Source organism: Metabacillus sp. 22489 (assembly GCF_052044855.1).
In the GTDB taxonomy this organism is placed as follows: Bacteria; Bacillota; Bacilli; order Bacillales; family Bacillaceae; genus Metabacillus; species Metabacillus niabensis.
In genome coordinates, this window is the sequence record NZ_JBQENT010000033.1 from 1 (window position 1) to 57,273 (window position 57,273).

Here is a 57,273-nt window from a genome sequence, read left to right on the forward strand (position 1 = left end):
TTCAATTTCCCCACTGAAACCACTCCTTTAGCTTTATACTTATTATTCTATCAAATAAAAAACTGTGTGAGTAAGGAACCGTACGCATTCCTTACTTACACAGTTAATATTACACTCCCCAATAGGTCAAGTGTTCCACCCGACTTTTATTTATTCTTTTCCTTTAAAATCACTTTCAACTTTCCGTTTCCGATTTTTTCACCATGTTTAATGCTCTGTGATGTAACAAATCCAGATCCCTCATAATCTACCTCTACTCCAGTTAGAGTACTTAGTTCCATGACTTCTCGATGACTCCAATTAAGTATATTGGGCATGATCAAATCGCCATTTGTTTTTATTAAAACTTTCGAGCCATTAATTAGTTCTGTCCCTTTTTGTGGAGAGGTTGCAACTACTCTATCACCTTTTCCAACAATAATTGGGTTCAATCTTAGCTCTTTCAGTTCATCAACAGATTCTTTCATGGATTTATTCTCATAGTCTTTTAGTATCTTTGTCGTTTTTTCAGGTTTAGTCTCTTTTCCTTTGTCTGATGTGGCATCTAATTTTTTTAGTCCATAATCCATTACAGGATTAAATACTTCTGATACAGGGTTAGACCCAACTTGATTTGCGGCTAATTGTGGCTTTTCTACTGCAACATAAACGATTAGTTTTGGATTTTGAACTGGTGCTATTCCTAAAAAGGAAAAGATATAATTATTTCTTCCAGTTTGATAACCACCATTGCCATCAGGGATTTGAGCAGTTCCGGTTTTACCAGCAACTTGATAATCCTCTAACGAAAAGTTTTTTCCTGTCCCATCATTTACAACTGATGCAAGAAGAGATCGAGTTTTAGTAGCTGTATCTTTTGTTATGGGAGTGTCTATTACCTCAGGAGCTTTCTCTTTTATCGCTTTCCCCTTTTCATTCGTCACCTTTTTAATTACATATGGTTTCATCATTTTCCCATCATTCGCAATAGCTGAAGCAGCAGTAACCAATTGGATTGGGGATACTGTTGAGCCTTGTCCAAATGATGTTGTCGCTTTTTGAATCGGAATAGAATTTAAAATTTTACCTTTCTTTTCATTATTTAGGTCAATACCTGTAGTGTTGTTGAAGCCAAATTTTTGAAGGTAGCTATAAAATTTCTCAAATCCTAGCTTATCTTTTGCAAGGATTGTAAATGCTACATTCGAAGATAGCTGTAAACCTTTGTCAAATGAAATCGTACCCCAGCCATAATCATTATGGTCAGAGATGGTCTCGCCAGAAATGGTGATAGACCCAGATTTATACGTTTCGCTCCCATGATAAACACCTTCATTTATCGCAGCTGCTAAAGTGAAAATCTTCATTGTTGAGCCTGGTTCAAATGGGTAAGAAATAGCATAATTAATGTAATTCACTTCATCGTCTTTATTTGGATAGATTGAAGGGCGATTACTTAAAGCTAACACCTCACCAGTTCGTGGATCCATCACGATTCCTATCATTTTTGAGGGATGAAATTTTTCATTTACTTGATTCATAGAATCCTCTAAAACAGTCTGAATACTCATATCCAAAGTTGTTACGATATTATTTCCATTTGTAGGTGGTTTAGAAGCTGTAGAATCAGATGGTAATCTTAGTCCCGAATTTAGGAAGCCATCGACTTTTTCCTCGATATAGCCATCTTTGCCACTTAATAGTTTTGAATATTCCTTTTCAATTCCTGCTATTCCGTCACCTTCAAAATTCGTGATGCCTACGACATGAGAGGCGAAATCTCCAAAAGGATACAATCTTTTCATTTCTGGAACGAGTACGATACCTGGGAGCTTTAATTTGTTTATCTCTTGCATTTGAGTATATGTAATGTTTTTTCCTAAGCTTCCTAGCTCGACCTGATAGGCAGTCTTATTATGTGTTAATAATTCCTTGATTTTCTTTGAATCTGCCTTTAATACGTTTGATAGTTTTTCAGCAGTAAGAGAGAAGTCCTTTACATGATTTGGATTTTCCTTGCTAAGGATAGCTACGATTGTATAGACTTGTGATTCAACCGCTAGTTTTTGTCCTTCTCTAGTTAGGATTTCTCCTCTTGTACTTTTGAGCGTTTCTTTATTGGTAATCAACTTTTCTTTACTATCAATTAAATTTACACTGTGTATATGCCCAGTAGTCATTATGAAAATAAATCTGGCCAAAACAATGATGAATAATCCAAGAAATAATAAAGATAAAATTAAAGAACCTCTATTCATATCTGAAGATTTAATAGGTTTCATTTGTCCTCCTTTGACAATTAATCATTATAAATTTTAACATGAAATACTAATGATTACATTTTCTTACATAATGATAGTTAGTATAATTTTCATTTATATAAAGAAGAATAAGGTTTCGATAAGTTCTTGTATTAACAAACTGTGCTACTTACGACATGTAAATAACTAGTTAAAAATAAATTGTTATAAACTGTTGACAATCAATATGAATCTATGATAAATTTATCTCGAGTTAAAGATAACTCAATTCGAAATAATCAATTTCGAGGTAAATGGTTTAGAAATAGTGAACATTTTTTTTGGTGGTATATCTCGAATTCGAGATTAAATTATAAAAAACAAATTGGAGGAATTTAAAATGGCAAAATGGACAGTAGATCAATCACATTCAGCGGTAGGATTTGAAGTAAAGCATATGATGGTATCAAAAGTAAAAGGTCAATTTGATTCTTATACAGCAGAAGTTGAAGCAGCGGATTTAACAGATTTAACAACTGCATCAATTGCATTTAAGTTTGATGTTTCAAGCATTAATACACGTAGTGAGGATCGTGATAATCACTTAAAATCAGCGGACTTCTTTGATGTAGAAAACTATCCAGCAATTGATTTTAAATCAACAAGCATTACTAAGGATGGAGATGACTTTAAAGTAACTGGAGATTTAACAATTAAAGGTGTAACAAAATCAGTTACGTTTGACGTTGAATTTGGTGGAAAAGGAAAAAATCCATGGGGAGTAGAGGTTTACGGATTTGAGGCAGAGGCAAAAATTAACCGTGAAGAATTCGGTCTTACATGGAACGCAGCTCTTGAAACTGGTGGCGTACTAGTTGGGAAGGATATCAAAATTAAGGTTGAATTAGAAGTAAATCCAGCAGCATAATGTAGCTTCAAACGCTTTAGGACCTATGTTGAATTTTATTTAAAAGGGTACTATTCAGCATAGGTTTTTAAGGAGTGATACAAATGGAACTAGCAAATGAAGCTTTAAAGGCAGTGACCGTCATCCTTCGTGCCTCCCAGGTCATTGAGGATGCTATCCGAAAGGACGTAGCAAATTATGGATTGAATCCGACAGAATTCTCTGTTTTAGAATTGTTGTACCATAAAGGTGATCAGCCGATTCAAATGATTGGGAAGAAGGTTCTGATTTCAAGCAGCAGTATCACCTATGTAGTAGATAAGCTTGAGCAGAAAAAATACGTAAGACGCAAAGGTTGTCCAGAGGATCGCCGTGTCACATATGCAGTGTTAACGAATGAGGGGAAAGCTTTAATGAAGAGGATTTTCCCACAGCATGAATTGAAGATTCGTGAAATTTTTCAAGATTTGCATACAGATGAAATTAAGGATACAATCTCCTTAATAAAACGAATTGGACTAAGAGCAAAAAGATTATAATTCTTTTTACTTATATGTCTCGAAATCGAGATATTGGGAATTGGGGGTATAAAAAATGAACCAATTAAAAGGACTACATCACGTAACAGCGATAACAAGCAGTGCAGAAAAGATTTATGAATTTTTCACATATGTATTAGGTTTACGACTTGTTAAAAAAACAGTAAACCAGGATGATATTCAAACATACCACTTATTCTTTACTGATGATGTTGGAAGCCCAGGTACAGATATGACATTTTTTGATTTTCCAGGAATTCCAAAGGGGGTCCACGGAACAAATGAAATTTCAAAAACATCTTTCCGAGTGCCGGATGATCGTGCATTAGAGTATTGGGTGAAACGGTTTGATAAATATGATGTAAAACATACGGGAATAAAGGAGCAATTTGGTAAAAAGACTTTATCCTTCGTGGATTTTGATGAACAGCAATATCAGCTAATTTCAGATGAAAATAATAAAGGTGTTGCAGCAGGTACACCTTGGCAAAAAGGACCGGTTCCTTTAGAATTTGCGATTACAGGATTAGGGCCAATATTTGTTCGCACTTCATATTTTGATTATTTTAAAGAGTTACTTGTGAAGGTTTTCAATATGACTGAGGTTGCTAAGGAAGGTTCATTCTCTCTCTTTGAGATGGGAGAAGGTGGAAATGGGGCTCAAGTTATCGTTGAATATAACACTGTGCTTCCGCAGGCTCGACAAGGGTACGGGACAGTCCATCATACAGCATTCCGCGTCGATGAACGAGCAGACTTGGATGCTTGGCAACAGCATTTACAGAGCTTTCAATTGCCTAACTCTGGGTTTGTAGATCGTTACTTTTTCGGTTCTCTATATACAAATGTTGCCCCATCGATTCTTTTTGAACTAGCAACAGACGGCCCTGGATTTACGGGTGATGAACCATATGAAACACTGGGGGAAAAACTATCTCTCCCACCATTCTTTGAAGCAAAACGTGAACAAATTGAAAAGCTAGTTCGCCCAATTGATACAGTACGAAGCACATTGAAGATTGAGAAGGAGTATTTGTAAGAAAGAAAGCCTGTTCTTTAATAGCAGAAAAAGCTATGTTTCCCGAGCCCCACAAAGATGATGAGTTTTATCTCTCATTTACTTTGTGGGGCTTTTATGTTCTTTTTTAATTGGAAATGATGATATAAGGTGCAAACGTAATGATATAAGCTAAAAATAAAATGCCTGAAGCCTTTGCGTATTTCGTTTTAGTAAGATTATTTATTCCGTTATTGAGGACTCCTAAAAGAAAAATACAGAAGCTTAAACCTAGTGCTGCCATTGACACGATAAATAGAATTTGTTCCATCCATAATTTCCTTTCTGATAATTGTTGTCTTTAGTTTAGCAAGACACATTATTTTGCAACATCGAATCAGCGAACAAATAGCCTTTTTGCGTGACATTATTGTCACTTTGCGAAATTGGGACTGAGAAACGATCAAATTTTTGGACGTAAAATGACGACAAATTTGGTAAAAAAGGGTTAAAATAGTTCTTTAGTATTGATTTTTTATATTTTTTTCATGAAATGTGAATCTATCATGCTATTAATCTTTATAAGCTTTATGTAAGTAAGGGGTTTTTGTTATGGAACGAATCGAGAAGCGATCAATCGCCGTTTGGAGTATTAGTTCGATCCAAACTTCAATTATTCAGCTATTCATTGTAGGTGTGATTTATTACTTTTTTAACAGTTACTCATTTGTTAAAACATCAGGACATATACTTTTTGTCTTTATTTTTATGAAATTACTATATGAATTAGCAATGGATCCAATTATATATAGAAATACGAAATATCAACTTAATGAAGATACTCTAATCATTAGGATCGGTGGATTAACGGTCGAGGAAACGACGATACCACTGATTAGAATTCAACACGTTGATATAGAACAATCGTTTCATTCTCGCCTATTCGGCCTTTATAGTCTAAACATTTATACGGCAGGTGATACTCACAGCATTTCGTATATAAAAAAAGAGGTTGCTGATATGTTAAAGGATAAATTAATCTCTGTCATTGCCGATAAAGGAATGAAACTAGATGAATAAACAGAGAGATCATATAATAGAAATCCTCTATTATAACTACAGAATAATTAAAGACCAAATAATAGCATTGCTTACCTTTATCATTGCGATAGTTGGCACTTCAGATCAATACGATGACTGGATTAAAATTGGCTTTATTATCGCATGCTGCATCGCTGTACTTTACTCATTTCTCCTTTGGTATTACAAAGTATATGAATTTAAAGATGGAGTGATTGAATATTCACACGGTGTCATAAACAGAACAAGGAATGATATCCCGATCCAGCGAATTAAATCCATTAATACGTCAGATACCGTTATTAAAAGGTTGCTAAAGATATCAAATTTACATATAGAGCTTATTGGAGGGGGAGAGGTCTCCTTTGTATTAAGTAATAAGCAGATAAAGCGGTTAAGAGAGACGATATTTTCACAAATTCGTGCGGAGGAGGGAATGGCGAAACAGCAGGTATTTAAACCTCTAGAGTATTTGTTAATTGGAACGACGAATGTTTCATTCATAATAGCTTCAGCCTCTATTACCTTCTCATTAGCTTCGTACATATTCCATCATTATCCTTGGATTTTTGGCTTTGAAGCGACTATAGAGGAGGATAATGGAATTATCGGGATAGTTACAGATGTGAAAAGCTTTTTTGAGCTACCATTAGAGTCTATTTTTCAGACGCTAGTTTACGCATTGATAGCTTTCTTCATCTTTTTAGTAATTGCCATCATTCTCTCAAGTATTATTGCATATTTAACGTATTCAAGCTTCCACATTGATACAAATCGTAAGGAGATAGAGATCAGTTACGGTAAATTCACGAAAAAGCATTTTATTATCCCGCTTAAACAAATAAGATCTGTCCAAATAGTAGAACCATCTGTGTTGAAAATATTTGGTTACGCTCAGATTAAAATTGACAATGTCGGTTTAAATCATACTTCAAGCAAGTCACTGTTTATCACACCGATAATCAAAAGGAATAAAGTAAATCGTGCTTTAAGCCATTATTTAAAGATGTTTGAAAATAGAGATATTGAAATGAGGCCAAGTGGATCAGCCTTGCCAATCTATTTATTTTTATTCTCGTACAAGTTTGTTTTAGGTGTGATTATTCTTTCCGTCATTGTCCCTATTACAATATATGGACTAGCTTTATTACCAATCCCGTTGTTTATCGGATATCGCAAATGGAAATACACAGGTTTAAGCTTTGACAATCATTTTCTAACCTATTCTAGAGCAACTATGCTCAAAAAGTATAAAATCATCATACGTAAAAAATTCGTTGAGACGACAGGTGTCGGTCATAATATTGTTACAGCAAAAAATAAAAAAGCAAACTATTATTTTGCATTGTTTTCCGAGGATATAAATGAAATCTATGAATGTATGTTATTGGAGGATAACAGAAAAAAAGATTTTCTTAATTATCTTTGTTAATTATACTTTGTAGGTTGTTTTAACATGTTTATCATAGAATTATTTGTTTCAATATGTGCGATACTTCTATAGCGAAGTATCGCTTTTACTACTACAACTAAAGAGGGAGTTAGATATAAGGGGAGATTTTTGCTTCCTGAAGATAAATTTTGATAATCCTTAAAGTAAAAAAATCTAAAAGTCAGATTCTTCAATTGGTTTACTTAAGATTCTTTTCAAAGATTTTATTACCCACCAAACAATTACTGTTATTAAAGAACTTTCACATAAACTTATACAAAGTACAAATAAAAGCCTACCTAAATCTTCAAGTTCATTGAATCCGTAAAGCTGTAGTTCCCAATTATTAAAGATATTATGATATCCGATAATGATAAAGATTATTGTAAAAGGACACCAATAGAAATTGTTTATAAATCTAGGTAAATGTAATTCCAAATCATTTCCTCCTTTTATGTATATTTTACCATATAAATCCAGTGATTTTATCGTTACAAAAATGAAGATAAAGACTGAAATGATACATATGCCCCTTTTAATAAAAATAGTGAAAATGGAATTTATTTGAAATGTTAACTCCAAATTTGCAGTTGATATGTTACACTTTTCTTGTATTGCTATATGGATTGTAGGAAAGGGGAATAAAGGATGAACAAAAAAGTTTATATTGATCTAAGTCATACAATTGAAGATGGTTTGATTACGTATAAAGGACTTCCTGCTCCTATTATTTGCGATTATCTTAGCCGAGAGGAATCAAGGAAACTTTACGAGCCTGGTACAGAATTTCAAATTGGTAAAATTGAAATGGTTTCAAATACAGGAACATATGTAGATGTTCCATTCCACAGATATGCAGATGGCAAAGATTTATCGGAAATAGCTATTCAGAAAATGGCTGGACTAGAAGGAGTGCTCGTCTCTGTTGATCAGCATATAGAGGAAATAGATGAAGAACTATTTTATGGGCTTAATCTGGAAGGAAAAGCTGTGTTAATACATACTGGCTGGGACCGCCACTGGAATACGGATCAATATTTTGAACATCACCCGTATTTAACTGAAAGGGCAGCGAAATATTTATCAAGCCAAAAAGCAGCACTAGTAGGAATTGACTCTCATAATATAGACGATACTTCTGGTAAAGCTCGTCCTGTCCACACTACATTATTAGGAGAAGAAATCCTTATCGTTGAGCACCTATGCAATTTACAAGAGCTTGTCAATAAGCAATTCCTTTTCTACGCTGTTTCTCCAAAATTTAAAGGTGTTGGAACTTTTCCTGTACGTGCTTTTGCTGAAATTGTATAAGGGGATATCAAAGGGGAAACTAATTGGTTTCGTTGATTAGGTACAGGTTAATAGAATTAGACAACGATAAAATTTTAAATAAGTATAAAAAGTCCTTTTATTGATAGAAGGACTTTTTATATTAATCCATTTTTCCGTTAATTGTATTAGTTTCACCTACTTCATAACCAGAATCCCCTCACGCCCAACGAGAATTAGGGTAATTCCTGTAATGCTAACTAGATTAATTTTCTCTAATGAAATTTAAAACAGAAATAATTGTAGGAGCAACAATCCCAACTCCTGACTATATTTTACATGAATAAAGTATAGTTCTTTAACTAAAGGTGCAGGAAAACTCAAGAGTATTTGGAATATATTATAGAGAAGTTAGAGTACTAGACTAATACTTGATAAGGGGGGAACAATGTGGAGGTTACATTAAGTAATGGCGAGACGATTTATTATCAGAAAAGGGATGGTGGAAAAGATACTCTTTTACTGCTTCATGGTAATTTAGCATCCTCAGAGCAATGGGATTTGTTAATTGAACAATTACCATTAAATTATACAATTTATGCACCTGATTTGCGTGGTTACGGGAAATCCACCTACAACAATCCCATAAAAACATTTAATGATTTTGCAACAGATATCAAGTTGTTTTGTGATGAATTAAAACTTTATACTATCCATTTGATGGGGTGGTCAAATGGTGGAGGAGTGGCAATGCAATTTGCAGCAAATTATCCTACTCGAGTAGATAAATTAATACTACTTGCTTCTCTTTCAACTCGTGGGTATCCAGCCCTTAGTCCGGATGGAGTAAGACTTCACACCAGAGAGGAAATTGCTTCTGATCCTATGATTAATAGAATGTTAGATGCGCAAATAAAAGGAGAAAAAACCTTTTTTGAATTGGCTATGAGCCACTTAGTGTATCCAACCAGTAGACCAGAGAAAGAAAGATTTGAAAAGTATATAGCAGGGGCACTACAGCAACAAAATATAATTGATGTAGCAGATGCAGCCAATAGATTTAATATAAGCTCAGTTTCAAATGGAATTATTGAAGGTACTGGGGATTTAAAGAAAATAACTGCTCCAGTACTTGTTTTATGGGGGGAACATGATTTGATGGTTTCAGAAACTATGACATTAGAACTTGTTAATGACATGAAAGAGAATGATATTAATTTCATCTATAAAGTTTTAAATACAGGGCATTCTCCTTTAGTCGATGATATTAATAATGTAGTTGTAGAAATCAATCAATTTCTGCTTTAATAAAATTTATATTGTAATCTAACTAGCCTGACATTTTTTATGAAATAAGATTTAGTAAATAGTTTGTGATTTGCGTTACCAATTGTGGTGGCGCTATTTCGCTTTCTTTATTGAAAGAGAATAGTTGAATAACTAACTGAATATATAGTGTAGAACACGCCAATACAGAAATGCACCAAATTTGTTGAACACACAATGTCTTACATAGAGGTGCAGTTTTTATATGCCCACCAGCTTTACCAGACGAAATTTCTATATATAAATTCGTTTTTAAAGAATATAAAATACCGTTCCAAAGGCAGACGGGTTTTGAATTCACGATTTAAATCAAATAAAGGTAGATACATTCTAAGCTATATTGACTGTTTAGCAACCAGTCGTGGGAAAATGATCATTGAAATCGATGGCTATTATCACCAAGTACTGCTTACAGGAGAAAAATGTTCTAAAAAACAATTGAAGCAAAAATATTTGAAAGCAAAAGAATTAACCTATGAAATACAAGACCTTCCTAACGTTTTTTGTCGGCTTTATCATTTTGAACAGATCCAATATGATAGCGATATTCAAGTTGATTTTGTTATTGATACTGATACAGACCGCATATATTCCCCTTCTTAAAAATGGAGTATTCTTTATTTAACTAAATTCCCAGGCATTTTCTTCATCTGAAGTTTTCTATTCTGTCACCATGGGAACGAACGGTGGAAAAAGAGGTAGGGAGTAGAAGGGAAATTTTCATTAAAAATATTTCAAGTTTTGACTATCTTAATGAAACATATTGAAAGGCAAAACGTAAGTATATATATACTATTTTGGAGGTACATATAGGATGCTGAAAAATATAATTGGAACGATCCTTATCCTCATTAGTTTTGTCGTATCAGGAATCAATTGGTTATACCTTGAGCCAAGAGGGATGGACGTTATTCCATATTGGATACTGGTTGTAAGTGCTTTAAGTGGAGGTTTCATTAAATACTACAAAACGAATCAGGAAAACACTAATGAAAATTTGAATAAAAAGAATGGAAAGTTAAGGAAGATTGGCATGACGATAGATAATGTTATTGATGCTCTCTCAGGTCATATTGATAGTGACGAAACAGAGCAAAGAATCGATAAACGACCTAAAAAATAGGCGAACTAATAAGTAACTTCCCCCCAGTTGCTAGCTAGATATAATTAACAATTGAGGAGAGTTAATGAAGGTTAAAACTAACTTTGAGCGTTAATTCAAAAAGGATTAGCGCCTTTTGAAGTTATCATACTAGCCTTTTAAGGAAAGGTTATACATTTAAGTGTGTAATATTGATACCTATTCATGTATAATAGAGGGAATATTCTGACAGTTATTCTTTTTACGAGGTGTGATAGTTTATGGTAAAACACGAATATGAATGGGTAAAACAAACAAGACAGATTTTATTAGACCAATGCAAAGAATTGAATGAAAATGATTTTACGAAAGTATTTGGCTTTGGTTTTCAGAGTATAAAAGACTCTTTAGTTCATGTTGCTGGTTGTTATCATGCATGGCTTGGTTCCTTTGTTCTTTCAGAAACGGCTTCACCGCTATTAACAAAGGAAGAAATTGATAAGATGCACGTGGAAGATATTGAACGTTATTTTCAACAAGCTGATAAATATGTAGCTGCTGTTATAGAACGATTTAGCAATACATTTGATGATATGATTGAAAAAGAGCCCGCATGGAGAGCTGGAAGCGGCAAGATTAGAAAAACGCCACATCAATTACTTATCCATTCAATTACACATGAATATCATCATAAGGGGCAAATTGTTGCAATGATACGCATGCTTGGTGTTACTCCTAAAAATACAGACATTTTGGGGCTACCTGAAAAAGGAATTTGCAAAATATAAATAATAGATAGTTAGCTAACGGGTGGTGAGATACTTTGATATAGAAGTATCTCATTTTTATAATTGAATATTGGGAAGCTTGTGGGCAAATTTAAAATAGATATGTTAGACATTAAAGATAAATGTCAAAAGGTGGCAAATGTTTTGGAAAAAAGGTTTCTTATCATTGCTTATATATTATTCTTTGTTCCTTTCATATTCATTCTAAATTTTCTATTTGATATTGTTACTTTAGAAAGAATACAAGGGTTACCTGTGTTTTCACCATTCGTTTTCTGTTCTTTAGGTTTATTTTTTGCAGTAAAAGCGTACCAAATCGAAAAAACTCAATTAACTCTTAGTGCGATTATTGCAAATATAGTCTTATTTTTATTTCCGTTTCTTTATATGATTGGCGGGACAGTGATTTTTGGTATTTAGTTTATGGATGAAATCTTCTCTAACTACCGAAGCCTTTATGAAGAAAACCTTGGGAAAACCGAAAATTAGTAAAAATGTCTATCTTCCACAAGGAAAGCAGGATAATCTGAACAATCTAAGATGAAATAAACTGTTTTTTTGTAAGGTGCGTTAATCCAAGAGGAAGGATTAGCGTTTTTTGTTGGAGTTAACATGGAGTAGTAAAATCTATACAAATAAGTTTTTTTATAAAGTTTAATAAAAATAATAGCATCAATTAATTCCTTTAGAACATGTTCAATTGTGGTATTATTTTTACAGTTAATACACAATTATATTATGCAGCTAGATGAAAGGAAGATTAGATGTTTTTCGATGTAGACCCATCTCTTTTAGTTATTTTAATAGTTTTTGGATTTTTAGCTTCATTTATTGATTCGGTCGTCGGGGGAGGTGGGTTGATTTCATTACCTGCTTTATTATTTACAGGTTTAAGCCCGGCATCTGCAGTTGCAACGAATAAATTAGTAGGGACAATGGGCTCTTTAACGAGTACATATATGTTTTATCGTTCTGGGAAATTGGATTTAAAATCGATATTTAAGCTTTTTCCACTTGTTTTTATAGGCTCAATACTAGGGGCTTGGGCTGTTCATTTGATGAATCCTGAAGTTCTTAAGCCATTGATGCTAGTAATGCTCGCTGCTGTAGCAGTTTATACTATCTTTAAGAAGGATTGGGGGAGTGTTTCAACCTACAAAAAATTAACCAATCGTGGCTTCATTATTTTTATCATAGTAATCTTTGCAATCGGTTTTTATGATGGATTTCTTGGTCCGGGAACAGGTTCATTTTTAATTTTTGCCTTTTTAATGATTGGATTTGATTTTATAAAGGCAGCAGGCAATGCGAAATTTTTAAACTTTGGCAGTAATATTGCTGCACTATTGATGTTTATTTATTTAGGTGAAGTAAATTATTTGTATGGATTACCGATGGCGCTTGCTGGGGTTGCTGGAGCGATTTTAGGTTCGAAATTTGCCATTAAAAGAGGCAGTGGTTATGTACGTGCATTGTTTATCGGTGTAACGGTTTTACTCTTAACGAAAAATTTATATGATCTAATCGCTGTACACTTCCATCGATAAGAGGAACAGAAATATACTGTTAAGTCACGATACATATTTTTAAAGAGAAGACAAAGGAGAAACGATGGAAACAACGATTAGAAAAGTAGACAAGAAAGAAGCTTGGGAGTTAAGGCACAAAGTAATGTGGCCACATAAGGACTTTGACTACATTAAGCTAGAGGACGATGCTGCAGCTATTCATTTTGGTCTTTTCAAAGAAGAGACACTTATTTCTGTCCTCTCCCTTTTTATCGATCATGAAGAAGGGCAATTTCGGAAATTTGCTACTGTCCAACATGAGCAAGGAAAGGGATATGGAAGTGTATTGTTAAACTATGTTTTAAGAGAAGCAAAGCATTACGGCATTAAGAGAGTTTGGTGTAATGCGAGAGAGAATAAGGTGAATTTTTATAAAAAATTTGGTTTGCGAGAAACAAAGTCCTGCTTTAGAAAAGAGAGTAAATCGTACGTAATAATGGAGAAAGACTTGTAGTCTAATGGGCTAGACTACTATATAAGTGTGCGCTAATTCATCAAGAATTAGCGTTTCTTTGTTAAATTTATTCTACTAATTTGGGTCGTTTAGTTTATTCATATACTCTGGTTGGGTATGTTATAGTTGTGATAGAGTCTAAGCAATTTTATAGAGGTGAAAACTGAAATGAAAAAGCAGCTTATCGTAATTGGTCTTTCTACGATTATCGGTTTAAGTGGTTGTGGAAATGATGATGCAAGCCAAGAGAGTAATTCTAATCAAACGAATCAAGAACAGACGAATCATTCAGACCATTCCAATCATTCAGAGATGAATCACTCTAGCTCTGGTGAGGTTCCTGAGGGGTTAAAAGAAGCTGAGAATCCAACATTTCCAGTTGGCAGTACAGCCATTTTAGAAACAGATCATATGGAAGGGATGAAGGGTGCTGAAGCAGAAATTGTTGGTGCTTATGATACGACCGTCTATACTGTTTCTTATACGCCAACAACAGGTGGAGAAAAGGTAACAAATCATAAATGGGTTATTCATGAAGAAGTAAAAGAAGCAGGTGACACCCCTTTTCAACCAGGAGATGAAGTCACCCTTGAAGCAGATCACATGGAAGGCATGATGGATGCAAAAGCTACTATTGATACAGCACAACAAGCAACTGTTTATATGGTAGATTACACGCCAACAACAGGTGGAGAAAACGTTACAAATCATAAATGGGTGACAGGGGACGAGCTTTCAGCAAAATAAAAGTCTTAATAAATGATCGGATAGCGTTGCTGCAATAAGTGGTGACGCATTTTTTATGTCAGTTTATAAATAAAAATAAAATAGCTTGGTGATGAACTTGGAAAATAGACTAGAGAAATTACTAAGAGAAAATAAAATTAGGTTAGCGAAAAAACAGCTTATAGATGATTTAATGAAATACCATGAGATTGATATTTCCGAAAAAGAGTTTGTGGACTTTGATCGATCAAAGGAAGAGCATAAAAAAGTTTATGAGCGAATTCGAACAGATAATATTAACTCTTTATCATTTCCTTATGACGAAGAAAAGGTGAAAGCAAAGATTAACTTTATATTTGAATATTTTAAGAAATATGAAGAGAAAACAGTCATGTTCTATCCTTCTGCATTTGGGTTTTATTTTAAGAGTAGTAATCAACTATATCTTGAGTATCCAGTTGCAATTTCGATACCATTAGCAGAATGCAAGCAGATTATAATGAAGTTAATGGTAGAAATGCACGATGATTTGATAGTCATATCAAGAGAATATAACTTTGGATTTGTGTTAAGTGAAAATGAATATTCATATGTAAGCATTGAGTATTGGGATCATTGATGATTTCTTTATAGATTAACAGGTAGCGGGAACGTAAAAATGAAGAAATAAGAAATAAGTTGTATCATTGCGTTACTGCAATAGTGATAACACATTTTTTTGAACTTCCTTTCTAGAGATTATGGTACAATAATCCCAGAACTTGTAAATTGGGGGTTAATATGAATATCGGTGATTTAATCTTTCAACTTTTAATGTTTATGATTATATTCGGCATTTTTTTTGCCGTGTTTTTCCTCGTTCGATCACTTGTCACAAAGGAACCAGATAGGTCTAAAAATATCGAAGAGAAGCTTGATAGAATCATTGAGTTACTTGAAAAGGATAAGGGAGAATAAGCTCTTTTATCCTTTCTTTTTTACATAGAATTTTTTCGACTCAATAGAAAAATTACAAGAGTGGCAGCTTAATTGTAGAAGGGATTTTTTCTAGAAGGAGGGGTATTATGTATTTGTTTTTGTCAATAATATTAAGCACTGTTTTAGGACTTGTTTTATTTATGCTTGGACCCCTGTATGGTGGGCTTATTGCTTTCGGAATAGTTTTGGGCTGTATTTTTAGAGGGTTGTATTTACTTAATGATATTCATAGTAGAATTTCAAAGATATTACCGAAAGGAGATAGAGTTCAGGAAGTGTATAAAAAATACTTGAAGGAAAAAGAGTGAAAGTTTCTTCAGTAATTGTGAAACTTTAAAATTGCAACTTCACCAGTTTATAGGTGCTGTTAGCGTGATGGAAAAATTAATGAACATTAGAGTTATTTATGAATGTTATTTGTAAGGAGACCGTTCAATGAAAAATGAGTGTAAAATAGAGGCTATATTTTTAGACAGAGACGGAACAATTGGGGGTGATGACACTGTGCATTATCCAGGAACATTTCAATTATTTCCCCATTCTCAAGAGCTAATCTATAAATTGAAGGAAGATGGAATAAAAGTATTTTCCTTTACAAATCAACCAGGAATTTCTGAAGGAAAAGCAACTTCGCAAGATTTTATTGATGAACTCACTAAATTTGGTTTCGATGATATATTTCTTTGTCCACATCGTCAAAGTGAAGGGTGTATATGCAGAAAACCTAATATTGGAATGCTTATGAACGGTGCAGAAAAATATCGATTAAATTTAGAAAATTGTGTAGTCATAGGTGATAGATGGAGTGATATGCTAGCTGCCTCTAAAACAAATTGTTTAAAAATACTTGTAAAAACAGGTGCAGGTCAATCTGCATTAAATGAACATTTTTACAAAATAAAAGATATAAAGATAGAATATATTGCTGAAAATATTAAGGATGCAATAGAGTGGCTATATTACCAATTCAAATTAAAAGATTATTAGTAATGTCTTATTCCTGAACCAAGGTAAGAGAAGTTATAAATAAGGATGGAAGAAAGTTTTTCGATTTGTATAGAGATAAGCTTGTGGAACAAACAGGATAACTAAAACTCCTGCCACATAAAGTAATTTGACAAATAGGGCTGTTACTTTTTAAGTCTCTCAATTCTCCTTGACACGACACCAACCAATGTCCTAATATGAGAGACTAGAAAAATTGAGCATAATTATACTCGACTGTCAGCTAATTGAAAAATTGATAAGGGGTGTTTTTTGATGACTAATAATACAATGAATCCTAAGGTAGATGAATTTTTAAGTAAGGCTAATAAGTGGAAGGAAGAGTTTGAGAAGTTGAGAAAGATCGTTCTTGACTGTGAACTGACGGAGGATTTTAAATGGATGCATCCTTGTTATACGTTTGAGAACAAAAATATCGTTTTAATCCATGGTTTTAAAGAATATTGTGCACTTCTTTTTCATAAAGGTGCCTTATTAAAGGATGCCAATGGGATTTTAATTCAACAAACGGAGAATGTACAGTCGGCACGCCAGATTCGCTTTACTAATGCTCAAGAAATTATTGAAATGGAGCCTATTATTAAAGCCTATATTAAGGAAGCCATTGAAGTTGAAAAGGCCGGCTTGGAAGTCGAATATAAAAGGAATACAGAAGTCACGATTACTGAAGAGCTTCAAGCTAAATTTAATGAAATCCCAGCCTTGAAAACTTCTTTTGAAGCGCTAACCCCAGGACGGCAAAGAGCTTACATTCACCATTTTTCTCAACCTAAGCAATCCAAAACGCGAACATCAAGGATAGAAAAATGTGTAGACAGAATTTTAGCAGGAAAGGGATTAAATGATTGCATTTGTGGACTATCAAAAAAGATGCCAAACTGTGATGGTTCGCATAAGTACATTCAATAAGAAAAGAATGGATTACCTTTTCTTGCATAGGAAATATATTCAAGCTAAATCAATAATGATTACTAGAATTTAAGGAAGCTACGTTGGAACTGGAATGTGTATTACGAGCTAAGAAAAGAAAATATAGTACATAAAAGCGTACCCTTTGGTCTTTGCTGAGAGGTATGTTTTTTTGTGACTGATCGATAGCGTTACCGCAATATATAAGAGGTAACGCATTTTTTGTTCAATAAAACATTATTCCAATTAGTGGTAATTTTATAAAAAACAGGATATTATACTATTGAAAGTGAGTTTAATTGAAGGAGTACATAAATGTTAAGGATAAAAATGAATAAGTGGTATTGTTTACTAGCGCCTTTGTTTTATTTTATTTATGCTTATACAACTCAGATTTATGAGGGAGCTGGGTTTTTAGATTATTTAAATGTAATCGTAAACTATGGAGTGATTTTAGTATTATCTATATGGTTGATGAGTAAATCAGTAGTGGAAACTAATTTGCACTTTGTTATTTTGTTTGTCTTTGTTCTTTATTTGTTCGTGTTACATTCCTATGTAACGTATGTTAATATCGCATACTATTTTACTCAAGAGTATGTAGGTAATCATTATGTAAGTATGCAACAAATTAATTTAAGCCCATTTAAAACAATACATAATAACCTGTTTGGTTCTTTAGTCGCCCCTGTGACCGTAATTCAAACTGTAGGAAATTTATTTTTGTTATCACCATTGGCATTTGCCTTACTATCGTTAAAAATTTTAACTAACAAAGTTAAAGTTGCTTTGACCATACTCTTAACAACATTGTTCATTGAGACATTTCAGTTCTTTATAAATTTTAGCACGTCTGGATATATGTATTCTGAAGGAGGAGTCAGAGCAATTGATGTAGATGATGTACTATTAAATACAGCAGGTGGAGTACTTGGAATTCTCGTATTTAACATTTATAAAAAGCTAATTTCAACCCCTCTTGATAACAAAAAGACAGTTATTTCGGCTTGAAACGGTCTCTTTATAGGATGTAAATTTAAACTTTAACTTTTTAGTTTTTTACTTATGCTCAATTAGTGTGTGCAAGTTATTTCGTAATAAGTAAAGGGTGTTTTGAACGATGGACTTTGGCCTTCAAAAAAGAAGAATATACTTTTGGTTGTCCTTTACCCTATTAATCTTGGGTGTTTTTTCGTGGGTTCCCTATTTAGTTATTAACATCCAAGTACCATTTGGGATACTAACGACGATTATTAATTTAATTGGCATGTATTTAGGGTATTTATCAAATAATAGATTACTAGCTTTAAGTAATTTAATAATGGTTTTTAGTATTATTCCTGTAATAGGCTATATTTACTTAACAAAAGGTTATCTACCAATGTAATGTTATTCATCAAGTCAGTGTAGGTTAGCGAAGAGGAGACTTTAAAGCTTTCATTTTATTGAATGAAAGTCTTTTAGAATTGATTACGGTTCTTAATTGTATTGGAAGGTGTATATAAAATTGGATAAAACAAATTCTTACACATATTTTGGAATAGAGAGTAACGGAAAGATAGGAAGAAGAGGTTTAGTTGGGAATAAAAGAGGTATTTTTAATCCTGACGATATATCAAATGCACTTGGAATACAGCCTTTTAGCTGTTGGAAAAAAGGTGATAAAAGAAAGGATGGATCAGAGTATCTATTTTCTTCTTGGAATGCAGAAAAATCAGTTATAGATAGGTTAGATGTTGAAGCGCAATGCTTGGACACAATAAAAAAACTGAAAAATAAAATATCAGTATTAAAATCTATAAAAGAGCAATATGATGTGAATTTTGAAATTATGGTAGTTCCCAGTATTTATGGAGAAGAACAACCTCAAATATATCTTAATGAGGAAATTATAGAGTTTTGCTATTTAACAGGTACAACGATAAATTTTGATATGTATATTTATCCTGAGGAATAAATATGATAATTCCGTTTAAATAAGAAGGGTTAGTAAGCAGAGAAGTTGTGTTGGGACGTTACCGCAATAATGGTAACGTTTTTATTGATTTATAGATGAAACAACGAAGCTATTAGATATTGTTATGGAGTACTATTTTTTGTTCTATTCTGGTTTTATATGGAATAAATGGAACTTATTTATAAGTAATTCGTATATCAAATATAGTATAAGGGGGGATAAATTTGAAAAAGACATTAATAGTCGTTTTAACAATGTTAATAGAAACAGGATTGTTATGGATTCTTTCTATCATTTTTAAATGGAACCTAATGGAGATTTTATTTTTAGGTGGAGTAGTGATTTTTGCGATACTTTGGTTATTTTTATATTCCTCTACTCAAAGCAATAACCAATATAATGCAGGAGTAAAAGGAGAAACGGGACAGGACAGTGAAAGAATAAAATTGTTTCAATTTCGTTTATCTCCAATTACTTTAGGATTGATCTTATTTATTGTGATGAGCTTATGTTTGACTATCTTTTACTATTATGATTATTTTATTTAGCTATAGATAGTTATGAATCTCCGGATTTAATAAAAAAATTGCAGTATATTAATCCAGTGACAATTTCTATGAAAATCCCATAAATGAAGAAAAGAGGTCATCAATGATACAGCTTGAACTTTATAATGCAATTTGGTTATTTGTTATTGTTTTTATGTTACATGATTTTGAGGAAATAATTGCTGTAGAAAAATGGGCAAAAAGAACAGAGAATATTATTCGAAAAGAAAACAAGTGGATAAATAATAGGATTTGGGATTTTTGGAATGTAAATTCTTATTCCTTTGCAAAGAGAGATGTGTTTATCTTTTTAACAATGTCTATTATTACTTTTGTCAAAGTACAATATTTAGAAAGCTCTTGGAGTTCTATGTTGTTTTTATCTTTCCTAATATTTGTATTACTACATAATATAGCACATGTGTTACAGTCGTTATTATTGAAAACATATACACCTGGTCTATATACAGCAATTATTTTAGTAACTCCATATACAATCTACTTAATATATCGTTTAAATTCGGCAAGTCTTATATAGATTAGTGGATTAACAGTTGCAAAAATCAAATGAAGTTATTAGGAATTACCACCAAATAATTAAGTGAAGGAGTTATTATACTCTTTTTGTTAAATTTGAACCACAAAATAAAAAACCACTCAGAGTGGTTTTTTAATCACGCATTGCTCCAGCCTCTCGGGAAGTCATTGCCCCTTGACCTTCGCTAACATCCTTTTGAATTTCTTGTTTTACTTTTTGCATATCAGTTCCAGCAAAATCTGGTTTCATGATTGAATCCAAATTCTGTTTAGCCTTTTGATCCTGTTCCATACGATTCCTCCTCAAATTCTTGTTTAACAACCTTATTATTTGCAGGTAAACCATTCAATAACCGTGAATTTAAATTTTAAGAAAAGGATGTGTTAAATAAATGATTTGATTCCACAGTTAAACAAATTGAGGATGAAAAAGAAAAACTGTTCAGTTGCCTGAACAGTGAAAAGTAAGCTTAGTTTGTTCGTGAATTTATTTAAATTCCTGTTTTAACGCCAAAACCAACTAAAATTAATCCTGTTGATTTTTGGAATACCTTCTGGAATTTAGAGTTATTTAACCATCTTTTTGCGTAATCAATTACATAAACAAGGGTGAGAAACCACGCTACTGCGAGTAAAGTTAGGATTGCTGCTAACATTATTAATTGCTGATCGACATTTCTATTCAAATCAATAAATTGAGGCATGATCGTTATATAAACCAAAACGGTTTTTGGATTAAGAACATTACTAAGTAACGCTTGCATAAAGGATTCTTTATGATGGCGATTTGAAGAATGAGAAGGTGCATTTGCTTGTGCCTGAATTTCCTCTAATGTAAACATGCTTTTGGCAAAGAAGCTTTTTATCCCTAAATAAATTAAGTATGCAGCACCCAAATATTTAATTGTGCTGAAAAGGATGACAGACTTTGCAATAACAACAGATAATCCGAGAATCGCAATAAGCGTCCAAAAGGAAAGGCCTGTTGCCATTCCGAGAACCGTATATCGTCCGGCTTTTCGTCCATAGCTTAGCGTATTTTTCACAAGGAGCATCGTATCTGCACCTGGAATCACGACCATCATTGCAGCAATTGAAATGTATGTAAGTAAGCTATCCATATTGCTTCTCCCTTTCATCTTTAAATAGTGACTACCTTAGTAACTACTTAATGAGTATATCAGAAGCCTTTGGAAATAATCAACAGATTTGATAAAATATTAGTTACTAAGGTAGCGACTAAATGTTGGAGGGACTATGAAAGAAAATATTTTCGACATATTAAAGAATTTAAATTTTACCGAATATGAAGCAAAAGCGTATCTTACCTTATTAGAAGAAGCGCCATTAACTGGATATGCAGTAGCAAAAAATTCTGGTGTACCACGTTCAAAAATATATGAGGTTTTGGATAGTCTCGCCATGCGTGGGGATATTCTTGTTAGTCCTGGAAATACACCACAATACACCCCAGTTCCCGCTAAGGAGCTCATTAAAAATCGCCGAATAAAGGCAGAAAAGAATTTTGAACTAGCAGAAAAATCATTAGCGGAATTTGAGAGCTCTGCAAATGACCGTGAAAACATTTGGAATATCATGGGACGGAATGAGATCCTCGATAAAGTTAAGGCATGTATATCAAAAGCAACAAAAAGAATTCTTTTAGAGGTTTGGAAAGAAGAATTTGAAGAATTGGAGTCTGAGCTAAGACAAGCAGCAAATAGAGGCGTCAATGTAACAGTTATTGCTTATGGAGAAATTGTCTCTGATTTTGCGAATGTTTACCTTCATTATATGGGCGATGAAATTACAGAAGAGTATGGCGGACGTTGGATTGTGATTAGCGGCGATGATTCAGAGGTAGTAGCAGGCATCGTCTCGCTAGGCGAGGATAGCCGTGCCGCATGGACGATGCACGTAGGGTTAGTTATGCCAATTACAGAAGTGATGATTCATGATTTATATCTCATGGAAATCATGGAGAAGCATAGAGAACTACTTGAGGAAAGCTTTGGAAAGAATCTCGTTCATTTACGACGCAAATTTTCAATCTATCCTGATTTTAAAAAGCATTATGTGAAATAAGGAATTACGATTTTGAGTGGATTGATTGGATTAAGATTTAGTATTGATAGATAGTTCAGCATATTTTTATCTCTGATGTAGAGACTTTTTTAGCTGCAAGGATTGTTAACAGTTGAGGGTGACTCAAAAGGGGGTCTGACCCCTCCAACAAACACCGATATATAGTAGACTAACCTCATCATTAGTTTATATTGTGTTTGAGGGGTCAGACCCTTTGGTTTTGAGCCAGCCTCTTTAAAAACTGTTTAACATTCTATCTGAACTATTGCTGATTATTCTTTTCAATAGCTCGAATGTACACATTTGTTACTAAAATAGTTATTGTTGCAGAAAGGAAAAATAGTTGTAAAATGGTTCTCGGAATTAAAGCATCAAAAGGTTCAATTGCCGAACCTTCAAGAGCTAAATAAATATTAGCTGGAAACATGACGATAAGCAGTGCTGTTAATCCAGCAGATGCCCATGGAACGGTTGGCTTCCATAGCAGTCCTATAGCACCAGCTATTTCTAGTAAACCAGTAATTGTTACGAGTAGGTCAGGATTCGGCAAGGAAGGGGGAACCATGTTAATTAGTTCAGCACGCATATAGACAAAGTGAACAACACCAGTTAATAGAAACATAGCTGCAACCCCACCACGAAGGGCAACTGTCCATGGCTGTAAACGTTTGACCCCAAATCTCCCTGCAATGAGTATCCCAAGTGTTACGATAATCAATGTAATGAATGGTTCCATAAAATTCCCTCCGATTTTGAAAGAATAAAATGTATATGGACCTAAACTCTACATCCAAAAGATATGAAGTAGAGTTTGCGGTTGTTTTTCATCATAATTTGGACTGACGATTTGCTTAATTACAAACGATTTATTAAACGGTGAATGCACTATAGAACAAAATATGAATGAATTCTATTCTGTTTCTTTAGCTCACTTAATCTACGGATCTGATAGTCTATTTTTATTAAGTTCTAATAAGTAAATGTAAGGGCGAGATCAAAAAGTAGATAACCGACTATCGTAGGTTATTTTCCTTTGTTATTCATATTAGAAATGTATCGCAACTATACAATAAATTTCACATTAATTGTTTAAAAAGCAGGAGTATATTTGAAGGATTTTCCATTTTGAACAACCAGACGTTTGGTGTTTTAATGCTTTGAAGGCATAAACCAATTCTCTTGCTTCACGATTGGAAGCGGGTTAACGTAGGAACACATACTTATAAACTATTAATTGGAGAGATATAATCATAGGTTAAGCAGCTGAAGGGACTATATAGTACAAAGGATGCTTCAAATTATGCGCATTTACTGATTGACAAAAAATCTCAAGTCGATTATTTTAGAATTGAATGATTGATTCAATCAACCTATTTTAAAGATGACTTTGTCATAATCGAAGGGAAGGGATTATATGAATCAAGAGAATTTTACGGCTTCAAAGGGAAATTTGGATCGAGCGGTTATTATCGGAGGTGGGATTGCCGGATTATTGGCTGCTAAAATGCTTGCAGAGTTTTACAAAGAAGTTGTGATCGTAGACAAGGATGATTTTCCTGAACAGGCAAAAAACCGTTTGGGAGTACCGCAAAGTTTTCAGCCCCATCGTCTTACACCAAGGGGCAGGATGATTATGGAGCGTCTATTTCCCGGATTAAACGATGAATTACTAGCATCGGGGGCTCCTTCATCATTAAATAAAATCGCTCATTTTTCCTATTCCTTTGGAAGCATCTCTATGCCTATCCCGGAAAAGGATGCTACGTTTAGCAGAGCGTTATTGGAGTGGGTGATACGTAAACGTGTTAAGGAAATGAAGAACGTAAAATTTCTTACCAAACATGAAGTAATTGGATTAAAGACAAATTTCCAGAAAACATCAGTTACTGGGGTTTTATTACGAGACTTTAGGGAATCTCGACAACAGAAGATGATAACAGCTAATCTGATATTGGATGCCAGCGGAAGTTCCTCAAAACTAGTGACATGGCTAGAAGAACTTGGTTATACTACACATATCCCTGACAAATTGAAAGCCTCACTTGGATATAGCACTCGTCACTATCACGTCCATGAGCAAATCACAGAAAAATGGGATGTGATTCGGGTCGATGGCAATCCAACAAACAAGGAATTCACAGGTGTATTCTCTATAGTTGAGAATAATACAGCAGAAATGTTGCTTTGGGGAGTTGGTGGACAATTTCCTCCTACCAATCCTGAGGAATTTGAAAAAAGTATTCCACAGCTTTCTGATCCACTTATAGCTGGTATCATAGAAGGTCTTGAACCAATTACTTCTCCAAGAGGATATAGGATAAGTGAATTGTACCGGCATCATTTTGAACAGATGAAGGATTGGCCATCCGGACTGCTCGTTATAGGAGATGCACTCTGTAATTTCGATCCTATCTACGGATTAGGAATGACGATGGCTGCAATCGAAGTGGAGCAGCTGGAACTTTATTTAAAAGAGCAGCTAAGAAACCCTCAGCCCCATTTCGAACAGCGCGTGCTTCAAGGACTACAAGATGTTCTGGAGCCTGCTTGGTGGCTGATGTGCGTATATGACTTGCAATGGTCAGGAGTGGAATATCACGGACAGCCTTTGGAAGGTATTGACTTTGCACAGGAATACTTGGATTTGCTACTAAAACAGACGGTATCTAGCAACGATGTGGAAAGCTTTTTATTATACTGGGGTGTAAATTCATTACTATTCTCACCACATATTCTATTTAATGATCATTTGGCAAGCTCCGTCCTTGCAGCTTCATCTAAGATGGATTACGAAAAAATCTCAGCATTATTACAAGAGAAAAGTCTATCACTGAAAGAGCAGTTGAAACAAATTCCTTCTTTCTCTAAAGCATCATTTATTCCGTTTCCACCGGAGCAATAAGACAATTAGGAAAGGAGCAAAACATCTTGTCACCAATGAATGAGGAACAGTTGCAACATATTCGTGATGAACGGAAAGAACAAATTATACAATCAGCGATTAAAATCTTTTCCAGACGCGGTATTACTGGAACTAAACTAAGTATGATTGCGATTGAAGCTGGTATTAGTCAAGGTCTTCTGTATCACTATTTTAAATCCAAAGATGAGCTTTTTCTCCACCTTGTGGAGCGGGCAATTCAGGAATCAAAGGATGGATTGAAAAGCGTCTATTCATTATCTGGAACACCTCTAGAAAAATTGAGGGAAATTACCCAGCTATTTCATGAAGGTCAGCAGTATTTCATGCTTATTCATCAAGCTCGTACTGCGGAAGGCGTCCCTGAGAAGGCCAAGCAGCTAATAGCAGAGTATTCAATGGAATCTTATATTGTAGATACGTGGGAGCCATTATTTGTAGAAGGGCAAAAATTAGGTGAGTTTGCCTTAGGTGACCCTAGACAACTGATTTCTGCGTATTTTACAGTTTTAACAGCACTTATGACATTAAATATTCACATCGACGAGGCGTACCAAATGCCGGAAGTTGATTTAATATTGCGAATTGTGACGGGGCGCCCTTAAATCCAACTTGTCACATAACTACGGCTATCTCAGATATTAAGGACATGGAAAAGCCATAAAATTGTTCAGCTGCCAAATTAGGCGGCTTTTTTCTTATTCAAAAATCCTACTAATAATTCCACATTCTATATTTGATTATCCAAAAAACACCAATCGCTTGTTATGATAGATAGATGATAGGAAATCGGAAGCTATCTGCTAAAAGTGAGATATGTATATTAAAATAAAATTTTAAGGCAATAGGAGGAAAGTGAATGGGGAAAGCTGTTACTTTTTCTTTTTAGTACTAAATACGTAAATGAAACGTTCAATCTAAAAGATATAGGTATTTACGAGAATATGGACGAAGAAGCAACAAAAAAAGCGGTAGAAGAATTTTTCCGTGGCTGGGTTTGGAGGAATGTCTCTTTTTCTTACATCATAGAGGAGAAGTAATCCGTTGGCTATTAAACAATCTTATATCGTGATTGGAGAGGTAGGCAAAATGGCTGCAAAAGAACGTTTAGTGATGATAAAAGCATTAAAAAAGATTGTCGTTCCCTATTTAAGAGAGCAAGGCTTTAAAGGTTCATTTCCACACTATAGAAGACAAAATGAAGAGAATATGGACTTAATTACGTTTCAATTTAATCGTTATGGTGGATCCTTTGTTGTAGAATTAGCGATTTGTCCAAAGGATGGAGTAACGATGAGCTGGGGAGAGAAAGTGCCGGCAAACAAAGTGACTGCACATGATGTGGATGAAAGATATAGACTGAGAGAAAATAAAAAAGACCACAATGAGACCTGGTTTAACTATGAGAACGCAAAGGATGAAGAGGATTTTGAACAGGTTGCGTCCAAAGTTATGAGCTTGTTACATGTGTCTGACCGTGATTGGATTAAAAACCTTTTTATATAAATTAAAGAACAATTCTTTTCCAAAAAATTAAAATGATTGTAAAAAAAGTAAAAATAAATGATATGATATACATAAGCTATCATATGGAGGTGTTAGTATGATTTGGTTATATATCTTTATCCCTGTCGTTATTATCGGTGGTATTGCTGTTTATCTTGAACGAAAGTCTGGAATGACTCCAGCCGATGAAAATATTCAAGATGAAAAGCTAGGAGAAGTTATCTCGCAAAATGGCATCAACTCTAATGGAACACATGGAACAGATTATTTATAACTAAAACTCCGTACGTTAGGTTTAGAACTAACAGTAATTGATTAGAAGCTAAGGAAACCATTTTTCGTTTCCTTAGCTTTTTTTATTGACAATACAAGTTATACGGTGATATGGTTATACACATAAGTATATAACCATATAGCAAACACGATTTATTGTAAGCTGATAAGGCTGTTAACTGAAGAAGAAAAGTGGTGATAACATTGAGCAAGTTATTTGATCAAGATAAACCAATTTATTTACAAATCCGCGAAAAAATTGAAGATCAAATTGTAAACCAACAACTAAAGGAGGGGGAACAAGCTCCTTCAACTAATCAGTTAGTTAGCTTTTATAAGATTAACCATGCCACCGTATCAAAGGGAGTCAATCAATTAGTGGAGGAAGGTATTTTATTCAAGAAGCGAGGGATTGGGATGTTTGTTGCAGAAGGTGCAAGAGAGAAGCTGATACAAAAAAGGAAAGATGCTTTTTTAGATAATTATGTCGTTGGCATCGTTCAAGAAGCTGAGAAGCTAGGAATCAGTACTCAGGAATTATTTGATTTAATAAAAAAGTGCAAGGGAAGTGAATAGAATGTCAATGTCATTAGAGGTAAAAAATCTATCTTTACAATTTGGAAACAGCTATGCGCTTAAAGATTTGAGCTTTCAGTTAAATGAAAATAAAATATATGGATTAATCGGAAGAAATGGTGCCGGAAAAACATCGTTGCTCTCTTTGTTTGCTTCATTCCGGGAACCAACAAGCGGAACAGTTAAAATTGCTGGGGAAAATCCATTTGAAAATGCGCGAATTATGCAACAAGTGAATTTTATCTTTAATAAAGATTATAAAGATGAATCCGATAGTTTGAAAAATTATTTGGAAAGTATTAGCCGCTATCGACCAAATTTTGATATGGATTATGCTAATCATCTTGTTGAAAAATTCAAATTACAAATGAATAAGCCAATAAAAGAATTTTCAAAAGGAATGCAATCTGCTGTTAATGTCACGATAGGTTTAGCAAGTCGTACACCGATTACTATTTTTGATGAAGCATACAATGGAATGGACGCTCCGACTAGAGAGATTTTTTATCAGCAATTGTTAGAGGATCAATTAGAGCATCCACGAATGATGATTCTCTCTACACATCTTGTATCAGAAATGGAGCATTTGTTTGATGAGGTGTTGTTCTTAAATAAAGGAGAGCTTATTCTGCACGAGGATTATGAAACAGTTGTCACGAAAGGAACTTCAATTACGGGGGCAGCAGAAACTGTTGATGCATTTGTTCAAGCAAAGAAGCAATTGAATACAAAGCAATTAGGTAATACAAAGTCGGTTATGATTTATGGTGAAATTAGTGAGGCTGAGCGTAAAGCCGCTCAAGCTAACGGGCTGGAATTGGGACCTATTTCACTTCAAGATCTATTTATTCATTTAACAGAAGGGGAGGAATAAGATGAATCAGCCACGAATCTACTTAAAAGTAACAACAGATATGTTTTTAACTCAGTGGGTATGGGCATTTAACTTTTTGAGTGTTGTGTTTATCATTCAAATTGTAAAAATTATATATGCGCTTTTTAATGGTTCTGAGCAAAGCTCTTATTTTGACGTTACATTTGTTGCGTCGAATATCTTTATGCTTGTAATAGGGATTGTTTCAGCCATTGCATTTTTGCCTCACTTTGTTAGCAATGGTGTAACGCGAAAAGACTATTTCAAAGGGACGCTTATTGGAACAATCGGAGTGGCACTTGCAATTCCAGTTGTTAGTGCGATTGTGTCAAGCTTACTGGAGATAATCTTAAAGCTAGTGAATCTACTACCAAGCATAGCGCCCTTTAACGGTAATAACGGTGCTGATGAAGAAAATTTGGTGGCTGAACTAGTTATTTCCGTCATATTTACCCCTTATGTAGACCTTGGAACGAATTGGTTATTATCAATCCTTATCTTTGCGTTAAATATTTTCACTTACTATGTTGCAGGGTGGTTAATTGGTGCTGCCTTTAGCAGATTGGGACTCTTTGGGATTGTTTCAATTATATTAGCGTTTATTCTAGTTTATGTAGAGGACTTGCTATTATCGATTAGCTTAGGGCTCCCTGTCCCAAGCTTTGCGGAAACACTTGACGTTCCAGTCATTCTTTCGGTTATCGGCGTTTTGGTGGCACTTGGTATTGTTTGTTGGATCATTCGTCAACTAACAAAAAGGATGATTGTGAAATATTGAAATAAAGAATAGTTTAGAAGGCTAGTTTAAGAAGGAATGAGCGTTACTGCGATAAGTGGTGACGCCTTTTTTACAAGGTAAGAAAGTATAACATTTTGAACTTAGTTTTAGTGTCTAGCTCCAGCGCCTAGCCCCTCTAGGGTCTAGTCAATTTGGAATTGAAGGCAAAGAACGCCTTCTATTCCAAATGGCCTTATTTGCCCGAGGCTGATCAAGGTGCTTGCGCTTTTCTTATTTATCTTTAGTGAAATTCCATCCTTTGGTGTACAATGATGGAAAATAATGCAATCCATAGAATAGGAGTGAGTAGAAGTTGAACTATCGTAAGGCGAATATTGATGACATCGAGAAATTAGTTGAGTTAAGGAAAAAGCAACTTGCTGCTGAAGGAATAGAAGCAAGTATAAATATTGATATGGAGCTGTCTCTTTTCTTTAAAAATAAACTAAGTGATGGTACGTTAATTCAATGGTTAGCGGAAGACAATGATGAAATAATTGCCTGCGGTGCAGTCATATTTTATGAATTCCCACCGAGTTATGCGAATAAGTCTGGGAAAAAGGCTTATATATCAAATATGTACACAAATGAGAATTATCGCGGGCAAGGAATCGCAACAAAGATCTTATCTAAATTAGTTGATGAAGCTAGTATTACAGGTGTTTCAAAAATATGGCTTGAAGCTTCAACGATGGGCAGGCCAGTGTATAAAAAGTTTGGTTTTGTAGAAACAGATGAATTTTTGGAATTAACGATTGTAGAGGGGTAACCCATAAATTTAAATTGCTTTACTCCAATTAAGAGTAGAGCTTTTTTGTTGTTTCACAATTGGAAATGGTTATTAGAAGCAGGAATTAAAAGATAAGTAGAGAAGCTTGTATTTTAAGGAGGTTTTCAATGAATAATGACTTTTATTGTGATGAAATATTAAGCGGGAAAACGAACGTAAAAAAAGTGAAGGAAACGGAAAATGTACTTGCCTATTATCATACACGTCCATTTTATGAAGTGCATATCGTTGCAATACCTAAAAAGCATATTTCATCTTTTGTTGATGTAAACGAGGAAGATAGTTTCGTAATGAATGAGTTAATAAGCGTTATAAGGGAAGTTGCAGTCCAAATAACAAATGAATATGGGGCATGTAAAATCATCACTAACCTAGGTTCCTACCAAGATACAAAACATTTACATTGGCATATTGTCTATGGTGAGCGGATTAGAAAATAAGTAATTTGTTCAAATACCTCAATATCAAATAAACAAAAAAGTTTTTAGTGACTCTATAAAAGTAATGGAGTGAATAAACATAATGATATTTGAACCTATAACAGAAAACTCAATACAAATAGCTTTAGAAATAGTGAATTCAAATCCAGACTATAATGTTTTAGAAAATGGCAATCCTATAAGATCCTTATCAGAAGTAAGTAATGATCTTCTAAATTCAGTTAGTGAAAGTTTCCTAGTAGTTGAAGATAATCGGTACATTGGAATTGTAGACTTTTTAGAAAATAATCCGAAAGACAACAAACCGTGGCTAGGCTTGCTTATGATTAATGGTTCGTATCATTCATTAGGATATGGGAAAAGGGTTTATGGAGCATTTGAGGAGAAATTAAAACAGCGACAGTTTAAAAACGTTCGGATCGGAGTCTTACAAGATAATTTAATTGCTTTAACGTTTTGGAAGTCATTAGGGTTTAAATTTTATGGTACTAGTAATTGGCGAGAGAAGGTTGTTGATTGCTTTGAGAAACAATTAATGTAAATAAATTGGAGGAAAAATAATGTCCGATAACGGTAACCAAAGAAGAGTCATTTTGGATTTAGCAGTAACATTGGATGGTTTTATTGAAGGGGAAAATGGCGAAGTTGATTGGTGTATAATGGACGATGAGATGGGGTTTATCCATTTCTTAAATCAAATTGATACGATACTTTATGGGAGAAAAAGCTACGATTTATGGGGACAATATACACCGGGAATTGAAGCTACAGTTGCTGAAAAAGAAATGTGGGAAATCGTTCATCGTAAACAAAAATATGTTTTTTCGAGAACGCAAAAAGGGACTGACAATAAAGCTATTTTTGTAAACGATCATATTCTTGAGGTGGTAAATAAAATAAAAAATACCCCAGGTAAGGACATCTGGCTATATGGTGGTTCAAGCCTTATTACTACGTTTATCGATTTAGGACTTGTTGATGAATTTAGATTATCTGTTCACCCAGTTGTTTTAGGCAAAGGAAAACCATTGTTTGTCGATGTAAAACAGAAGCTTGATTTACATTTGGTTAAAACAAGAACGTTTTCCTCTGGTGTTGTCCAGCTTATCTATCATTTGAATGATTAAAAGATATACTACTATTTCAGTGCTTTGCATCATGATAGGAGCAAAGCATTTTTATTTTTCCTGTCGAAGCAGGAGGTGTGCTCCACGATCTACTTTTTTAGCGAATCAAGCTTTTCAGAAATAGATTTAAGAATAGTATTCCTTTCCCGCTGTAATTTTAAAAATCGTAATAGATACCAGATAACAAACGCAATAACGGCAATGTTAAAGAGTATTACTATCAATGGGGCAATCGTAAAAAGATCAATCCACATAAAAAAACTCCCTTTGTTTTGGGTAATTATACCATATGTTGTGAGGGCAGGTTCTGAAAATTTTTAGCTAGCGGATCAATTGTTTGGAAGAGATTGATTAGATATGATTCTACAACAATAGCGATAGTACAAATAATAAAGTCTGAATCTAAAAATATAGTAAAATATAGATCATTCAACTTAGGGAGGAACAAATGGATAAGAATAGAGCTCTAATAATAGTCGATGTACAAAAAGCTTTTGATGACAACAAATGGGGAGAGCGAAATAACCCAAATGCGGAAGAAAACATTAGGAGGATTCTGCAATTATGGAGAGAAAAAGGATGGACAGTCATACACATACAGCACACTTCCGATAATCCGCATTCTTTATTCTATCCGAAGAATAAGGGGTTTGCTATAAAAGAAATAGTTCAACCAATTGATGAAGAAGTAATTATAACGAAGAAGGTAAATAGTAGCTTTATTCATACCAATTTAGAAGAGTTTTTAAAAGAAAAAGACATTACAACAGTTGTCATAACTGGTTTGACCACACCTCATTGTGTATCAACAACGACTAGAATGAGTGGTAATTTAGGATTTGATACATACTTGATTTCTGATGCAACAGCAGCCTTCGGTTTAAAGGATCAAAATGAGACATATTATGACCCAAATACAATTCATAATCTATCTTTAGCTACATTGCACGATGAATTTGCAACAGTACTTACAACAGATCAGCTAATAAACAATTTTATCAAATAAACGAATTGAGTTAACATGTGCTCTAACTAAGAAGCATTGCTTTTTAAATCAACTATTAGAGCTGAATGGTTAAATACAAGTATGTTGTTGAAGAATTTAAAGGAGGAATTTCAATTGGACAATAGATACCCAATCGGAAAATTTGAATTTCATGATGAAATAACTGTTGATGTTACGAATGCTTGGATAAATGATATTGAAATGTTGCCTAGATTATTACGAGAAGCTGTAAAGGGTTTAAGCGAGGAGCAGCTTGATACACCTTATCGAACAGAAGGATGGACAGTCCGCCAAGTGGTGCATCACCTTGCGGATAGCCATATAAATGCCTATGTGAGGTTTAAATTGGCTCTTAGCGAAGAAACACCTGTTATCAAGCCATATGATGAAGTGAAATGGGCGGAATATCCCGATAATGAGCTACCAATTACGATTTCCTTAAACTTGCTCGAAGCATTACACATTCGTTGGACTAAACTACTACGTAGCCTAAGCTCTGAAGATTTAAAAAAGACATTTATTCATCCAGATTCAGGAGAAGTTACTGTAGGTAAGAATATTGGCATCTATTCTTGGCACGGTCGACATCATTTGGCACATATTACTTCTTTATGTAATCGTAAGGGATGGTGATTTTTAGGGGTTAACAATTATGGAATTAAAGGAATACCTACAAACTACTTTTCCAGGTCTCGATTTGGTACCAAGCCTTTATAATCAATGGAACATAGGTCTTCATTTTGAACTAGGGAGAGATCTATATCAGTTTAAGGAAGATGGAAGGCTTAATCTCGAATTGTTTGAAATGGTTTATAGTCAGGCAATGGCTCTTTTCAGCTATCTGTTTTCTGAGCAGGATGAAATTTTCCTTGTTACGAACGTTTATCGTAACAAAAGAAATACGAGATCAAATAAAATAAAGGTCTTTGAACGGCACCTAAAAAATAAAGCATTAAAATATAATGTAAAGACACAAACTTTGCCATTCCTTTACGATGATGAGGAAGAGCGGGATGAATATTTTACATCACAGTTTTACTTAAAGTGCAGAAAATCAGATATAAATTATCCATTACTAATTAGAGCAGCTTGTAACGAGGATTTTCCATTTAAACCTAAATTTGGTTTTAGCGAAGGACTTTTTTATCCAGATGTTTTCTTCATAAATATTTCAAAAAATATTATATTTTTCATTTATGATGATCGTGGTTGTGAAGTTATTTCAAAAACAAAAGAAACCATTTGCCCATTATATACGAAATACAATGATTGGATTCCCGAATATAATCGAGAAGAGATTGAACAACTTTTTAAATCTCCTGTAATACCATGAGGTGAAAATAAAACTATACAGACTCCAACTAATTTGCTGAAAGAACAGGAATGGCGTTTTTTGGTAACTATATTTCTTTGAATGACGATACAGTAGTAGACTCTGCAATGCAAAATATCGCAAGTCAGGCAGATAATACGTATTTTGATGGACTAGTATCCTTCTATATAAACGGAGAGCTATTTTTTGCGGAGGAAACAACTAGTTTGTCAGACTTATGGCTTGATCTCATTTCTTTTAAGAAGATTATGAATAGCAAAGGTATAGCAGAGATTTGCTTTCTTGACGGTATGCGTAGCCTTTTTATTATCGAGACACCATTCGGTTACCGACTTGAATATCAAGATTTACAACATACTTTTAATGATAAAGATGAATTACTACATCGTATACCCTTCACTGTAGAAAGTATGGAAGTTGAAAAAGTAAAATTTGAGCTAGCAATTCGAAAGGGATTTAAGGAATACTTCGACTTTGTAGTGGAAAATAAATTACCGATTTCCAGTAATCAGTTTCAAGAGCTTTTAGAGATAAATAAATGAAAGTTTAAATATTTAAGTCGTTCAAAGAGAATATGGGGGCTCTAATATGAAGTTTATCGCTAAGTACGCCAAACTAATTTATATTCTTGCAATTTTATTCATGTTAGGAAAATCATTTTTCCAAATTGAACAAATGTATAACATTGGATTAAATATTCTTTTTGTATTAATTGTAATTCCTGTATTATTTATTGAATTTAAGATGAATAGAAAATCAGGCTAGGGAACAATAGATAAACTGAAACATAAGTAAAACAAGACGGTAAACTACCGTCCCTTTTTAGTTAATACAAATAAAGGTAAGTCGTTCACCTCTTTATTCTGCAGCATTCGCTCGTTCCATAATTTCCTGGACTATTGTGCTTTTTGCATCTGCATAGTGCTGTACATGTTTCCATTCGCGCTGTGCCAGGTTACGCTTGGTGTTTGCATAATTGTCTCGATCAGATTCGTTAGTCCTCAGCCAATTACGAAAGCGCAGCATTGTATCGACCTCTGAGACATCTTTACTAAATACATGTAAATTGATATCTGTATCTGGCCCTTTGAAAAGTCGGTGCTCAAACCATTCTGGCTCCCGAATACGTAGGGTGTATCCAGCTTCCTCTAAATCAGGAACATAGCTCGCCTCATCTCCAGAATCCGTCACGATAAGCAGCATGTCAATGATTGGCTTGGCACATAGTCCCGGTACTGAGGTTGAACCGACGTGTTCCACCTGCAATGCTTTCTTTCCAAGTATAGAGCGAATACGCTTAGCCTCTCGTTCGAATAGCACTGGCCAATGTGGGTCGTAATCCTTTAGTGTAATTGGCGCATTGTGAGGTTTCATTTCTCCAACCGTGACCTTTTGAAGCTCTTTGTCACTTCTAGGTTTTACATTTGACTTGTCATTCATCGCCTTCAATACCTCCTTTAATTAGTAACAGTTAAACATATATAGTGACTAATACTCGAACAAAAATTTGTTGAATTATTCACCAATTTCTAATACCATTTTATACAAATTAACGTATCCAATAAATAGGATATGAGAACTGAGGTAATAGCTTTGAAAGAAACCATTTTAAAATCATTATTAAAAATAGAAGAAGATTATCATGTAAAGATTCTGTATGCTGTTGAATCAGGAAGCAGGGCGTGGGAATTTCCATCAAAGGATAGTGATTATGATGTTCGCTTTATTTATGTGCATAAAAAGGAAGAGTATCTGACGATTGACCAAATGGGGATTGGGAAAAAACGAGATGTGATTGAATTACCGATAAACGACCTGTTAGATATATCTGGTTGGGAGCTTACAAAGGCATTAAGATTATTTAGAAAATCGAATCCACCATTAATGGAATGGCTTCGCTCGGGGATTGTGTATTACAAGGCTTATTCGACGATTGACCAGATGAAGGAGCTAAGTAAAACGATTTTTGCTCCTCATTCCTGTTTACATCATTATTTGAATATGGCAAGCAATAATTTTCGTGAATACTTACAGGGAGATAAAGTAAGAATTAAAAAGTATTTTTATGTTCTTAGACCGGTATTAGCAGCTAGATGGATTGAAAAATACGATGAGTTTCCTCCATTAGAATTTCCGAAATTATTAAATGACATATTACCTGAAGGGGAAATAAAGAAAGAGATTCAAACGTTATTAAAAAGGAAAATTAACGGAGAAGAGCTTGATTTTGAACCGAAAATTGAGGTCATTAACGAGTTTTTAAATGAGGAAATCTCAAGACTAAGAGAATATACAAATACACTTCAAATCGAGTTACCAGATTTTACACCTGATCTTGATCTCCTGTTCAAAAATACATTAGATGAAGTTTGGAATGAAGATAGTTTATTAAAGTAATAGAAAGATATAAAAAGATTATCTTTGTAATCTTTATTCTTTCAACAAAAAAACTGTGTAAAGTAAGAAATCATCGCATTCCTTACTTACACAGTTTATTTTATTCGTTAAAATGATAGGAGGATTAAAGCTTTTCTCCTTGACTAGAGATAACATCTTTAAACCAGAAGAACGATTTTTTCTTTTTACGTTCTAATGTTCCACTACCATCATCGTGTTTATCGACATAGATAAAGCCATATCTCTTAGACATTTCTCCAGTAGAAGCACTAACTAAGTCAATGCAGCCCCAAGGTGTGAAGCCCATTAATTCGACTCCATCCTCTATTGCTTCTCCCATTGCTTGAATGTGGCTTCTTAGATAATCAATACGGTAATCATCATTAATCGAGCCATCCTCTTCAACTTTGTCATACGCTCCAAGACCATTCTCTACAATGAATAAAGGCTTTTGATAACGGTCATATAATTGGTTTAGACCAATTCTTAATCCAATAGGGTCAATTTCCCATCCCCAATCTGATGTGCTTAAGAATGGATTTCTTACACCACCGATTAAGTTTCCTTGACCAATTTCCTCAGGTGTTTTATCTTTTTTCTCTGTTCGAGACATATAATAACTTAATGAAATGAAGTCTACTGTCCCCTCTTTAAGGATGTCTAAATCTCCTTCTCGTACATCAAGGTTAATTCCATTTTCCTTGAAGAAGCGGTTTGCAAATGCAGGGTAGGCACCTCTTACTTGAACATCTCCACAGTAGTTGTTAAATAGTCGTTGTTCTTGTAAAGCATGCATAACATTTGCTGGATTTGAATCAAATGAATAGGTTGGTACGTACACAAGCATACAACCAATTTGACTTCCTGGAATGATTTCGTGTCCTGCTTTAACTGCAAGTGCACTTGCCACGAATTGGTGATGTAGACCTTGGAAGCTATCTTGTAATTTTGTTTCTTCGCTTTCTGGAGAGAAGCCAAGACCTAAGATTGGCATATGTGTTGCACCATTAATTTCGTTAAATGTTAACCAGTATTTTACCTTGTTTTTATAACGTTTAAATAAAGTAATGGCATAACGCTCGAAAAATTCAATGACTTGACGGTTACGCCAGCCACCATACTCAGTAATAAGATGTAATGGAATTTCATAGTGAGAAATGGTTACGACTGGTTCAATGTTGTACTTCTTCAATTCATCAAAAATACGGTCATAGAATGTAAACCTTCTTCATTTGGTTCTAGCTCATCACCTTTAGGGAAAATACGGCTCCATGCAATACTCATACGATATGTTTTAAAGCCCATTTCTGCAAAAAGAGCAATATCCTCTTTATAGCGATGGTAGAAATCAATACCGTCATGATTTGGATACACATATTTTTCTTTATCAATTTTAAAGTCAAAACCTGGCTCTCCAATCACCTTTAGTCTCACTTTTCCACCTGGCATGACGTCTGCTAGGTTTAAACCTTTTCCACCTTCAAGATACGCACCTTCTAATTGGTTAGCAGCTGTTGCTCCACCCCATAAAAAATTCTCTGGAAATTTATATGTCTTTTTTGTCATGATATTCCCTCCATATATTTAATCATCTGGGCTTCGAACTAACATCGAAACCCAAATTTAGATAACATTAAATGATAGAATTATTTATTTTAAGTTTAAGATTTTGTCGTTTCTTTCTACATTTCCTGATGCAGTTGTCATCACTTCTGTATAGTCAGCAGAATTTGTTACAATCACTGGGGTTACAATTGGGTATCCAGCTTCCTTAATAGCGTCAATATCGAATTCTACTAATAAATCACCAGCTTTTACTGTTGTATCTTGTTCGATATGTGTAGTGAAATGTTTTCCATTTAGTTGGACTGTATCAATCCCTACATGAATTAAAACCTCTGCACCATGCTCTGTCTTGATCCCAATTGCATGTTTTGTTGCGAATAATGTAGTGACGACACCATTTGCCGGAGCTACAACTTTACCTTCGCTTGGAAGAATTGCAACGCCTTTACCCATCGTTTCTGAAGAAAAAACGGCATCTGGAACTTCATTTAATGGAACAACTTGACCTTTAATAGGGCTAGCTAATTCTTCCCTTTTTACTTCTGCATTAGAACCTTCCTGTGAAACAGTTTCTTTTTTAGAATCTTCCTGAGGAACAGCCTCTGAATTTGAACTTGTATTCTCTACATCTTCGAATCCAAGAATTAACGTTGCAATTGTACCGGCTACAAACGAAATAGGAACACCTAGAACGGCTAATAGGAATGTTTCACCAATAAAGGATGTAAGACCTGGTAAACCAACGTTTCCGCCTAAGATATAGTATTTCACTCCTACAGCTGTATAGAAAGCACCACCGACAGCGCCACCGATTAATGCCCCAATGAACGGTCTCTTTAAACGCATATTTACACCATACATAGCGGGCTCTGTAACACCCATTAACGCTGTCATACTTGTACTGTATGCTAAAGATTTGAATGTTTTATTTTTAGAACGTAAACCAACAGCAAGTGTTGCACCTGCTTGAGCCATGTTAGCTGAAAGCATAGCTGGAAGAATGATGTCATAACCATTTGTTGTTAAGTTGTTCATGACAACTGGTGTGAAAGCATAATGCATTCCAGTCATAATAATTAATGAGAACGTACCACCTAAAATTAATCCTGCAAAAATACCAGTGTGGTCAAATAATGCACCAATTCCTAATGATAACCAGTTACCAATAATCGAACCTAAAGGACCTACTGCCACCAATGTGACTGGAACCATGATTAGCAAGGTAATCGTTGGAACAAAAACGAGCTTAAACATACTTGGGATGATTTTATCTACTGCTCTTTCAACATACGTTGTTAACCAAATGGCTAATAGAATCGGAATAACAGAAGATGAATACGTTACAGCTGTTACAGGTAGTCCAAGAAATGAAATTGAATCTCCTGAAGTTAATAACGTTGTCATTGTTGGATGTAGCAATGCCGTTGCGATAGCACCCGCTACGTAAATATTACTGCCGAATTTCTTCGCTACACTAAGCGCTAACAGGATAGGGAGGAAGTAGAATGCCCCATCACCAATTGCGTTCAGGATAATATACATTTGGTCAGTATCTGAAACTAGTTTTAATGCTAATAGAATAGCTAAAATCCCTTTAATCATACCGGCTCCAGCAATTGCTGGTAATAGCGGTGTGAATGACCCAGAAATAACATCAAAGATTCGACTAATGACATTTCCTTTTTTCTTTCCTTCTGAAGAACCACTATTATTTTCTGGGATATGAGCGATATTTTTTAATTCGGTAAATACTTTCGGAACATCATTCCCGATAATTACTTGGAATTGGTCTCCGCTTACATTTACACCCATAACTCCTTTAACCGCTTCAATCTTCGCTTTGTTTTGGACTGCCTCTTTTTGGTCATGAAGATTGAAACGTAGTCTAGTCATACAATGGATGACATTTTGAATATTTTTCTCTCCGCCTATTAAATCCAAAATTTGTTCTGCTGTTTCTTTATGGCTCATGCCATGATACCTCCTAGAAAAATAAAGAATGTTCTCGTAAAGTTTGTTCCTTTTTCTTAGTTGTCGTTTTTTTGTTGATTTCTTAGTTCAGTACTGCTTATTTAGCGGAGTGGATGGTGAGCCTCCACGTTGTTAACACCTGCGGGTCTCACCTATCCCGCAGGAGTCTCGCATTTAGCCCCAATCAACCTTTAGAAAAGCACTCAAAAACAACAATATTTCAGAAAAGAGCCAATAAAAAAAACCTAAATCACTGTACGATAAAAGACACAATCGTCTTTTTAGTACAAGCGATTTAGGTTTTGCCTGCTTATTTCAGTAACAATCCTAAATAAACTTAAGAATTATAGAAGTATGAAGTTTTAATGGATTAATCCGATTTCATGGAATAACTATAACACGTTTTCATAGATTGTCAACGTTATCAATAAAAAAATTATTCTAAATTTTACTGAAATCTTAAATTCAATCCTTTTGCTACAAAAGTACGAATTTAATTTTATTGAAATAATTTTATTGAGTATTATGAGTAATTAATTTTTAAAAAGGCTCTTAATTAAAAAAAACTATATAAGGGTTGATTGGAGCGGAAGTGCGAGACTCCTGCGGGATGCGTGGGAGAGGTGAGACCCCGCAGGTGTTTACACTGAGGAGGCTCACCACCCACCCCGCGGAAAGCGAGTACTATAGCGGAAATCAACCCCGAACGGCATAGCTTTAAAAAAGTAACAAAGTCTGTGAAAACAGGGTTAAAAAACTCAATAACATACTGAGGATACTGGAGAAAATGGTGTAATTCTCTACTTATTCGGTCTTTACTTTTTATTAATCCACTTCAATAGTTGAAGTAATAAATTGATATGAAAATATTACCGATAAAAAGTATATTAAAATAATTTTAAGATGACTACTCAAAAGAGATCTCTACTTGCTTTTATTTTTTATGGCTTGGCTTTAATATGCATTTGGTGAGGTTATGACAAGGTAGAAAATGATATGAATAATCATAGGTTTCTTTTTCTTTAATAACTAGATAGAATATGATTATAGTTGGAAATAACTGTTGTTTACAGATGTTTGTCCGAACGATTGAATCGTTTATTTAGGAGGGAACAAGATGGAAGTTTTTGAAGAATTTTTAGCGCGTATTGATAACCCTGACCATCGGTATCGAGCGGAGGAAGTATTAGGATGGGTAGCTGAAAAATTCCCAAATTTAATGCCAGTCATTAAATGGAATCAGCCTATGTTTACAGATCATGGTACATATATTATCGGTTTTAGTGTAGCTAAGCATCATATGGCTGTTGCTCCTGAAAGTGTGGTCATTGATCATTTTTCTGATACAATAGTCCAGGCTGGCTATAATCATACTAAGGAGCTGATCCGCTTTCCATGGGATAAACCGTTTGATTTTTCATTACTTGAGAAAATGATCAAGTATAATATTTTAGATAAGGCAGATTGTACTACATTTTGGCGGAAATAGACTTACGTTTCGGAAAAATCAGGAAGAGCTACAAAAGAAATTCAGCAACTCTAAGCTGAGTATACATGCAATGAATAAAGAGTTTATTGTTGAGAGATAGATGGAAGTTGGCTAGCTTTTGCTAGGAAATTAAGTGAATTTGAAGTGTGTACGGAACAATGTAATAAATGAATGGGAGCGTTACTGCAATAGGTGGTGACGCTTTTTCTGATGCTTCCAATTGATGAATTGAGGTCGTTAAGTGTTGTTATTTTTGTGCATTTGCACAAATTTATTCGTCAATTTATCAATTGTTTGGGTGAAGTGAATGTAATAGAATGAAAACGTATTCATGAAAGGGCTTTAATAATAGGGGATAAGATTAAGTAGAATAGATGGTTGAAATGGAAATGATGATTTGTGCATTTTCATAAAGGGGTAGATTAGTAAATCGGAATATATAGGTAGTATGCTTCACTTCTCATGGATGATAGTTTAATAGGATTAGGAGGATATATGATGACAGCATTGGATATTAGCTGGATTGGTGCTTTATGTGGATTAGCTTTGGCAATCATTTTTATCTTGTTTAAGCTTGCTCCAACGTATTCTTTAATAATAGGAGCTATTGTTGGAGCGTTCATTGGTGGTGCTGACTTTACGGAGACGATTTCTATTTTGGTATCTGGTACGCAAAGTGTGCAAGGAACAGTTATTCGAATCATCGCTGCAGGTGTTTTTGCTGGTGTTATGATGGAATCAGGAGCTGCGGAGACGATTGCAAAGGTAATTGTAGATAAGCTTGGTGGTACGAAAGCGATGTTATCATTGGCGCTAGCAACGATGATTATTACAGCAGTTGGTGTCTTTATTCCTGTAGCTGTACTAATTGTTGCACCGATTGCTTTATCTGTTGGGAATAAAATGGGGTACTCAAAGATTGCCATCCTTCTGGCATTGTCTGGGGGAGGAAAAGCAGGGAATATTATATCTCCCAATCCGAATACAATAGCTGCAGCAGGTGGATTTGATTTAGATGTAAACCAAGTAATGATTGGTGGTCTAATACCAGCTATTTTTGGAATAGCTGTAACTGTTATTGTAGCTTCAATTATTAAGCGCAAAGGGACGAAGGTAACAGATGAAGAGGTTGAGGAACTGGAAAAATCTAATTCAACCGATCTTCCAGGACTGTCTAAGGCACTTATCACTCCTGTAATCGCGATTATTTTATTGATGATAAGCCCAATTGGTTCAATGTTAGGTATAGAAGGACTTGCGAAGCTAAATATCGATTCTCTATTTATTCTACCATTTGCTGCGATAGTCGGTACTTTGGCGCTAGGGAAGGGTAAGGATTTATTAAATTATTGTACAGCAGGACTAGATCGAATGACACCAACGATTCTAATTATCATTGGTGCAGGGGCAATAGGAGGCTTGATTACAGCATCTGATTTACCGCAACAAGTCGTTGCATTGGTGGAAGCATCAGGAATTTCAGGTACTTTCCTTGCCCCAATTGCTGGTATCTTGATGGCTGCAGCAACAGCCTCTACTTCGACAGGTGTTATATTAGCAACTGGATCTTTTTCTGAAGCAATTTTGGATACGGGAGTTGCACCAATGGCAGCTGCGGTTATGACACATACTGGAGCAACTGTCATCGACCATCTTCCACATGGAACTTATTTTCATGTTACTAGAAATGCGATGAATATGAGTATGGCAGATAGAATGAAGGTTGTTGGGTATGAAAGTATAGTGGGGATTACGATGGCAACGATTGCAATCATTCTCTTTGGATTTGTGCTTTAAGACGCAATGAAACAAGTAAAAAAATAAATGAACATCTAATATAAATCTTATCGTATTTTATCAAAAAACCGAGGTGAATAAATGATGGGGAAAACATTTTTACTGGCTCCGGATTCATTTAAAGAGAGCATGACGGCGAAGGAAGTTTGTGAAGCAATGGAAATCGGAATTAGAAGAGCCATGAAAGATGCAAAATGTATTCATGTACCGATGGCAGATGGAGGGGAAGGAACTGTCCAATCCTTAGTCGATGCCACGAACGGTACCATCATAGCAAAAGAAGTGACAGGCCCGCTTGGTACTCCTGTATTGGCTCAATATGGCATTCTTGGCGATGGGAAAACAGGTGTTATTGAAATGGCTTCTGCAAGCGGCATCCACTATGTGACGAAGGAGACAAAAAATCCTCTTGTAACGACCACTTACGGTACGGGAGAATTGATTAGAGAATGTATAAAGCAAGGGATTACAGAGATTATTCTTGGTATTGGTGGAAGCGCTACAAATGATGGGGGAACCGGCATGGCAGCAGCACTTGGCTATCAATTCCTTGATGAAAGTGGAAAGGAGCTTCCACTAGGAGGAGGCTACTTAGACAGGCTTGCTAGAATTGATTCTTCACATGTGATTCCAGAATTAAAGGATATCCGCATTCTTGTTGCATCAGATGTAACGAATCCATTATGTGGAGAACATGGCGCATCTGCTGTATTTGGTCCCCAAAAAGGTGCTACACCTGAAATGGTTGAAATTCTAGATCAAAATCTTAGACACTACAGCACAGTTGTAAAAGAGCAGCTCGGAAAAGATGTTCTTAATGTGCCTGGTGCAGGTGCTGCGGGAGGACTAGGTGCTGGCTTGCTTGCTTTTACGAACTCTACGATGAAAAAAGGGATTGAGATTGTTATTGAGTATACGAACCTGAAGGAGCAAATGAAGCAGGCAGATTACTGCTTTACGGGAGAAGGCGGAATTGATTTTCAAACAAAATTTGGAAAGGCTCCTTATGGTGTAGCCCAAGCTGCCAAAAGTGTAAATAAAGATATAAAAGTAATAGCGTTAGCAGGAAATATTGGGCAGGATGTCGAGGTATTATATGATGAGGGCTTTGATGCGATCTTCGGTATCGTTCCAGGTGCTGCAACAATTGATACCTTGCTTGAGCAGGGGAGAGAGAATGTGATTCGCACTTCGGAAAGCATTGCTAGGTTGCTCAAATAATGTCAGACATAACTATATAACAATCCAAAAGAAGCTGGTCTACTTATTGTGGATACAGCTTCTTTATTTTATCGGATTAATTAATGTAAAAAGTAGCTCTACTAAATCGAGGATGTTTTTCGGATCCTTCCCAGTTAATTGATGGATTCGATTTAATCGATAGCTCAATGTATTTCGATGAATAATCAGTTGTTTTGCCGTTTCATTAGTATTAAGATTACAGCCTATGTATGCCTTTAACGTTATGATAAGCTCGTCATTGTTTGCAAGTATTTCCTTAAGGCGCTCTACTTGTGGATCATGCTTTAATCCCTCTGATACATTAGCAACAAATTCACATTCATTATAGGATATGACATTCTTTTTTCCAGAATAAAGACCTTTTAACACACGAATAGCTGACCTGCATTGTTGATAGCCATCAGAAATTCGATCATTTCGTTTGCTGATGGAAATAGATGCATCTTTAAATTGCTCCTTCAGATGTTCAACGATCTGTTCTATTTTATTTGGCTCTTGGATAATTAAGCATAGTGTATTTTTTGCCACTTGAAAGGTAGGAAACTGCTTGATTATGCTTTCATCTGTGCTATTAGAAAATTCGATATAGATGATTTGGCTAGGCTTGTTTAATTGGATTCCATATGTTAAGGCAAGCTCTGCTAGTTCTTTTGTATAATGAGTCTCATGCTCTAATATGGAGTGAAAGAAATCTTGCTTTTGATTTCGTTCGAGATTTTTTTTCTCTAAAGCCATGCTTTGTTCTATTAATAATACAACCGTGGATTTTACGAGCTTGCCGAAGCGGCTTGTTTCTTTCACTTCCCCGCTAATTCCCACGACTCCAACAATGATGCTGTTTAATTCAATAGGAAGATTAATCCCCTTTTTTACAAACTCTTCATCTTTTTCAATTTCAACTATTTTCCTTTGTTTAATGGCAGCTACTGCCCCATGATGTAGAGTGCCAATTCTTTTTGGATTTCCACTTCCAATTATCCTACCTGATTGGTCCATGATATTAATGTTGTAAGGGATATCCTTCATCATTCGATCTACTATATTTTGCGCTTGTTGAGGTGTTAGTACATACATGGTGAAGTCTCCTTTACAATCTTCTGTAAGCTCTGTCGTTAGTTAGAGAGTATCCCTACTTGAAGGATGAGGGAATATATTTATTAGACTGGTGTTGCGATAAGGAACAGACATTTCTAAATGACAGCTTTTGTATAACATTACTCCATGCAATTAGTAATCTATGTTTTTTAGTACCCGACCACATAAAGGATAGTCCTTCAAAGAAGTGGGTATTACGTTTATTTTTTTCCTAGTTTATCCTAAACAAAATTTGAAGTAAAGGAGAGAAAGGGATAATAACATACGTTTTGATCATTGCGTTTTTCAGAATGAAGTGTTTTTAATTTGTTATAATTAGGATAAATAACGCTTTTTATAAAATGTTGCACATATGCAATTTACAAGGAAGTTGTGCTGCCATATGAACATGAAGCAAACTTACAGGTGAAGAGGAGGAAAAATGAAAACGAGAAAAGAAGCGATTGATTACTGCTTAAGTTTAGCAAACACGTACGAGGATTATCCATTTCGTGATAAAAATTGGACCTTAATTAGGCATATGGCAAACAAGAAAGTATTTGCGTGGATATTTGAAAAGGATCATCATATTTGGATTAATGTGAAGTGTGAACCTGGTTTTCTCGAACACTGGCGCTTGATTCACGCTTCAGTTGTCCCGGCATTTCATCTTAATAAAGACCATTGGAATTCGATTATTCTTGATGGTACTGTGCCAGTGGATGAAATACACGAGATGATTAGACAAAGCTATATGCTAACGAAGGCAAAGTAAGTGATATACTACATTTTTTAGGTAATCTCCCTAACCTAATTTAGGGAGTTTTTTTTATGTCTGTTGGCAAATAGCATTGAGAAGAGCTGAAAATGCAAATCAATGTGTTACAAAATATAACAAATATGTAGATGAACACAATCCCGAAAATATACAATGAAACTTGTAAGATGAGGGGGGATAATATGGGGCAAGTCACGAAGAAAAGCATAGCCACCCTGTACAATCAAGTTAGCAAAGAAATTTTCGGTATTGGAGTTCATGATCAAAAGATTGATATGATAGATAATAAGATTCTGATTATCGCAAGAACAAAGCGTCTCCCAGCACTTGATGCTTTAAGTGATGAATACAGTGAATTAGTTTCGTCGCTTGATGCAGCACTATCATCCACATACAAAAGGCTGTTAAAGGAGAAATTGGAGATTTTATTTGATGTAACAATAACGTCACTGTTTCGAGATTATGATTCAGAAAAAGGGATCGCTTGCACGGTTATTTGTTTTGATAACGAGATAGCTGAATAACATAGACTGTCGAAAACTCGTAAAATCGTTTTTTCTTCAACTTATGTTATCAATCGCGGGTGCTATCCCTCTGTTTACGGATGGAAAGAGCCGTGAAGATAGAAGTAATTTTCTGTCTTCACGGCTTTTTTATTTTGATAAAAACTATTTTTGAAAGGATGATAGATGATGGCTAATCTTTCGCAAAAAAATAAAAACGATATTCAATATCCAAGAGATTGTACGTTTTCTTTACAGGATTGGACTGTACTTAGTAACTATTGGTATCCGATTGCTGAAAGTAAGGAGGTAACCGAAAAGCCATTAGCTGTTAAATTACTTGATGTTCATCTTGTTGCATATCGAACGAAAACAAAGCTAGTTGTTGCAAGGGATTTATGTGTTCACCGTGGCACTCCACTTAGTATGGGGTGGGTAGAGGATGAAGAAATTATTTGTCCATATCACGGCTTTAGATACCGCCCAGATGGCGTATGCACCTCTATTCCAGCACATCCAGAAGCAAAAATATCCCCTCGTCTATGTATGACGGTTTTGCCTGTCGTGGAGCGATTTGGCTTAGTATGGACGTCATTGACAGGGAAGTACGACAATATTCCTTCATTTTCAGCCTGGGATCATTCAGATTTTCAACAAATTAATTGTCCACCGTTTGATATTAAAGGATCTTCAGGAAGACAGATGGAGGGGTTTTTAGATGTCGCCCATTTTGCTTGGGTACACACTGAAACATTTGGGGATCGAAATAATGCGATTGTTCCGCGGTATCAAGTAGACAATACTGAGTATGGACTACATGTTGAATATCTTAGCTCTGTAAGTAATTATTCAAAGGAATTACAACATCTTAATCCGGAGGGGTTTGAATGGCTTCGCGTCTTTGATGTGTACCCTCCATTTTCAGCTACGCTTAAGGTTTACTTTCCAAATGGTGGGGAGCTATGGATTATGAATGCAGCATCACCAAGATCTGCAAGAGAGACGAGACTATTTGCTCCTATTGCTCGAAACTTTGATAAAGCTTCACCAGTTGAGGATGTCCATGCATTTAATTTACAGGTTTTCATCGAGGATAGGGAGATGGTAGAAAATCAAAAGCCGGAAGATCTCCCACTTGATTTACAAATGGAAGCACACATTATGGCAGATAAAACATCTGTTGCTTACCGGAAGGCACTGAAAAAATTAGGGCTTGGGGATCTCTACACAAGTTAGAATATCTTCCATGAGATGTATTTAAAAATTGACCAACGTCTCATTCTCTGATAAGATAGAGTTAACTAAAATGAACGTGATTCCTCAAAGGGGAGTAGCTGTTAAACAAAGTCGTCATTTCGGGTGAAATAGCCCCGGCTTTGTTGGCAATATCATTTGCTAGCGAGACCTTTGCCAATATTATTTATTGGTAAAGGTCTTTTTAGGCCTTTACTTTAAATAGTAAAGGCCTTTTTTATTAGAGGAAAGTGAATTCGTTCATTTAGTGAAAGGAGGATCTTTGTTTGATTTTTCAGCATAAAGAGATAAGGAGTCATTCAAGTGAACTATGAAGAAAACAAAGTGAGGGAAAGAGGGAGTTCCTATTCAACTAGAGTTGGACTGATTATCGGCTTGGTGGCGCTTTTGGTGAATGTTTTGATGATTGTTCAGCTATCAGCCACTCTAATCAGGGAAGAATTCTTTTCCTTTGATAAAGCAGTCATTAGTACTGTTCGATCATTTTCTTCAGAGACAATGGATGCTGTAATGTTGTTTATTACTGAGCTAGGTTCTAGCTTTACACTTGGAACATTGCTTCTTGTAGGAATGATTCTATTATTTTTAAAAAGAAAAGATAAGGTAGCTTCTCTATTTTTCTTTCTTGTTGTCGCTGGAGGAGGGCTAGTTAATTCATTATTAAAGAATCTTTTTGAGCGGGAACGCCCGAATGTGAATCGATTAATAGAGATTGATGGATTTAGTTTTCCTAGTGGTCATTCAATGGGAAGCATGCTGTTTTATGGATTTCTCGTCTACTTACTTTTTAGAAGCAAACAAAGGAAGCAACGAAAAATCGGATTAGGAATTTTATTATGTATAATTATTTTGCTTATTGGAATTAGTCGAATTTATTTAGGTGTGCACTATCCTTCTGATGTTTTAGCAGGGTTTATTGCAGGGTTCATTTGGCTTAGTATTTGTATTATCGTTCTTGAAGCAGCATACAAATGGAAGAAATGAATCAACTCTTTTTATGCTGCATAGGGAATTTAAGAAATTAGGTGATGTTGATGGAAAAGGATTGGTTAGTAGCTGATGATTTATTGTCTAAAATAAACATCACGTCAAATCCCCAAAATAAACCAGTAACGATTCACGGAGATTCAAAGGATTTAAGATGTATTGGGATTGGAACCGATGCCGCAGTTTTTCAATATATTCATAATAAGAATTATGCCTTTAAGCTTTACGCTGATGATAAAAAGGATAAAATTCAACTAGAAGCAGATGTTTATAAACGTTTAAAGGGTTCACCGTATTTTTCTACATGCTATGCAGCTTATGAGCGATATTTAGTATTAAGCTTTGAACCAGGGATAACCTTATATGATTGTCTTCTTCAAGGGATCCATATTCCTCATCAAGTGATTTTGGATGTAGAAGAGGCAAGGAAATATGCAATGAAATGTAACTTAAATCCACGCGATATTCATTTGAAAAACATCTTGCTTCAAGATGGAAGAGCAAAGGTTATTGATGTTTCAGAATATTGTCTCGAAGGAAATGATCATCGCTGGGAGCATCTAAAAAAAGCGTATGATATGTATTACGACTTAATTGATGGAAAGGCGATTCCACATTGGTTAATGGAATCTGTTCAAAGATGGTATAACCAAAAAAACTTTAAAACGATCGAAGAATTTATGAAGGATATCCTGAAATTAAAATTCTTTTGGAAATAAACACTCAAAAATATGAAAAGAAAAGAGGAATGGAAATGCTCGATAAAATCTTAAAATCATTGTTAAATAGTAAATCACATTCACATAGGAAGCATAGCTCAAGTGACTTTAAAAGAAGAAAGTACTCAAATAACTATCACCCTTCAAAATATGGTCATGAGCATTATAAAAGAAGACGGAAATCTAGCAGCTTTTTTAGTTCTTATAGCAGCTAAAGCGATGCGAAGAAACATGCTCAGAAATGGTGATATCAACGTTTCTGAGCATGTTTCTTTTTTGTTATATGTTGAGGGACCTTCATGATACTTAATAAAGGTGCAAAATATATCCATTTATGTTAATCTAAATGAAAGCGGTTGACATAAATGAAAAATTAAAAAAATGAAGGAAATAACAACGATTTATTAGGTGATGAATGATGCAAGTAAAATTAGAAGATGTAGCGAAACTAGCCGGAGTTTCACCGACAACTGTTTCACGAGTGTTAAACAATCGGGGATATATAAGCGAAAAAACAAGAAAAAAAGTAGAAGATGCAATTAAAGAATTAAATTACTATCCAAATGATATTGCACGTTCACTATTTAAAAAAAGAACGAATTTTATTGGACTCATCCTGCCAACAATCAATAATCCTTTTTTTAGTGAATTAGCATTATATATTGAGAATATATGCTCAAATTACGGTTTTAAGGTTATTCTTTGCAACAGTCTCGGACAGCTTGAAAAGGAAAAATCATATGCAGAGATGCTAATTAGACACCAGGTAGATGGGATGATCGTTTGCTCGTATAATCGTGGAATCGAGGCCTATAAAAATCCAAAGCTTCCAATTGTAGCAATCGACCATTATTTATCCCCAACGATACCAGTGATAGGATCTGATAACTATGAAGGAGGAAGACTTGCAGTACAACATTTAATTGATGTCGGCTGTAAATCGATCATTCATATTAACGGACCATTTGATTTAGAAACGCCTACGCAAAATAGACGAAAAGCATATGAAGATCTAGTTGAAAAGCCAATCACATATGAGCTTAATAATCTCTTTAATGAGGAAGCAACTGCAGCGACAATTAGACAAATATTTAACGATTATCCAGAAACAGATGGAATCTTTGCAAGTGACGATCTTATCGCAGCTACATGCCTGAAGGTTGCTCAGGAATTACATATCGATGTACCGAAACAACTAAAAGTGGTTGGCTATGATGGAACACAAACGGTATCAAGCCTACTACCTCAATTAACAACGATCAGACAGCCAATTGAAGATATTGCGAAAACCGCAGTGATAAAATTAAACGAAATTATTGAGGAAGCTCAAACTGACGAAACGATGGAGATTATTTTGCCTGTGCAGTTTGTGAAAAATCGTACGACATGATAAATGAAGGGGAAAAAGAGCTAAACTATTATAGCAATGAAATTAAACATCTTACCCTCGGTATTTTTGGGTAAGATGTTTTTTATTTATATATATAAATTTATGATAACTTTAGCTGAATAAATGTTAATGAGTCTCAGTGTGCCTAAATTAAAGGTGGTTTCAAAAAAACCTTTACATACGCTAGGAGGGGTATAGTATATTAGGTGTGAGAAACCTACGACAACAACGGCTTTATTATTTTTATTTAAAATATACTATACCCCCGTATTTAGGAAGGTGAATACAATGGATAACGGAAAGAGGATTCAAATCGCTGTAAATGGAGGCATGGGATTTGGAGCAAAACTAAATTGGGCATGAAACTAACAATGGTTATTGGTTTTATTATTCTTGGTATAGCTGGACTATTATTATCAGGTAATACAGTTAGTGGGGATTATTGGAGCGATGTGTTTATTGCATTGCTATTGGCAGCACTCGGGAATGCTCTTGCGTATCTTCCAGCAACAACAGCTGCTGTGTCAGAGGCAAAATCAGAGGATTCTGGACTCGCATCAGGGCTGTATAATACAACATATCAGGTTGGATCTGCAGTTGGGTTGGCGATTATGGTGTCTATTGCAGCGGCGGTAACTGCTAGTGCTACAGGTGAGTTATCAATAACACTTAATGAAGGTTATCAACAAGCATTCTTCTGGTGTGGGATGGTGGCTTTTTTAGGTGCTATATTGGTGCTGTTATTTGTCCGCAAACCGAAGCAAGAAGAATAGATTTGGTTAAAATTAAGTAGAAGTTTATTATGATTTAATTTAAAGTCTGATAAGATATAAAAAGATGATTTAATTAATTGGGTAGAGATAAGTTGTATTGTCTTGAATATTAAAAGACTAACTTATTTATGCTGGTAGATATTATTATTGTATTCTAAACATAACAATATCCTTGCCTTAATAAAATTCTTGTAATTATTATTTGAATACAATATAATAAGCTCAAATAACAAAATAAATAAACCGGACATGTTACTGGTCATGCAGGCAGGATCCATAAAAACGATATTTTATCTAACGATATGATATTGTTTTTAGGGTCCTGTCTTTTTTTGTTAGCTTATTTTTTGGCCGAAATGTAAGCGTATTAAGATATCCTGAGGAGGATTTAATATGGATTATAAAAAAATAGCAACTGATATTTTAAACAATGTTGGTGGTGAGGGCAATGTGGTTCATCTAGGGCATTGTGCAACAAGATTACGGTTTACACTTGCAGATGATAGCAAGGCAAATATAGATGAACTAAAAAAAATTCAAGGAGTTTTAGATGTAGTTAATAAAGCACAATTTCAAGTAATTATCGGGAATAATGTAATCGAAGTGTATGATGAATTGAATAAACTTGGAAAGTTTGGACAGCAAAATCATAATCAGAACCAAGCAAAAGGTAAGCAAAAAATAGGGGCAACAATATTAGATTTTCTAATTAGTGTATTCCAGCCTTTAATTCCTGCAATGGCAGGTGCTGGTATCTTAAAATCAATGCTATTGCTTTTATCGGTTCTAAATTTGATTGATGAGAATGGACAGACGTATTTTATTCTAACGTCTATTAGTGGTGCAGTATTTTACTTTTTACCAATACTAGTTGCTATTACCACAGCAACTAAGATGAAGGTAAATCATTTAGTTGCTGCAGCTGCTATGAGTATATTATTATTCCCTGATATGACTAAGCTTTTAGCTGAGGGAGGGAGTCTTTTTACGATTCCGCTCACAAATGTTAACTATTCAGCACAAATTTTTCCATCTATACTAGGTATTATTTTCTACGCTTATATGGAAAGATTTTTTACCAAGATTTCACCAAAGCCTATTCGAGTTTTCTTTATACCAATGATGTCAATGCTTATAACAGTTCCAATGACACTTTTAGTTTTAGGGCCAATTGGATTTCAGGCTGGAACTTTATTAACATCTATTATTTTGTTTGTATTTGATAAAGCTGGATGGATTGCAGTAGGTCTTCTTGCATCAATACTTCCATTTATGATTGCTACTGGTATGCACAAGGCACTAACACCATATGCAATTAATACAATTTCTGCAACTGGAAGGGAATTTCTTCTATTGCCTGCGTTATTTGCGCATAATATGGCTGAAAGTGGTGCGAATTTTGCCGTAGCTTTACGTGCTAAAGAAACAGAACTTAAATCTATTGCATTATCTTCGGCTATTTCTGCCTTATTTGGGATCGCAGAGCCGGCACTTTATGGTGTTACATTACAAAGAAAGCGTGTACTAATAAGTGTTGTAGTATCAAGTTTAATTGGGGGTCTAAGTCTTGGTCTATTTGTTGTAGGAGGATCTACACCAGTAAGCCCGAGTCTTGCAAGTATATCAATGTTTATAGATCCAAAAAATGATAATATTATTATTTTCGCTCTTTTATGCTTAGTCATTTCTTTTGTATCAGCATTTATAATTACTCTTATTTTATGGAAAGAAGATAAAGAAAAAATGGAACAAACGGTAGCTGATCAAACTCCTGATAGTGGAGGATTGATTGATGTGGACGTTCATATTAAACAACCGGTTAAAGGAGAAATGATTCCTCTATCTGAAGTAAATGATAATGTGTTTTCAACTAAAGTGATGGGGGACGGAATTGCAGTCATTCCTTCAAAAGGAGAACTATATGCACCAGCTGATGGGGAAATTAAAATGGTGTTTAATACAAACCATGCATTGGGAATGGAAACTGCTAATGGAGCAGAAATATTATTCCATATTGGTATTGATACAGTTAACCTAGAAGGAAAATACTTTGAATCTTTAGTGAAGGTTGGAGATAAAGTAAAGTCTGGGGATTTACTAGTGAAATTTGATTTACAAAAAATTATTGATGAAGGATATGATCCGGTCACAATTGCGGTAGTTACGAACAATGATAAATACTCAGTAAAAGTCACAGATTTTAAGAATGATAATGATTCAGTAATGATTATAACTACATTAGGAAATTGAATTGGAGGAGTAAGGTATGGCTAAAGGATTTCCCGAAAATTTTTTGTGGGGAGGCGCAACTGCTGCAAATCAAGTAGAAGGTGCCTACTTAAGTGATGGAAAAGGATTGAGTACAGCAGATGTCATGACTGCGGGTATGCATGGTGTTCCTAGAGAAATTACTGATGGTGTGGTGGAAGGAAATTACTATCCTAGCCACCAAGCTGTTGACCATTATCATCGGTTTAAGGAAGATATTGCATTATTTGCTGAAATGGGATTTAAATGTTATCGCTTGTCTATAGCTTGGTCAAGGATATTTCCAAATGGAGATGAGGAAGTACCTAATGAAGCAGGTTTAAAGCATTATGATGAAGTCTTTGATACATGTCTTCAATATGGGATCGAGCCTTTAGTAACTATTTCTCATTTTGAGACACCGCTGGGATTATTAAAATATGGCTCATGGGAAAATCGTGAAGTGATTGATTTTTATTTACGCTATTGTCAGACGATTTTTAACCGATATAAAGGAAAAGTAAAATATTGGCTTACTTTTAATGAAATTAATGTTATGTCAACCAAGCCTTGGATGGCTGCTGGGATTAATTCAAATGATGAGCAGACTAGAATGACTGCCGCCTATCATCAATTTTTAGCAAGTGCTAAAGCCGTGCAAATGGCTCATGCAATTGACCCTAATAATAAAGTCGGCATGATGTATGCTGGACATATTGCATATCCAAATAGTTGTGATCCAGAAGATATACAGACAACCGTTGATTTTATGCATAAAATGCTGTTTTATTGTGATGTTCAATGTCGAGGATATTATCCATCTTACAAATTAAAAGAGTTTGAACGTGAAGGAATCGTTTTACCAATTCAAGATGGCGATTTAGTAGAATTGAAAAAGGGGAAAGTTGATTTCTTATCCTATAGTTATTATTTAACTCATGTAGTAGGCAAAAAAACAAATCTAGAATTTAAAGGACTTAATGGTGTCAAAACGGGATACAAAAATCCATATCTTCCAGCAAGTGATTGGGGATGGACTATTGATCCGATGGGTCTCCGTTATTCATTAAATCTTTTATATGATCGTTATCAAATACCGTTAATGATTGTAGAAAACGGACTGGGTGCTGTTGATAAAATAGATGAGGATGGAAGGATCCATGACTCATATCGAATTGAATATTTAAGAAATCATCTAAAGGAAATGAAAAAAGCAATTGATATTGACGGGATTCCTGTCATGGGTTACACAATGTGGGGACCAATTGATTTAATTTCCGCAAGTACTGGTGAAATGAAAAAAAGATACGGCTTTATCTATGTAGATGTAGATGATAATGGAAATGGCACATTTAGACGAATTAAAAAGGATTCCTTCTACTGGTATAAAAAGGTTATTGAGTCAAATGGAGAAGATTTAGAATAGAATTATGGCTATGTAGCTACTAATAGTTTTTTTTACTATACTAGTAGCTACATTTTTCCGTGTTGTGACTAAGAAGATAAAGATAAGGGAGATATAGCTATTCATGGAAGCTTCCAAAGTAAAAGCTGAATTACCAAAAGATAGTGTGAAATATGCACAGCAACATTTGGCAAATGAAAGAACATACCTTGCATGGATTCGAACTGCTATATCTATTGCAGGTGTAGGTTTTTTAACTACTTCTCTACATTTTACGATTAAGATAAGTTCAAATTCGAAAATTAATATTTTGGCAATATTTTTAGGGATATTTGCTTGTGTTGTTGGTCTAATAACTGGGGTTTTGAGTACTATTCAATACCAAAGGAAAAGAAAAGAAATCGAGGAAGGGCTGTTTATTCCGTCTAATCATTCTATTATATTTGTCTCTATTTTATTTTCATTGCTTATTTTTTTGATTTTTATGTATCTTTCTTTTTTATTATTTCATTTATAAAAATAGATATGATATTTCCAAGTGTTCACCAAATTTAATTATAACAGGCTAATATATTGGAAAAGATTTAATGGGCTCTTTTGTGAAGGGGGATTACAATGAAAAAAATCAAAAAGGTTCTAAATTCTAGTGTTGTATTAGTAGAAGATGAACAAAGAAAGGATTTCATCCTTATTGGAAAAGGAATCGGCTACGGTCAAAAAGTAGGCAATATTATTAAGGAAAACCAAGTTGATCAAATGTTTATACCTATTGAAAATATAAAAGTAAAAGAGTTCATTGGTTTATTGGATTCCATTCCACCTGAATTTGTTGAATTGACCCAGAAAATTGTAACGTATGCTGAAGAGAAACTTAATACGAAACTTAATACAAGTATCTATTTTATGTTAATGGACCATTTGAATTTTGCAGTAGAAAGATTTAAGAAAAATATAAATATCACCAATAAAGTTTATTGGGAAATTAAAAATTATTATCCGGAAGAATTTGAGATCGGAGTTTATGCTCTTAAACGAATGAATGAAAAGTTCCAAATGGATTTACCGGTTGAAGAGGCAGCAAATATTGCATTTCACTTGATTAACGCTCAAGGAGAACAGAAAGAGTCTAAAAATGGCATGAGGTATGCCAAAATGATTGGAGGTATCGTTAATTTGACTAGATATACTTTTAATATCAACATGGATGAGGATAATATTCACTATACTCGGTTTATCACCCATGTTAAATTTTTTGTAGAACGTTTTTATTCAGATAAAATGTTAGATGATAAGGATAATGTATTATTTAAACAATTAGCGAGCCTATATCCTCAGGCTATGGATGGTGCATTTAAAATAAAAGAATATATAAAACGAGTTAATGGAAAAGATATACCGAATGAGGAATTAGCCTATCTCGCCGTGCACATCCATAGATTAATTACTTATAATGACTTAGAAAGAAGTAATTAAAATATAAATAATATTTCTATAATTTATATAAGGGAAATTTAAAAATGAGGACATATAAAGAGAGGCCACTGAAAAAGTCTCTATATCTTTAATAAAGCGAAGGCTTCCTCGATATTATGAGGAAGCCTTCGCTCTTTTCATTTATAATAGATATATAAACTCTAGGTGGTGTTCGCATGA

At 34.6% G+C, this 57,273-nt stretch carries 66 protein-coding genes and 1 pseudogene; 57 read left to right on the forward strand and 10 right to left on the reverse strand.

Features of this window, described 5'->3' with window-relative positions; translation table 11 throughout:
* Positions 1-146: 146 nt before the first annotated feature.
* Complete coding sequence (locus tag ACTJJ9_RS17520; RefSeq protein ID WP_145580510.1) at positions 147-2,261, reverse strand: PASTA domain-containing penicillin-binding protein; 2,115 nt, start codon at positions 2,259-2,261, stop codon at positions 147-149.
* A gap of 358 nt (positions 2,262-2,619) precedes the next feature.
* Here ACTJJ9_RS17520 and ACTJJ9_RS17525 point away from each other — a divergent pair, with 358 nt between their 5' ends.
* The 3 genes from ACTJJ9_RS17525 (at position 2,620) to ACTJJ9_RS17535 (ending at position 4,704) form a co-directional block, all read left to right on the forward strand.
* On the forward strand, positions 2,620-3,147 hold the full coding sequence (locus ACTJJ9_RS17525; protein ID WP_145580509.1) for a YceI family protein: 528 nt from the start codon (positions 2,620-2,622) through the stop codon (positions 3,145-3,147).
* Positions 3,148-3,230: 83 nt separating this feature from the next.
* Positions 3,231-3,665: a MarR family winged helix-turn-helix transcriptional regulator gene (locus ACTJJ9_RS17530; protein ID WP_095303426.1), complete on the forward strand. Its 435-nt coding sequence runs from the start codon at positions 3,231-3,233 to the stop codon at positions 3,663-3,665.
* A 55-nt stretch (positions 3,666-3,720) separates the two neighbouring features.
* A complete protein-coding gene (locus ACTJJ9_RS17535) occupies positions 3,721-4,704 on the forward strand; it encodes a ring-cleaving dioxygenase (protein ID WP_145580508.1) in 984 nt (327 codons plus the stop codon).
* Positions 4,705-4,810: 106 nt separating this feature from the next.
* On the opposite strand, the gene ACTJJ9_RS17540 is transcribed toward ACTJJ9_RS17535, so the two are convergent.
* A complete protein-coding gene (locus tag ACTJJ9_RS17540; RefSeq protein WP_145580507.1) occupies positions 4,811-4,993 on the reverse strand; it encodes a Mas-related G-protein coupled receptor member D in 183 nt (60 codons plus the stop codon).
* A 281-nt stretch (positions 4,994-5,274) separates the two neighbouring features.
* Here ACTJJ9_RS17540 and ACTJJ9_RS17545 point away from each other — a divergent pair, with 281 nt between their 5' ends.
* The 21 genes from ACTJJ9_RS17545 (at position 5,275) to ACTJJ9_RS17645 (ending at position 20,321) form a co-directional block, all read left to right on the forward strand.
* Entirely contained in the window at positions 5,275-5,742 is a 468-nt protein-coding gene (locus ACTJJ9_RS17545) for a PH domain-containing protein (RefSeq protein ID WP_095303430.1), read from the forward strand.
* Positions 5,735-7,174 (forward strand): PH domain-containing protein, encoded by a 1,440-nt coding sequence (locus ACTJJ9_RS17550; RefSeq protein WP_145580506.1) that lies wholly within the window; start codon positions 5,735-5,737, stop codon positions 7,172-7,174. The genes ACTJJ9_RS17545 and ACTJJ9_RS17550 overlap by 8 nt, the downstream gene beginning before the upstream one ends.
* A 648-nt stretch (positions 7,175-7,822) precedes the next feature.
* Positions 7,823-8,485: a cyclase family protein gene (locus tag ACTJJ9_RS17555; protein ID WP_145580504.1), complete on the forward strand. Its 663-nt coding sequence runs from the start codon at positions 7,823-7,825 to the stop codon at positions 8,483-8,485.
* Between the two features lie 408 nt (positions 8,486-8,893).
* Positions 8,894-9,751, forward strand: a complete 858-nt coding sequence (phaZ, locus tag ACTJJ9_RS17560; protein WP_095302871.1) for an intracellular short-chain-length polyhydroxyalkanoate depolymerase — start codon at positions 8,894-8,896, stop codon at positions 9,749-9,751.
* 309 nt (positions 9,752-10,060) lie between these two features.
* Positions 10,061-10,372, forward strand: a complete 312-nt coding sequence (locus ACTJJ9_RS17565) for a hypothetical protein (protein ID WP_255451768.1) — start codon at positions 10,061-10,063, stop codon at positions 10,370-10,372.
* A 211-nt stretch (positions 10,373-10,583) separates the two neighbouring features.
* Complete coding sequence (locus ACTJJ9_RS17570; RefSeq protein WP_145580503.1) at positions 10,584-10,892, forward strand: hypothetical protein; 309 nt, start codon at positions 10,584-10,586, stop codon at positions 10,890-10,892.
* A gap of 239 nt (positions 10,893-11,131) precedes the next feature.
* Positions 11,132-11,638, forward strand: coding sequence for a DinB family protein (locus tag ACTJJ9_RS17575; protein WP_145580502.1), 507 nt, complete (start codon positions 11,132-11,134; stop codon positions 11,636-11,638).
* Between the two features lie 144 nt (positions 11,639-11,782).
* Positions 11,783-12,058, forward strand: a complete 276-nt coding sequence (locus tag ACTJJ9_RS17580) for a hypothetical protein (protein WP_440768784.1) — start codon at positions 11,783-11,785, stop codon at positions 12,056-12,058.
* 344 nt (positions 12,059-12,402) lie between these two features.
* On the forward strand, positions 12,403-13,185 hold the full coding sequence (locus tag ACTJJ9_RS17585; RefSeq protein WP_145580500.1) for a TSUP family transporter: 783 nt from the start codon (positions 12,403-12,405) through the stop codon (positions 13,183-13,185).
* A 64-nt stretch (positions 13,186-13,249) separates the two neighbouring features.
* Positions 13,250-13,660, forward strand: coding sequence for a GNAT family N-acetyltransferase (locus tag ACTJJ9_RS17590; RefSeq protein ID WP_145580499.1), 411 nt, complete (start codon positions 13,250-13,252; stop codon positions 13,658-13,660).
* A gap of 168 nt (positions 13,661-13,828) precedes the next feature.
* Positions 13,829-14,407 carry a YdhK family protein gene (locus tag ACTJJ9_RS17595; protein WP_145580498.1) on the forward strand — a complete coding sequence of 193 codons (579 nt, stop codon included), beginning with the start codon at positions 13,829-13,831 and terminating at the stop codon, positions 14,405-14,407.
* Positions 14,408-14,504: 97 nt separating this feature from the next.
* Entirely contained in the window at positions 14,505-15,005 is a 501-nt protein-coding gene (locus tag ACTJJ9_RS17600) for a hypothetical protein (protein ID WP_145580497.1), read from the forward strand.
* Between the two features lie 161 nt (positions 15,006-15,166).
* Positions 15,167-15,343: a DUF4083 domain-containing protein gene (locus ACTJJ9_RS17605; protein WP_145580496.1), complete on the forward strand. Its 177-nt coding sequence runs from the start codon at positions 15,167-15,169 to the stop codon at positions 15,341-15,343.
* Positions 15,344-15,450: 107 nt separating this feature from the next.
* Positions 15,451-15,672, forward strand: a complete 222-nt coding sequence (locus ACTJJ9_RS17610; protein WP_145580495.1) for a hypothetical protein — start codon at positions 15,451-15,453, stop codon at positions 15,670-15,672.
* A gap of 127 nt (positions 15,673-15,799) precedes the next feature.
* On the forward strand, positions 15,800-16,351 hold the full coding sequence (locus tag ACTJJ9_RS17615; RefSeq protein ID WP_145580494.1) for an HAD-IIIA family hydrolase: 552 nt from the start codon (positions 15,800-15,802) through the stop codon (positions 16,349-16,351).
* Between the two features lie 273 nt (positions 16,352-16,624).
* Positions 16,625-17,278 (forward strand): DUF1801 domain-containing protein, encoded by a 654-nt coding sequence (locus tag ACTJJ9_RS17620; RefSeq protein WP_145580492.1) that lies wholly within the window; start codon positions 16,625-16,627, stop codon positions 17,276-17,278.
* Positions 17,279-17,593: 315 nt separating this feature from the next.
* Complete coding sequence (locus ACTJJ9_RS17625) at positions 17,594-18,289, forward strand: VanZ family protein (protein ID WP_145580490.1); 696 nt, start codon at positions 17,594-17,596, stop codon at positions 18,287-18,289.
* Positions 18,290-18,398: 109 nt separating this feature from the next.
* Entirely contained in the window at positions 18,399-18,665 is a 267-nt protein-coding gene (locus ACTJJ9_RS17630; RefSeq protein ID WP_095302858.1) for a hypothetical protein, read from the forward strand.
* 120 nt (positions 18,666-18,785) lie between these two features.
* Complete coding sequence (locus tag ACTJJ9_RS17635) at positions 18,786-19,235, forward strand: DUF4279 domain-containing protein (protein ID WP_170944486.1); 450 nt, start codon at positions 18,786-18,788, stop codon at positions 19,233-19,235.
* Between the two features lie 224 nt (positions 19,236-19,459).
* Positions 19,460-19,783: a hypothetical protein gene (locus tag ACTJJ9_RS17640; protein WP_145580488.1), complete on the forward strand. Its 324-nt coding sequence runs from the start codon at positions 19,460-19,462 to the stop codon at positions 19,781-19,783.
* 103 nt (positions 19,784-19,886) lie between these two features.
* Positions 19,887-20,321, forward strand: a complete 435-nt coding sequence (locus tag ACTJJ9_RS17645) for an HXXEE domain-containing protein (protein ID WP_145580487.1) — start codon at positions 19,887-19,889, stop codon at positions 20,319-20,321.
* A gap of 132 nt (positions 20,322-20,453) precedes the next feature.
* Here ACTJJ9_RS17645 and ACTJJ9_RS17650 read toward each other — a convergent pair whose 3' ends face one another.
* On the reverse strand, positions 20,454-20,612 hold the full coding sequence (locus ACTJJ9_RS17650) for a hypothetical protein (protein WP_170944485.1): 159 nt from the start codon (positions 20,610-20,612) through the stop codon (positions 20,454-20,456).
* Positions 20,613-20,811: 199 nt separating this feature from the next.
* Complete coding sequence (locus tag ACTJJ9_RS17655; RefSeq protein ID WP_095302855.1) at positions 20,812-21,441, reverse strand: homoserine/threonine efflux transporter; 630 nt, start codon at positions 21,439-21,441, stop codon at positions 20,812-20,814.
* 136 nt (positions 21,442-21,577) lie between these two features.
* On the opposite strand from ACTJJ9_RS17655, the gene ACTJJ9_RS17660 reads away from it, so the two are divergent.
* Positions 21,578-22,405 carry a TrmB family transcriptional regulator gene (locus ACTJJ9_RS17660; protein ID WP_095302854.1) on the forward strand — a complete coding sequence of 276 codons (828 nt, stop codon included), beginning with the start codon at positions 21,578-21,580 and terminating at the stop codon, positions 22,403-22,405.
* Between the two features lie 262 nt (positions 22,406-22,667).
* Here ACTJJ9_RS17660 and ACTJJ9_RS17665 read toward each other — a convergent pair whose 3' ends face one another.
* Positions 22,668-23,141, reverse strand: a complete 474-nt coding sequence (locus ACTJJ9_RS17665; protein WP_095302853.1) for a DoxX family protein — start codon at positions 23,139-23,141, stop codon at positions 22,668-22,670.
* Positions 23,142-23,819: 678 nt separating this feature from the next.
* Between ACTJJ9_RS17665 and ACTJJ9_RS17670 the strand changes: the two genes are divergently transcribed.
* The 11 genes from ACTJJ9_RS17670 to ACTJJ9_RS17720 all read left to right on the forward strand — a co-directional run bounded on the left by ACTJJ9_RS17670 (position 23,820) and on the right by ACTJJ9_RS17720 (position 31,689).
* Positions 23,820-25,307 (forward strand): FAD-dependent monooxygenase, encoded by a 1,488-nt coding sequence (locus ACTJJ9_RS17670; protein WP_145580485.1) that lies wholly within the window; start codon positions 23,820-23,822, stop codon positions 25,305-25,307.
* Between the two features lie 35 nt (positions 25,308-25,342).
* Positions 25,343-25,930: a TetR/AcrR family transcriptional regulator gene (locus tag ACTJJ9_RS17675; protein ID WP_307190830.1), complete on the forward strand. Its 588-nt coding sequence runs from the start codon at positions 25,343-25,345 to the stop codon at positions 25,928-25,930.
* Between the two features lie 439 nt (positions 25,931-26,369).
* Complete coding sequence (locus ACTJJ9_RS17680) at positions 26,370-26,831, forward strand: DUF4304 domain-containing protein (RefSeq protein WP_095302850.1); 462 nt, start codon at positions 26,370-26,372, stop codon at positions 26,829-26,831.
* A gap of 97 nt (positions 26,832-26,928) precedes the next feature.
* Complete coding sequence (locus tag ACTJJ9_RS17685) at positions 26,929-27,105, forward strand: hypothetical protein (protein ID WP_170944484.1); 177 nt, start codon at positions 26,929-26,931, stop codon at positions 27,103-27,105.
* Between the two features lie 203 nt (positions 27,106-27,308).
* Positions 27,309-27,680: a GntR family transcriptional regulator gene (locus ACTJJ9_RS17690; protein WP_095302849.1), complete on the forward strand. Its 372-nt coding sequence runs from the start codon at positions 27,309-27,311 to the stop codon at positions 27,678-27,680.
* A 1-nt stretch (position 27,681) separates the two neighbouring features.
* Complete coding sequence (locus tag ACTJJ9_RS17695) at positions 27,682-28,554, forward strand: ABC transporter ATP-binding protein (protein ID WP_145580482.1); 873 nt, start codon at positions 27,682-27,684, stop codon at positions 28,552-28,554.
* 1 nt (position 28,555) lies between these two features.
* Positions 28,556-29,332, forward strand: coding sequence for a hypothetical protein (locus ACTJJ9_RS17700; protein ID WP_145580480.1), 777 nt, complete (start codon positions 28,556-28,558; stop codon positions 29,330-29,332).
* A gap of 313 nt (positions 29,333-29,645) precedes the next feature.
* A complete protein-coding gene (locus tag ACTJJ9_RS17705; RefSeq protein WP_095302846.1) occupies positions 29,646-30,101 on the forward strand; it encodes a GNAT family N-acetyltransferase in 456 nt (151 codons plus the stop codon).
* 128 nt (positions 30,102-30,229) lie between these two features.
* Complete coding sequence (locus ACTJJ9_RS17710; RefSeq protein WP_145580478.1) at positions 30,230-30,562, forward strand: HIT domain-containing protein; 333 nt, start codon at positions 30,230-30,232, stop codon at positions 30,560-30,562.
* Between the two features lie 82 nt (positions 30,563-30,644).
* Positions 30,645-31,103, forward strand: a complete 459-nt coding sequence (locus ACTJJ9_RS17715) for a GNAT family N-acetyltransferase (RefSeq protein ID WP_145580476.1) — start codon at positions 30,645-30,647, stop codon at positions 31,101-31,103.
* 19 nt (positions 31,104-31,122) lie between these two features.
* On the forward strand, positions 31,123-31,689 hold the full coding sequence (locus ACTJJ9_RS17720) for a dihydrofolate reductase family protein (protein WP_095302841.1): 567 nt from the start codon (positions 31,123-31,125) through the stop codon (positions 31,687-31,689).
* 89 nt (positions 31,690-31,778) lie between these two features.
* Here ACTJJ9_RS17720 and ACTJJ9_RS17725 read toward each other — a convergent pair whose 3' ends face one another.
* Positions 31,779-31,943 (reverse strand): hypothetical protein, encoded by a 165-nt coding sequence (locus tag ACTJJ9_RS17725; RefSeq protein WP_170944482.1) that lies wholly within the window; start codon positions 31,941-31,943, stop codon positions 31,779-31,781.
* A 194-nt stretch (positions 31,944-32,137) separates the two neighbouring features.
* On the opposite strand from ACTJJ9_RS17725, the gene ACTJJ9_RS17730 reads away from it, so the two are divergent.
* The 5 genes from ACTJJ9_RS17730 (at position 32,138) to ACTJJ9_RS17750 (ending at position 34,793) form a co-directional block, all read left to right on the forward strand.
* Positions 32,138-32,695: a cysteine hydrolase family protein gene (locus tag ACTJJ9_RS17730; protein WP_145580474.1), complete on the forward strand. Its 558-nt coding sequence runs from the start codon at positions 32,138-32,140 to the stop codon at positions 32,693-32,695.
* An 81-nt stretch (positions 32,696-32,776) separates the two neighbouring features.
* Complete coding sequence (locus ACTJJ9_RS17735) at positions 32,777-33,328, forward strand: YfiT family bacillithiol transferase (RefSeq protein ID WP_186324095.1); 552 nt, start codon at positions 32,777-32,779, stop codon at positions 33,326-33,328.
* Positions 33,329-33,347: 19 nt separating this feature from the next.
* On the forward strand, positions 33,348-34,028 hold the full coding sequence (locus ACTJJ9_RS17740; RefSeq protein WP_145580470.1) for a DUF3885 domain-containing protein: 681 nt from the start codon (positions 33,348-33,350) through the stop codon (positions 34,026-34,028).
* 50 nt (positions 34,029-34,078) lie between these two features.
* The gene (locus ACTJJ9_RS17745; protein WP_145580468.1) at positions 34,079-34,570 is read left to right on the forward strand and encodes a hypothetical protein; all 492 of its coding nucleotides are present in this window, start codon (positions 34,079-34,081) and stop codon (positions 34,568-34,570) included.
* A gap of 46 nt (positions 34,571-34,616) precedes the next feature.
* A complete protein-coding gene (locus tag ACTJJ9_RS17750) occupies positions 34,617-34,793 on the forward strand; it encodes a hypothetical protein (RefSeq protein WP_186324094.1) in 177 nt (58 codons plus the stop codon).
* A gap of 93 nt (positions 34,794-34,886) precedes the next feature.
* On the opposite strand, the gene ACTJJ9_RS17755 is transcribed toward ACTJJ9_RS17750, so the two are convergent.
* Positions 34,887-35,468: a GrpB family protein gene (locus tag ACTJJ9_RS17755; RefSeq protein WP_145580465.1), complete on the reverse strand. Its 582-nt coding sequence runs from the start codon at positions 35,466-35,468 to the stop codon at positions 34,887-34,889.
* A gap of 153 nt (positions 35,469-35,621) precedes the next feature.
* On the opposite strand from ACTJJ9_RS17755, the gene ACTJJ9_RS17760 reads away from it, so the two are divergent.
* Positions 35,622-36,425: a nucleotidyltransferase domain-containing protein gene (locus ACTJJ9_RS17760; protein ID WP_145580462.1), complete on the forward strand. Its 804-nt coding sequence runs from the start codon at positions 35,622-35,624 to the stop codon at positions 36,423-36,425.
* 124 nt (positions 36,426-36,549) lie between these two features.
* Here the strand turns inward: ACTJJ9_RS17760 and ACTJJ9_RS17765 are convergent.
* Together ACTJJ9_RS17765 and ACTJJ9_RS17770 are read right to left on the reverse strand one after the other, a co-directional pair.
* A pseudogene (locus ACTJJ9_RS17765) lies at positions 36,550-37,991 on the reverse strand (glycoside hydrolase family 1 protein).
* Positions 37,992-38,075: 84 nt separating this feature from the next.
* Positions 38,076-39,962 (reverse strand): beta-glucoside-specific PTS transporter subunit IIABC, encoded by a 1,887-nt coding sequence (locus tag ACTJJ9_RS17770; RefSeq protein ID WP_145580458.1) that lies wholly within the window; start codon positions 39,960-39,962, stop codon positions 38,076-38,078.
* A 1,117-nt stretch (positions 39,963-41,079) separates the two neighbouring features.
* Here ACTJJ9_RS17770 and ACTJJ9_RS17775 point away from each other — a divergent pair.
* From ACTJJ9_RS17775 to ACTJJ9_RS17785, 3 genes are all read left to right on the forward strand, one after another.
* Positions 41,080-41,451: an iron chaperone gene (locus tag ACTJJ9_RS17775; RefSeq protein ID WP_440768785.1), complete on the forward strand. Its 372-nt coding sequence runs from the start codon at positions 41,080-41,082 to the stop codon at positions 41,449-41,451.
* Between the two features lie 498 nt (positions 41,452-41,949).
* Positions 41,950-43,248: a GntP family permease gene (locus tag ACTJJ9_RS17780; RefSeq protein ID WP_174881297.1), complete on the forward strand. Its 1,299-nt coding sequence runs from the start codon at positions 41,950-41,952 to the stop codon at positions 43,246-43,248.
* Positions 43,249-43,329: 81 nt separating this feature from the next.
* Positions 43,330-44,469 carry a glycerate kinase family protein gene (locus ACTJJ9_RS17785; RefSeq protein ID WP_145580452.1) on the forward strand — a complete coding sequence of 380 codons (1,140 nt, stop codon included), beginning with the start codon at positions 43,330-43,332 and terminating at the stop codon, positions 44,467-44,469.
* A gap of 63 nt (positions 44,470-44,532) precedes the next feature.
* Here the strand turns inward: ACTJJ9_RS17785 and ACTJJ9_RS17790 are convergent, their stop codons facing one another.
* Positions 44,533-45,564, reverse strand: a complete 1,032-nt coding sequence (locus ACTJJ9_RS17790) for a CdaR family transcriptional regulator (RefSeq protein WP_095303475.1) — start codon at positions 45,562-45,564, stop codon at positions 44,533-44,535.
* 442 nt (positions 45,565-46,006) lie between these two features.
* Between ACTJJ9_RS17790 and ACTJJ9_RS17795 the strand changes: the two genes are divergently transcribed.
* From ACTJJ9_RS17795 to ACTJJ9_RS17850, 12 genes are all read left to right on the forward strand, one after another.
* Positions 46,007-46,339, forward strand: a complete 333-nt coding sequence (locus ACTJJ9_RS17795) for an MmcQ/YjbR family DNA-binding protein (RefSeq protein ID WP_095303473.1) — start codon at positions 46,007-46,009, stop codon at positions 46,337-46,339.
* 185 nt (positions 46,340-46,524) lie between these two features.
* Positions 46,525-46,866, forward strand: a complete 342-nt coding sequence (locus tag ACTJJ9_RS17800; protein ID WP_095303471.1) for a Na-translocating system protein MpsC family protein — start codon at positions 46,525-46,527, stop codon at positions 46,864-46,866.
* Between the two features lie 168 nt (positions 46,867-47,034).
* Positions 47,035-48,081, forward strand: coding sequence for a Rieske 2Fe-2S domain-containing protein (locus ACTJJ9_RS17805; RefSeq protein ID WP_412964306.1), 1,047 nt, complete (start codon positions 47,035-47,037; stop codon positions 48,079-48,081).
* Positions 48,082-48,402: 321 nt separating this feature from the next.
* A complete protein-coding gene (locus tag ACTJJ9_RS17810; RefSeq protein WP_095303467.1) occupies positions 48,403-49,083 on the forward strand; it encodes a phosphatase PAP2 family protein in 681 nt (226 codons plus the stop codon).
* Between the two features lie 50 nt (positions 49,084-49,133).
* Positions 49,134-49,805 (forward strand): serine/threonine protein kinase, encoded by a 672-nt coding sequence (locus tag ACTJJ9_RS17815; RefSeq protein ID WP_095303465.1) that lies wholly within the window; start codon positions 49,134-49,136, stop codon positions 49,803-49,805.
* Positions 49,806-49,907: 102 nt separating this feature from the next.
* Positions 49,908-50,108, forward strand: coding sequence for a hypothetical protein (locus tag ACTJJ9_RS17820; RefSeq protein WP_170944521.1), 201 nt, complete (start codon positions 49,908-49,910; stop codon positions 50,106-50,108).
* A 115-nt stretch (positions 50,109-50,223) separates the two neighbouring features.
* Positions 50,224-51,195, forward strand: a complete 972-nt coding sequence (locus tag ACTJJ9_RS17825) for a LacI family DNA-binding transcriptional regulator (protein ID WP_095303461.1) — start codon at positions 50,224-50,226, stop codon at positions 51,193-51,195.
* A gap of 335 nt (positions 51,196-51,530) precedes the next feature.
* Entirely contained in the window at positions 51,531-51,968 is a 438-nt protein-coding gene (locus ACTJJ9_RS17830; RefSeq protein WP_255451773.1) for an MFS transporter, read from the forward strand.
* Positions 51,969-52,361: 393 nt separating this feature from the next.
* Positions 52,362-54,218 (forward strand): beta-glucoside-specific PTS transporter subunit IIABC, encoded by a 1,857-nt coding sequence (locus tag ACTJJ9_RS17835; RefSeq protein WP_145580450.1) that lies wholly within the window; start codon positions 52,362-52,364, stop codon positions 54,216-54,218.
* A 16-nt stretch (positions 54,219-54,234) separates the two neighbouring features.
* On the forward strand, positions 54,235-55,641 hold the full coding sequence (locus ACTJJ9_RS17840) for a glycoside hydrolase family 1 protein (protein WP_095303253.1): 1,407 nt from the start codon (positions 54,235-54,237) through the stop codon (positions 55,639-55,641).
* Positions 55,642-55,744: 103 nt separating this feature from the next.
* Positions 55,745-56,137 carry a YidH family protein gene (locus tag ACTJJ9_RS17845; protein ID WP_095303252.1) on the forward strand — a complete coding sequence of 131 codons (393 nt, stop codon included), beginning with the start codon at positions 55,745-55,747 and terminating at the stop codon, positions 56,135-56,137.
* Positions 56,138-56,235: 98 nt separating this feature from the next.
* Positions 56,236-57,093 carry a PRD domain-containing protein gene (locus tag ACTJJ9_RS17850; protein ID WP_095303251.1) on the forward strand — a complete coding sequence of 286 codons (858 nt, stop codon included), beginning with the start codon at positions 56,236-56,238 and terminating at the stop codon, positions 57,091-57,093.
* Positions 57,094-57,273 lie beyond the last annotated feature (180 nt).

Coding starts and splice junctions, on each gene's coding strand:
- ACTJJ9_RS17645 (WP_145580487.1), top strand. CDS start 19,887: ATGATACAGCTTGAACTTTATAATGCAATTTGGTTATTTGTTATTGTT.
- ACTJJ9_RS17610 (WP_145580495.1), top strand. CDS start 15,451: ATGTATTTGTTTTTGTCAATAATATTAAGCACTGTTTTAGGACTTGTT.
- ACTJJ9_RS17745 (WP_145580468.1), top strand. CDS start 34,079: ATGGCGTTTTTTGGTAACTATATTTCTTTGAATGACGATACAGTAGTA.
- ACTJJ9_RS17675 (WP_307190830.1), top strand. CDS start 25,343: ATGAATGAGGAACAGTTGCAACATATTCGTGATGAACGGAAAGAACAA.
- ACTJJ9_RS17630 (WP_095302858.1), top strand. CDS start 18,399: ATGGACTTTGGCCTTCAAAAAAGAAGAATATACTTTTGGTTGTCCTTT.
- ACTJJ9_RS17735 (WP_186324095.1), top strand. CDS start 32,777: ATGTTGTTGAAGAATTTAAAGGAGGAATTTCAATTGGACAATAGATAC.
- ACTJJ9_RS17755 (WP_145580465.1), bottom strand. CDS start 35,468: ATGAATGACAAGTCAAATGTAAAACCTAGAAGTGACAAAGAGCTTCAA.
- ACTJJ9_RS17720 (WP_095302841.1), top strand. CDS start 31,123: ATGTCCGATAACGGTAACCAAAGAAGAGTCATTTTGGATTTAGCAGTA.
- ACTJJ9_RS17585 (WP_145580500.1), top strand. CDS start 12,403: ATGTTTTTCGATGTAGACCCATCTCTTTTAGTTATTTTAATAGTTTTT.
- ACTJJ9_RS17545 (WP_095303430.1), top strand. CDS start 5,275: ATGGAACGAATCGAGAAGCGATCAATCGCCGTTTGGAGTATTAGTTCG.
- ACTJJ9_RS17795 (WP_095303473.1), top strand. CDS start 46,007: ATGAAAACGAGAAAAGAAGCGATTGATTACTGCTTAAGTTTAGCAAAC.
- ACTJJ9_RS17660 (WP_095302854.1), top strand. CDS start 21,578: ATGAAAGAAAATATTTTCGACATATTAAAGAATTTAAATTTTACCGAA.
- ACTJJ9_RS17715 (WP_145580476.1), top strand. CDS start 30,645: ATGATATTTGAACCTATAACAGAAAACTCAATACAAATAGCTTTAGAA.
- ACTJJ9_RS17590 (WP_145580499.1), top strand. CDS start 13,250: ATGGAAACAACGATTAGAAAAGTAGACAAGAAAGAAGCTTGGGAGTTA.
- ACTJJ9_RS17615 (WP_145580494.1), top strand. CDS start 15,800: ATGAAAAATGAGTGTAAAATAGAGGCTATATTTTTAGACAGAGACGGA.
- ACTJJ9_RS17540 (WP_145580507.1), bottom strand. CDS start 4,993: ATGGAACAAATTCTATTTATCGTGTCAATGGCAGCACTAGGTTTAAGC.
- ACTJJ9_RS17835 (WP_145580450.1), top strand. CDS start 52,362: ATGGATTATAAAAAAATAGCAACTGATATTTTAAACAATGTTGGTGGT.
- ACTJJ9_RS17685 (WP_170944484.1), top strand. CDS start 26,929: ATGATTTGGTTATATATCTTTATCCCTGTCGTTATTATCGGTGGTATT.
- ACTJJ9_RS17700 (WP_145580480.1), top strand. CDS start 28,556: ATGAATCAGCCACGAATCTACTTAAAAGTAACAACAGATATGTTTTTA.
- ACTJJ9_RS17570 (WP_145580503.1), top strand. CDS start 10,584: ATGCTGAAAAATATAATTGGAACGATCCTTATCCTCATTAGTTTTGTC.
- ACTJJ9_RS17665 (WP_095302853.1), bottom strand. CDS start 23,141: ATGGAACCATTCATTACATTGATTATCGTAACACTTGGGATACTCATT.
- ACTJJ9_RS17840 (WP_095303253.1), top strand. CDS start 54,235: ATGGCTAAAGGATTTCCCGAAAATTTTTTGTGGGGAGGCGCAACTGCT.
- ACTJJ9_RS17785 (WP_145580452.1), top strand. CDS start 43,330: ATGATGGGGAAAACATTTTTACTGGCTCCGGATTCATTTAAAGAGAGC.
- ACTJJ9_RS17805 (WP_412964306.1), top strand. CDS start 47,035: ATGGCTAATCTTTCGCAAAAAAATAAAAACGATATTCAATATCCAAGA.
- ACTJJ9_RS17670 (WP_145580485.1), top strand. CDS start 23,820: ATGAATCAAGAGAATTTTACGGCTTCAAAGGGAAATTTGGATCGAGCG.
- ACTJJ9_RS17725 (WP_170944482.1), bottom strand. CDS start 31,943: ATGTGGATTGATCTTTTTACGATTGCCCCATTGATAGTAATACTCTTT.
- ACTJJ9_RS17650 (WP_170944485.1), bottom strand. CDS start 20,612: ATGGAACAGGATCAAAAGGCTAAACAGAATTTGGATTCAATCATGAAA.
- ACTJJ9_RS17750 (WP_186324094.1), top strand. CDS start 34,617: ATGAAGTTTATCGCTAAGTACGCCAAACTAATTTATATTCTTGCAATT.
- ACTJJ9_RS17825 (WP_095303461.1), top strand. CDS start 50,224: ATGCAAGTAAAATTAGAAGATGTAGCGAAACTAGCCGGAGTTTCACCG.
- ACTJJ9_RS17595 (WP_145580498.1), top strand. CDS start 13,829: ATGAAAAAGCAGCTTATCGTAATTGGTCTTTCTACGATTATCGGTTTA.
- ACTJJ9_RS17605 (WP_145580496.1), top strand. CDS start 15,167: ATGAATATCGGTGATTTAATCTTTCAACTTTTAATGTTTATGATTATA.
- ACTJJ9_RS17530 (WP_095303426.1), top strand. CDS start 3,231: ATGGAACTAGCAAATGAAGCTTTAAAGGCAGTGACCGTCATCCTTCGT.
- ACTJJ9_RS17575 (WP_145580502.1), top strand. CDS start 11,132: ATGGTAAAACACGAATATGAATGGGTAAAACAAACAAGACAGATTTTA.
- ACTJJ9_RS17815 (WP_095303465.1), top strand. CDS start 49,134: ATGGAAAAGGATTGGTTAGTAGCTGATGATTTATTGTCTAAAATAAAC.
- ACTJJ9_RS17845 (WP_095303252.1), top strand. CDS start 55,745: ATGGAAGCTTCCAAAGTAAAAGCTGAATTACCAAAAGATAGTGTGAAA.
- ACTJJ9_RS17625 (WP_145580490.1), top strand. CDS start 17,594: ATGTTAAGGATAAAAATGAATAAGTGGTATTGTTTACTAGCGCCTTTG.
- ACTJJ9_RS17790 (WP_095303475.1), bottom strand. CDS start 45,564: ATGTATGTACTAACACCTCAACAAGCGCAAAATATAGTAGATCGAATG.
- ACTJJ9_RS17800 (WP_095303471.1), top strand. CDS start 46,525: ATGGGGCAAGTCACGAAGAAAAGCATAGCCACCCTGTACAATCAAGTT.
- ACTJJ9_RS17655 (WP_095302855.1), bottom strand. CDS start 21,441: ATGGATAGCTTACTTACATACATTTCAATTGCTGCAATGATGGTCGTG.
- ACTJJ9_RS17710 (WP_145580478.1), top strand. CDS start 30,230: ATGAATAATGACTTTTATTGTGATGAAATATTAAGCGGGAAAACGAAC.
- ACTJJ9_RS17695 (WP_145580482.1), top strand. CDS start 27,682: ATGTCAATGTCATTAGAGGTAAAAAATCTATCTTTACAATTTGGAAAC.
- ACTJJ9_RS17620 (WP_145580492.1), top strand. CDS start 16,625: ATGACTAATAATACAATGAATCCTAAGGTAGATGAATTTTTAAGTAAG.
- ACTJJ9_RS17740 (WP_145580470.1), top strand. CDS start 33,348: ATGGAATTAAAGGAATACCTACAAACTACTTTTCCAGGTCTCGATTTG.
- ACTJJ9_RS17535 (WP_145580508.1), top strand. CDS start 3,721: ATGAACCAATTAAAAGGACTACATCACGTAACAGCGATAACAAGCAGT.
- ACTJJ9_RS17520 (WP_145580510.1), bottom strand. CDS start 2,261: ATGAAACCTATTAAATCTTCAGATATGAATAGAGGTTCTTTAATTTTA.
- ACTJJ9_RS17770 (WP_145580458.1), bottom strand. CDS start 39,962: ATGAGCCATAAAGAAACAGCAGAACAAATTTTGGATTTAATAGGCGGA.
- ACTJJ9_RS17550 (WP_145580506.1), top strand. CDS start 5,735: ATGAATAAACAGAGAGATCATATAATAGAAATCCTCTATTATAACTAC.
- ACTJJ9_RS17555 (WP_145580504.1), top strand. CDS start 7,823: ATGAACAAAAAAGTTTATATTGATCTAAGTCATACAATTGAAGATGGT.
- ACTJJ9_RS17730 (WP_145580474.1), top strand. CDS start 32,138: ATGGATAAGAATAGAGCTCTAATAATAGTCGATGTACAAAAAGCTTTT.
- ACTJJ9_RS17775 (WP_440768785.1), top strand. CDS start 41,080: ATGGAAGTTTTTGAAGAATTTTTAGCGCGTATTGATAACCCTGACCAT.
- ACTJJ9_RS17850 (WP_095303251.1), top strand. CDS start 56,236: ATGAAAAAAATCAAAAAGGTTCTAAATTCTAGTGTTGTATTAGTAGAA.
- ACTJJ9_RS17780 (WP_174881297.1), top strand. CDS start 41,950: ATGACAGCATTGGATATTAGCTGGATTGGTGCTTTATGTGGATTAGCT.
- ACTJJ9_RS17525 (WP_145580509.1), top strand. CDS start 2,620: ATGGCAAAATGGACAGTAGATCAATCACATTCAGCGGTAGGATTTGAA.